Origin of the sequence: Clostridium sp. UBA6640 (genome assembly GCF_002455975.1) — a bacterium.
Lineage (GTDB): Bacteria > Bacillota > Clostridia > Clostridiales > Clostridiaceae > Clostridium_J.
Genome location: NZ_DKLM01000154.1, coordinates 2,685 through 60,355, shown reverse-complemented (window position 1 = coordinate 60,355; position 57,671 = coordinate 2,685). Strand labels below are relative to the sequence as shown.

General features: G+C 29.6%; 50 protein-coding genes, 2 pseudogenes and 3 riboswitches (1 of these 55 only partly in view). Of the genes and pseudogenes, 37 read left to right on the top strand and 15 right to left on the bottom strand.

What is annotated here, in order from left to right:
- On the bottom strand, nt 1-491 hold the 5' portion of the coding sequence (locus B2W91_RS17840) for a DUF5685 family protein (protein WP_291583366.1). It extends 388 nt beyond the left edge of the window; the window shows 491 of its 879 coding nt (coding positions 1-491); the start codon lies at nt 489-491; its stop codon lies beyond the left edge, outside the window.
- Nucleotides 491-1,045 (bottom strand): class IV adenylate cyclase, encoded by a 555-nt coding sequence (locus tag B2W91_RS17835; RefSeq protein ID WP_291583364.1) that lies wholly within the window; start codon nt 1,043-1,045, stop codon nt 491-493. Before B2W91_RS17835 ends, B2W91_RS17840 begins: the two co-directional genes overlap by 1 nt.
- 224 nt (nt 1,046-1,269) lie before the next feature.
- On the opposite strand from B2W91_RS17835, the gene B2W91_RS17830 reads away from it, so the two are divergent.
- Complete coding sequence (locus B2W91_RS17830; protein ID WP_291583362.1) at nt 1,270-2,307, top strand: nucleoid-associated protein; 1,038 nt, start codon at nt 1,270-1,272, stop codon at nt 2,305-2,307.
- Nucleotides 2,308-3,128: 821 nt separating this feature from the next.
- On the opposite strand, the gene B2W91_RS17825 is transcribed toward B2W91_RS17830, so the two are convergent.
- The 4 genes from B2W91_RS17825 to B2W91_RS17810 form a co-directional block, all read right to left on the bottom strand.
- Nucleotides 3,129-3,461: a hypothetical protein gene (locus B2W91_RS17825; protein ID WP_291583360.1), complete on the bottom strand. Its 333-nt coding sequence runs from the start codon at nt 3,459-3,461 to the stop codon at nt 3,129-3,131.
- 265 nt (nt 3,462-3,726) lie between these two features.
- The gene (gene fba / locus B2W91_RS17820) at nt 3,727-4,677 is read right to left on the bottom strand and encodes a class II fructose-1,6-bisphosphate aldolase (RefSeq protein WP_291583358.1); all 951 of its coding nucleotides are present in this window, start codon (nt 4,675-4,677) and stop codon (nt 3,727-3,729) included.
- A gap of 134 nt (nt 4,678-4,811) precedes the next feature.
- Nucleotides 4,812-5,192 (bottom strand): DUF4363 family protein, encoded by a 381-nt coding sequence (locus tag B2W91_RS17815; protein WP_291583356.1) that lies wholly within the window; start codon nt 5,190-5,192, stop codon nt 4,812-4,814.
- Between the two features lie 30 nt (nt 5,193-5,222).
- Nucleotides 5,223-5,906: a DUF421 domain-containing protein gene (locus B2W91_RS17810; protein WP_291583355.1), complete on the bottom strand. Its 684-nt coding sequence runs from the start codon at nt 5,904-5,906 to the stop codon at nt 5,223-5,225.
- Between the two features lie 118 nt (nt 5,907-6,024).
- On the opposite strand from B2W91_RS17810, the gene B2W91_RS17805 reads away from it, so the two are divergent.
- The 5 genes from B2W91_RS17805 to B2W91_RS17785 all read left to right on the top strand — a co-directional run bounded on the left by B2W91_RS17805 (nt 6,025) and on the right by B2W91_RS17785 (nt 11,298).
- Complete coding sequence (locus B2W91_RS17805; RefSeq protein WP_291583353.1) at nt 6,025-7,683, top strand: nucleoside kinase; 1,659 nt, start codon at nt 6,025-6,027, stop codon at nt 7,681-7,683.
- Between the two features lie 191 nt (nt 7,684-7,874).
- Complete coding sequence (sdaAB, locus tag B2W91_RS17800; protein WP_291583351.1) at nt 7,875-8,558, top strand: L-serine ammonia-lyase, iron-sulfur-dependent subunit beta; 684 nt, start codon at nt 7,875-7,877, stop codon at nt 8,556-8,558.
- 3 nt (nt 8,559-8,561) lie between these two features.
- Complete coding sequence (gene sdaAA / locus B2W91_RS17795) at nt 8,562-9,449, top strand: L-serine ammonia-lyase, iron-sulfur-dependent, subunit alpha (protein ID WP_291583350.1); 888 nt, start codon at nt 8,562-8,564, stop codon at nt 9,447-9,449.
- Between the two features lie 363 nt (nt 9,450-9,812).
- A complete protein-coding gene (cax, locus tag B2W91_RS17790) occupies nt 9,813-10,901 on the top strand; it encodes a calcium/proton exchanger (protein ID WP_291583348.1) in 1,089 nt (362 codons plus the stop codon).
- A gap of 67 nt (nt 10,902-10,968) precedes the next feature.
- Nucleotides 10,969-11,298, top strand: a complete 330-nt coding sequence (locus B2W91_RS17785) for a hypothetical protein (protein ID WP_291583345.1) — start codon at nt 10,969-10,971, stop codon at nt 11,296-11,298.
- A gap of 133 nt (nt 11,299-11,431) precedes the next feature.
- On the opposite strand, the gene pssA is transcribed toward B2W91_RS17785, so the two are convergent.
- On the bottom strand, nt 11,432-11,944 hold the full coding sequence (pssA, locus tag B2W91_RS17780; RefSeq protein WP_291583343.1) for a CDP-diacylglycerol--serine O-phosphatidyltransferase: 513 nt from the start codon (nt 11,942-11,944) through the stop codon (nt 11,432-11,434).
- A 224-nt stretch (nt 11,945-12,168) separates the two neighbouring features.
- Here pssA and B2W91_RS17775 point away from each other — a divergent pair, with 224 nt between their 5' ends.
- From B2W91_RS17775 to B2W91_RS17765, 3 genes are all read left to right on the top strand, one after another.
- Nucleotides 12,169-12,597 carry a CBS domain-containing protein gene (locus B2W91_RS17775; RefSeq protein ID WP_291583342.1) on the top strand — a complete coding sequence of 143 codons (429 nt, stop codon included), beginning with the start codon at nt 12,169-12,171 and terminating at the stop codon, nt 12,595-12,597.
- Nucleotides 12,598-12,964: 367 nt separating this feature from the next.
- Nucleotides 12,965-13,870 carry a YegS/Rv2252/BmrU family lipid kinase gene (locus tag B2W91_RS17770; protein WP_291583340.1) on the top strand — a complete coding sequence of 302 codons (906 nt, stop codon included), beginning with the start codon at nt 12,965-12,967 and terminating at the stop codon, nt 13,868-13,870.
- A gap of 55 nt (nt 13,871-13,925) precedes the next feature.
- The gene (locus tag B2W91_RS17765; protein WP_291583338.1) at nt 13,926-14,597 is read left to right on the top strand and encodes a hypothetical protein; all 672 of its coding nucleotides are present in this window, start codon (nt 13,926-13,928) and stop codon (nt 14,595-14,597) included.
- Between the two features lie 232 nt (nt 14,598-14,829).
- Here the strand turns inward: B2W91_RS17765 and B2W91_RS17760 are convergent, their stop codons facing one another.
- Both B2W91_RS17760 and B2W91_RS17755 read right to left on the bottom strand, forming a co-directional pair.
- Nucleotides 14,830-16,743, bottom strand: coding sequence for a YgiQ family radical SAM protein (locus B2W91_RS17760; RefSeq protein ID WP_291583336.1), 1,914 nt, complete (start codon nt 16,741-16,743; stop codon nt 14,830-14,832).
- A 525-nt stretch (nt 16,744-17,268) separates the two neighbouring features.
- Nucleotides 17,269-17,505 carry a hypothetical protein gene (locus B2W91_RS17755; RefSeq protein ID WP_291583333.1) on the bottom strand — a complete coding sequence of 79 codons (237 nt, stop codon included), beginning with the start codon at nt 17,503-17,505 and terminating at the stop codon, nt 17,269-17,271.
- A gap of 145 nt (nt 17,506-17,650) precedes the next feature.
- Here B2W91_RS17755 and B2W91_RS17750 point away from each other — a divergent pair, with 145 nt between their 5' ends.
- Nucleotides 17,651-18,178, top strand: a complete 528-nt coding sequence (locus tag B2W91_RS17750) for an NfeD family protein (RefSeq protein ID WP_291583331.1) — start codon at nt 17,651-17,653, stop codon at nt 18,176-18,178.
- A 27-nt stretch (nt 18,179-18,205) separates the two neighbouring features.
- On the top strand, nt 18,206-19,693 hold the full coding sequence (locus B2W91_RS17745; protein WP_291583329.1) for a flotillin family protein: 1,488 nt from the start codon (nt 18,206-18,208) through the stop codon (nt 19,691-19,693).
- 302 nt (nt 19,694-19,995) lie between these two features.
- Here the strand turns inward: B2W91_RS17745 and B2W91_RS17740 are convergent, their stop codons facing one another.
- The 4 genes from B2W91_RS17740 to B2W91_RS17725 form a co-directional block, all read right to left on the bottom strand.
- Nucleotides 19,996-20,430 carry a hypothetical protein gene (locus tag B2W91_RS17740; protein ID WP_291583327.1) on the bottom strand — a complete coding sequence of 145 codons (435 nt, stop codon included), beginning with the start codon at nt 20,428-20,430 and terminating at the stop codon, nt 19,996-19,998.
- A 101-nt stretch (nt 20,431-20,531) separates the two neighbouring features.
- Nucleotides 20,532-21,920 carry a sensor histidine kinase gene (locus B2W91_RS17735; protein ID WP_291583325.1) on the bottom strand — a complete coding sequence of 463 codons (1,389 nt, stop codon included), beginning with the start codon at nt 21,918-21,920 and terminating at the stop codon, nt 20,532-20,534.
- The gene (locus tag B2W91_RS17730) at nt 21,907-22,605 is read right to left on the bottom strand and encodes a response regulator transcription factor (protein ID WP_291583323.1); all 699 of its coding nucleotides are present in this window, start codon (nt 22,603-22,605) and stop codon (nt 21,907-21,909) included. Before B2W91_RS17730 ends, B2W91_RS17735 begins: the two co-directional genes overlap by 14 nt.
- Nucleotides 22,606-22,935: 330 nt before the next feature.
- Complete coding sequence (locus tag B2W91_RS17725) at nt 22,936-23,139, bottom strand: hypothetical protein (RefSeq protein WP_291583321.1); 204 nt, start codon at nt 23,137-23,139, stop codon at nt 22,936-22,938.
- Between the two features lie 869 nt (nt 23,140-24,008).
- A riboswitch (M-box (ykoK) riboswitch) is annotated at nt 24,009-24,165 on the top strand.
- A 227-nt stretch (nt 24,166-24,392) separates the two neighbouring features.
- On the opposite strand from B2W91_RS17725, the gene B2W91_RS17720 reads away from it, so the two are divergent.
- Nucleotides 24,393-25,655: a magnesium transporter MgtE N-terminal domain-containing protein gene (locus B2W91_RS17720; protein ID WP_291583319.1), complete on the top strand. Its 1,263-nt coding sequence runs from the start codon at nt 24,393-24,395 to the stop codon at nt 25,653-25,655.
- Between the two features lie 209 nt (nt 25,656-25,864).
- On the opposite strand, the gene asnA is transcribed toward B2W91_RS17720, so the two are convergent.
- The gene (gene asnA, locus B2W91_RS17715; RefSeq protein ID WP_291583317.1) at nt 25,865-26,869 is read right to left on the bottom strand and encodes an aspartate--ammonia ligase; all 1,005 of its coding nucleotides are present in this window, start codon (nt 26,867-26,869) and stop codon (nt 25,865-25,867) included.
- Nucleotides 26,870-27,203: 334 nt separating this feature from the next.
- The gene (locus tag B2W91_RS17710; protein WP_414633135.1) at nt 27,204-28,247 is read right to left on the bottom strand and encodes a M42 family metallopeptidase; all 1,044 of its coding nucleotides are present in this window, start codon (nt 28,245-28,247) and stop codon (nt 27,204-27,206) included.
- Between the two features lie 183 nt (nt 28,248-28,430).
- Here B2W91_RS17710 and B2W91_RS17705 point away from each other — a divergent pair, with 183 nt between their 5' ends.
- The 25 genes and pseudogenes from B2W91_RS17705 to B2W91_RS17585 all read left to right on the top strand — a co-directional run bounded on the left by B2W91_RS17705 (nt 28,431) and on the right by B2W91_RS17585 (nt 57,577).
- Complete coding sequence (locus B2W91_RS17705) at nt 28,431-29,771, top strand: VanW family protein (RefSeq protein WP_291583316.1); 1,341 nt, start codon at nt 28,431-28,433, stop codon at nt 29,769-29,771.
- A gap of 156 nt (nt 29,772-29,927) precedes the next feature.
- Nucleotides 29,928-30,125, top strand: coding sequence for a hypothetical protein (locus tag B2W91_RS17700; RefSeq protein ID WP_291583315.1), 198 nt, complete (start codon nt 29,928-29,930; stop codon nt 30,123-30,125).
- A 166-nt stretch (nt 30,126-30,291) separates the two neighbouring features.
- Nucleotides 30,292-30,459, top strand: coding sequence for a hypothetical protein (locus B2W91_RS17695; protein WP_291583313.1), 168 nt, complete (start codon nt 30,292-30,294; stop codon nt 30,457-30,459).
- 257 nt (nt 30,460-30,716) lie between these two features.
- A complete protein-coding gene (locus B2W91_RS17690) occupies nt 30,717-30,893 on the top strand; it encodes a hypothetical protein (protein WP_291583311.1) in 177 nt (58 codons plus the stop codon).
- A 301-nt stretch (nt 30,894-31,194) separates the two neighbouring features.
- Entirely contained in the window at nt 31,195-32,145 is a 951-nt protein-coding gene (locus B2W91_RS17685) for an AAA family ATPase (RefSeq protein WP_291583309.1), read from the top strand.
- The gene (locus tag B2W91_RS17680) at nt 32,138-33,301 is read left to right on the top strand and encodes a DUF58 domain-containing protein (protein ID WP_291583306.1); all 1,164 of its coding nucleotides are present in this window, start codon (nt 32,138-32,140) and stop codon (nt 33,299-33,301) included. The genes B2W91_RS17685 and B2W91_RS17680 overlap by 8 nt, the downstream gene beginning before the upstream one ends.
- A gap of 24 nt (nt 33,302-33,325) precedes the next feature.
- Nucleotides 33,326-35,656 (top strand): transglutaminase domain-containing protein, encoded by a 2,331-nt coding sequence (locus B2W91_RS17675; RefSeq protein WP_291583304.1) that lies wholly within the window; start codon nt 33,326-33,328, stop codon nt 35,654-35,656.
- 195 nt (nt 35,657-35,851) lie between these two features.
- On the top strand, nt 35,852-36,685 hold the full coding sequence (locus tag B2W91_RS17670) for a Cof-type HAD-IIB family hydrolase (RefSeq protein WP_291583302.1): 834 nt from the start codon (nt 35,852-35,854) through the stop codon (nt 36,683-36,685).
- A 216-nt stretch (nt 36,686-36,901) separates the two neighbouring features.
- Complete coding sequence (locus B2W91_RS17665; RefSeq protein ID WP_414633134.1) at nt 36,902-37,522, top strand: TetR/AcrR family transcriptional regulator; 621 nt, start codon at nt 36,902-36,904, stop codon at nt 37,520-37,522.
- A 25-nt stretch (nt 37,523-37,547) separates the two neighbouring features.
- Nucleotides 37,548-39,644 (top strand): efflux RND transporter permease subunit, encoded by a 2,097-nt coding sequence (locus B2W91_RS17660; protein ID WP_291583298.1) that lies wholly within the window; start codon nt 37,548-37,550, stop codon nt 39,642-39,644.
- Nucleotides 39,625-41,538 (top strand): hypothetical protein, encoded by a 1,914-nt coding sequence (locus B2W91_RS17655; protein WP_291583297.1) that lies wholly within the window; start codon nt 39,625-39,627, stop codon nt 41,536-41,538. Before B2W91_RS17660 ends, B2W91_RS17655 begins: the two co-directional genes overlap by 20 nt.
- Before the next feature lie 734 nt (nt 41,539-42,272).
- On the top strand, nt 42,273-42,740 hold the full coding sequence (locus B2W91_RS17650) for a tRNA (cytidine(34)-2'-O)-methyltransferase (RefSeq protein ID WP_291583296.1): 468 nt from the start codon (nt 42,273-42,275) through the stop codon (nt 42,738-42,740).
- Nucleotides 42,741-42,753: 13 nt separating this feature from the next.
- Nucleotides 42,754-43,608, top strand: coding sequence for a DegV family protein (locus tag B2W91_RS17645; RefSeq protein WP_291583295.1), 855 nt, complete (start codon nt 42,754-42,756; stop codon nt 43,606-43,608).
- A 358-nt stretch (nt 43,609-43,966) separates the two neighbouring features.
- Nucleotides 43,967-44,100: riboswitch (glycine riboswitch) on the top strand.
- Between the two features lie 3 nt (nt 44,101-44,103).
- A riboswitch (glycine riboswitch) is annotated at nt 44,104-44,157 on the top strand.
- A gap of 67 nt (nt 44,158-44,224) precedes the next feature.
- Nucleotides 44,225-44,599 carry a GrdX family protein gene (locus tag B2W91_RS17640; RefSeq protein WP_291583294.1) on the top strand — a complete coding sequence of 125 codons (375 nt, stop codon included), beginning with the start codon at nt 44,225-44,227 and terminating at the stop codon, nt 44,597-44,599.
- 12 nt (nt 44,600-44,611) lie between these two features.
- Nucleotides 44,612-45,540 (top strand): annotated as a pseudogene (gene trxB / locus B2W91_RS17635) (thioredoxin-disulfide reductase).
- Between the two features lie 185 nt (nt 45,541-45,725).
- Nucleotides 45,726-46,055 (top strand): thioredoxin family protein, encoded by a 330-nt coding sequence (locus B2W91_RS17630; protein ID WP_291583293.1) that lies wholly within the window; start codon nt 45,726-45,728, stop codon nt 46,053-46,055.
- 108 nt (nt 46,056-46,163) lie between these two features.
- A complete protein-coding gene (locus B2W91_RS17625; protein ID WP_291583292.1) occupies nt 46,164-47,450 on the top strand; it encodes a glycine/sarcosine/betaine reductase component B subunit in 1,287 nt (428 codons plus the stop codon).
- 72 nt (nt 47,451-47,522) lie between these two features.
- Nucleotides 47,523-47,990 (top strand): glycine/sarcosine/betaine reductase complex selenoprotein A, encoded by a 468-nt coding sequence (grdA, locus tag B2W91_RS17620; protein ID WP_291583290.1) that lies wholly within the window; start codon nt 47,523-47,525, stop codon nt 47,988-47,990.
- A 116-nt stretch (nt 47,991-48,106) separates the two neighbouring features.
- Nucleotides 48,107-49,411 carry a glycine reductase complex selenoprotein B gene (gene grdB, locus B2W91_RS17615; RefSeq protein ID WP_291583287.1) on the top strand — a complete coding sequence of 435 codons (1,305 nt, stop codon included), beginning with the start codon at nt 48,107-48,109 and terminating at the stop codon, nt 49,409-49,411.
- Between the two features lie 228 nt (nt 49,412-49,639).
- A complete protein-coding gene (gene grdC / locus B2W91_RS17610; RefSeq protein WP_291583285.1) occupies nt 49,640-51,178 on the top strand; it encodes a glycine/sarcosine/betaine reductase complex component C subunit beta in 1,539 nt (512 codons plus the stop codon).
- A gap of 66 nt (nt 51,179-51,244) precedes the next feature.
- The gene (gene grdD, locus B2W91_RS17605) at nt 51,245-52,411 is read left to right on the top strand and encodes a glycine/sarcosine/betaine reductase complex component C subunit alpha (protein ID WP_291583283.1); all 1,167 of its coding nucleotides are present in this window, start codon (nt 51,245-51,247) and stop codon (nt 52,409-52,411) included.
- Between the two features lie 295 nt (nt 52,412-52,706).
- Nucleotides 52,707-53,825, top strand: a complete 1,119-nt coding sequence (locus B2W91_RS17600; protein ID WP_291583282.1) for a BMP family lipoprotein — start codon at nt 52,707-52,709, stop codon at nt 53,823-53,825.
- Between the two features lie 224 nt (nt 53,826-54,049).
- Nucleotides 54,050-55,586, top strand: a pseudogene (locus B2W91_RS17595) (ABC transporter ATP-binding protein).
- Complete coding sequence (locus B2W91_RS17590; protein ID WP_291583281.1) at nt 55,576-56,652, top strand: ABC transporter permease; 1,077 nt, start codon at nt 55,576-55,578, stop codon at nt 56,650-56,652. The pseudogene B2W91_RS17595 and the gene B2W91_RS17590 overlap by 11 nt, the downstream one beginning before the upstream one ends.
- Nucleotides 56,645-57,577, top strand: coding sequence for an ABC transporter permease (locus B2W91_RS17585; protein ID WP_291583279.1), 933 nt, complete (start codon nt 56,645-56,647; stop codon nt 57,575-57,577). The genes B2W91_RS17590 and B2W91_RS17585 overlap by 8 nt, the downstream gene beginning before the upstream one ends.
- Nucleotides 57,578-57,671: the final 94 nt, after the last annotated feature.

Genomic DNA, 57,671 nt, shown 5'->3' with positions numbered 1-57,671 from the left:
AATATATCAGAAATTTCATCTATATTTATGGGATCTTTAGAGTTCTCCATTTTACTTAATAAATTTAGTTTAGCTTCCATATAATCTATTATTTCTTTTTTTTGTTCATCACTAATTTTTACATACTTCTTTAAAAATTTAGATAATAATTTACTGACTTTAGAATTATTATCATTGTAATTATCTAATAATTTAAAGTAAGTTAAAGCTACATTACAAAAAGCTGCATATTTTAAAGCATCATTATCAATTATTTTAGGTTTTTTATTTAGTGGATGTGCAATACAAATAGACTTTTCATATTGAATTTTATCTTCGTTAAGTCCATCTAAAAGTATAGCTAAAAAAGTCATATCATAATTTAAAGTAAATCTAGGTATATGACCACAAGTTTCTTTTATAGCTAAACATAATCCACAGTAATAAGCTTTAAATTTTTCATAGTCTTTTACTTTAAGCTCCATTTTGCAGGGAGTAACATATCCAAACATTATAGTCCTTTTAAAGCTCCTTTATTTTTATCTTCTAAAATTTCATGAATAGTTTTAGAAGTAGTGTCTTTCATAGTGTATCCTAATAGATTTACTACATCCATAATTTCATCCTCGTTACTAGATTCAATTTCTATGTAAGGAAAAGGACAAAAGTTTTTATCATTAATGTCTATTTCAATTAGGGTATTTTTATACTTATAACTTTCTCTATATTTTTTAATAGACTCTACTAATTCTAGGCCTAATGCTTTAAAAATATTAGAGCCTTCAACTGAGTCTAATATTTCAATCTCATGCTCTTCCATTACCTTATATTTTTCTTGGCTAATAAGCTTTTTAGTAGTCATATAATTTATTGTTTTATTATGTAAATGATCATCTACTATTCTAATTCTAGCATAGCCTTTGGCGTTTAATAGTCTTCTATCTGAAAAATCATATATATTATTAATTTGGCTTTCTTCCTTGACCTTTACTGCATTAATATCTTTTAATTTTTTTCGTATATCTTCTACGTCAATATCTAGTATTCTAGTTTCCATTTCTTTCAAGATTCTCACTCCTTTTAGGTAATTATATCATAATTTTTTTCCTTAAGCGCTGTTTTAATTTGTTTATAATTTATTTTTAACCAGACTAATATGTTTAATAATTACTTTGGAGAAAAATCATATATTGTTATATAATTATATTGATCAATTGACAATTAACATAAATTCTTAAAACTTTTTAGTTAATTTAAATAATTAGTCAGTGCTTAGAGGAGGTTTAACATTTGGATTACATTAAAGAAATAAATATAATTGAAGCAGTGATTCATATATTAGATAACAATGCTGATGGAGCTGTATTAAATGAATTTGCATTAGAGCTAAATGAAGAGATATATACTTTTCTTTTAAAACATATTCAAAGATGTTTAAAGGATGAAGAATTAAAGTATGCTGTTTTTAATGAGGAAAGAAACATAGTTAAAGATTTATCTCAAGAATTTTTAAATGGAGAAAATAATATCTTAGGGGTATCTAAAGAATTAGCAAGACAGATGTTTGTACTTATGAGATCCAAAGGAAATATTCCATCTTGTGATTTAATTACTGTTAGTTTTTCTACAGAATATGGAATGTTTTTAGGCATATTTAAAATGGACTATATAAAAAATTATATGCATACTGTTGAATATATAGATGATAAGGTAGGGATTGATATAATTCCTCAATTTACAGGATTACCTTCTTCAAGTTCTCGAATCCAAAAATGCGCTTTTATAAAAGCAATTAGAGATGATAACGAATATGATCTTATGGTAATTGATAAGCAAAGTAAAAATAAGAATAATGAAGATTATGGTTCAAATTATTTTATAGATAGTTATTTAGGATGTACTATAATTGATAATGAAAGGGACATGACTAAAACTTTTGTAAAAGCAGCGGAAAAATGGACTCAAAATGCTCTAGTTGAAAATGCTTCTGAACAGGAAAAAATTAGAACTCACATTAAGAAAAAGCTAAGAGAAGAGGAAAATATTGATGTTAATGAGTTAACTGAAGAAATTTTTAATGATAATGAAGAAAGAAAAGAAAGTTTTAAAACTTTCATTGCTGATCAAGGAGTGGCAGAAAAGGTTTCTATTGATAAAGAATGGGTTGATAAAAAACTTAAAAGAATAAGGTTAAAAATTGATAAAGATATAGATTTATATTTATCGGAAGAAGCTTATCATGACTTTGAAAGATTTGAAATTAAGCGTAATGGTGATGGAAGTATTAATATAATAATAAAACATATAATGAACTATGTAGAAAAGTAATAGATAAATATAATAATTACAAATTTGTCAACAATAATTATAAATAGGTCTAAATACAAGAGTCGCTAGAAAAAATTCTAGCGACTCTAAACCGTTGAACTTGACTTAAATATAAATTTGATAATATTTAAATATAAAATTAAAGTACATTTATGCTATTATTTTATCAACAAAATATAAAATAATAAACCCTAAAATTACATTAGGTATATAAAAAAATAAATTAACTAGAATTGTGCGTATTTTTTATAATAAATATTAATTCTAGATGTCTTATTAACATAGTTATCACTCCTCTAAATTTAGTTACCATTTAAGAATATCATATATACAGAATAAATATATAGGTTTATGTGGATGTTTTTACAAAAAAATAATATTTATGAATTATTTAGCAAAAATTTTAGATTAATTAAAATTTTAAAATTAATTAGGCTATAACTTATTAAATTTATTTATAAAAGCTATATGAATAAATGACAAACTATAAGACGTATTAAAAAGAACTGGCGAACACTGTTCGCCCTTACAATAAAAAACTAGCAAATGCAGCCTCTCTGTAGTATTAGTTAAATTTATTAGTATCGCTCCGAGTTATACTGCACCTCAGGGAAACCCTTATCCAATTCACAGTTCACAATGCACAATTCACAATTGTGGATATTTCTCAGTTATCCCTGAGAAATTTTAAATTGATTCTTTTTTGAAGCTACAGAGTAACTTTTTTCACAAAAAAGCTAGCAACATTAAGTTGCTAGTTAAAAAATTCATTCAAAGAAATTGTGCATTGTGAACTGTGAATTGTGCATTAATCTAGTAGTTTATTCTCGCAATAATAATAAATAGGCAGCACCAGATTTAAATATATCATTACCATGTATCTTTCCTATAGGGTCTCCTCCAAAAGCAGTATCGTAAATAAAACCATTTTTATCTACATATCCTACAGGGAAACTCCCCTTGCTATAATCATAAACTAATCCATCAGTATCTACCTTGCCAATAGGAGTATTTATAGTGTGATTATAAATAAATCCTTTTTCATCTATTCTTCCAACAACATTACCAAAAAGCGAATCATCATAAACTAGTCCATCCTTTTCTAATATACCAATTGGTCTAATACTGAAAATATTATCGTATATTTCACCCATATCAATACCTCTTAAATCATAATAAAAATACATTATAATATATGATAAAGGAATGCTTTTAATGATTTAACTTATGGAATTATATAGGGATGCAATGTGAAAACTTAATATATACCCTGGAAAATAAATTTTCTATAAAAACAGCTTAAATCCTTAGAAATTAAGAATTAATAATGAAGAATGAAGAATTTAGGANNTAAAATCATGCATAAGTTAAATTTTAATGTGTACATTAAAAAAAGTGGCTACTATGAGCCACGTTTTTCTATTTATCCATAGAATTTTGACATCCTAAAACACTTGTTATCTTATCTTCAACTAGTGCTTGAATATTTTTTCTAGCTTCTCCAAGATATTTTCTTGGGTCGAACTCACTTGGTTTATCAGCCATAACCTTTCTTACTGTACCAGTCATAGCAAGTCTTATATCTGTATCCATATTAATTTTACAAACAGCCATTGATGAAGCTTTTCTTAATATTTCAGCAGGAACTCCTTTAGCACCTTTGATATCTCCACCATTTTCATTACACATAGCAACAAAATTTTGGTCTACAGCTGAAGCACCATGAAGAACTATTGGGAAGTTATGTATCCCATCTTCTTCTAATTTTTTTGTTATTGTTTCTAATCTATCAAAGTCTAATTTTGCTTCACCTTTAAATTTATAGGCACCGTGACTTGTTCCTATAGCAATAGCTAAGGAATCAACACCAGTTCTTTTTACAAAATCAACTGCTTGGTCTGGATCAGTATAAGTAGCTTCATGAGCAGCAACTTTAACTTCATCTTCAACTCCAGCAAGTTTTCCAAGTTCTGCTTCAACAACTACGCCTCTTTCATGAGCATATTCAACTACTTCCTTTGTAAGTCTAACATTCTCTTCATATTCATAATGAGAACCATCAAACATAACAGAAGTAAATCCAACATCTATACATTTTTTTACTACTTCTAAAGAGTCGCCATGATCTAAATGTAGAGCTATGTCTATTCCAGAGTCTTCTACTGCAGCATCAATCATTGCTTTTAAATAAGAAGGTCTCATATATTTCATAGCGCCTGAAGAAACTTGAAGAATAACAGCAGAATTTTGCGCTTTACATCCATCTACTATTCCTTGTATAATCTCCATGTTGTTGATATTGAAAGCACCAATAGCATAATTTCCTTTAAAGGCTTTATCAAACATTTCTTTAGTGGTAACAAGTGCCATAACAATTCACCTTTCCTTTCAGTGTAATCCTTATAATAATATAACTACCTTTATTATAATGTATGGTATTATTATTTTCCATATAATTTAGGATTATTTATAAATTTACAGAATAAATATACAGAGACTATGCATTACATTATGTTACGAAGAGTTATCTTTTGACTTTCTTTAATTCCTTCAATTAGAGACTTTACAAGATGAATTGAGGATAGTGAATGAGTTTTATCTTCTTCCTTAGTGTACTGAGTTAATTTTAAAGTCTCATTATATATAATATCTAATTCTTCATGATTTAAGAACAGTGTTACTGTAGACATATCTTTTTCATAACTAGTAAGTAATGCTACAGAATTTATATATGCATCATCCCATTGTTCAAAAGAAATTGATGATTCAGTTTCATAAGCAATTTCTAAAAGTTTGTCGCAGGTATTATTTATATATTTAGTAGAATAATAAAGCCCTACTAGCATGGCTAAAAAAAGCGCAAAAGGTAATATAACTTTTTTCATTTTTCTACCTCTTTCTACCACTTCATAAGTTTATTTTTTATTATTTTCTTTAAGCTGATAAAAGAATTTCTCATCATCATAAACTATTCCTATAAATACATCTTCGTAAGATTCGATATTGTTTTTTCTAAGTTGTTTCTTAACCCATTTCATATTCTTACCTACTTTTTCTAAGTTTTGCTTATTTATGCTGCCATCATTTATAATTATCATAGGCATAGGTTTTTCTTGTACACTTAGATTTAAGGTCTTTGGAGTTATAGGAGTATTTTCTTCTTTAGGCATTATAGATATGCTTCCATTAGTTTCTAATACAGCATAATGAATATCAGATAGGTTAAAGTATCCATTTAATCTTAGTTCTTCTAATAAGTCATCTAAGTTAAATCTTTGATTTCTAAGTTCCGTTAAGTCAACTTCGCCATCTTTAATTAATATGCTAGGCTCTCCGTTTAACAAAGTACGTGCTTTTTCACTTTTAAGCTGGATTATTGAAGTAATTATTTGAAGAATAACTAGTGTAGCTATAGGGACCATAGAACTAATAAGTGGCATTCTATTGTCTTCCATTGGAAGAGCGGCTAACTCTGAAATCATTAATGCAGTTACTAAATCAAAAGGTTCCAATTGTCCTAGTTGACGTTTACCCATAAGTCGCATTATTATTAATAAAAAACTATATAATATAATTGTTCTTATTACTAATATGAACATAATTTCACCTCCTAATAGTTTTAGTCTTCCAATTTTTTAATAAAATATTATTAAAATAAAGGATACAATTCATAGGAGGACAAATATAATAATATTAATCAATTTTTGAGGTGTTGAGATGAAAAAAATTAAATTACAATTTGAGAAAGATTATGTTATCGAAGTTAATAGTGGAGTTAGCTGCTACGAGGTTGTAAAAAACTATAATTTAGAAAAAGATGTACCAGTAGTACTTGCAAGAGTTAACGGAAAATTATGCGAATTATCTTCAATTATAGAAGAAGATTCCACATTTAACATTGTAGATATTAAAGATAAATTTGGAATGATGACTTATATTAGAACTCTTCAATTTGTTCTTATTAAGTCAACCTTAGAACTATTTAAAGATGCTCAAATTACTATTGGACATTCTTTAAGTAAAGGGTTATTTGGAGAGATTTATAAAAAATCTAAACTTGATATAGATGATATATATTTAATAAAAGAAAAAATGAAAGAAATTATAGAAAAAGATATTAAAATAAATAAGAAATGTTTTCAAAAGGGTGAAGCAATTGAAATCTTTAAAAACTATGGAATGAATGATAAGGTAAGACTTTTAAGTTCCATAGATTTAGAAAAAGTAAATCTATATGAATTAGATGGGCAATACGATTACTTTTATGGTCCAATGGCATATTCTACAGGTGTGTTAAAAATTTTTGATTTAATTTATTACGATCCAGGATATATTTTAAGATTTCCAACATCAGAAGAACCTTTTAAAATTCCTAAATTTGAAGAGCATAAAAAGCTTGCAAAAGTATTTTATGAAGCTGAAAAATGGGGGGGAACTATTAATATTGAAGATGTTGGAGCATTAAATAAAATTATTGATAATGGAGATATTGTTAATTTAATTAGAGTATCAGAAGCTCAGCAAGAAAAGAAAATTGCATATATTGCAGATAAAATAAGTGAAAATAAAAGTATAAATCTTGTGTTAGTTGCAGGGCCATCGTCCTCAGGCAAAACAACTTTTTCTAAGAGGCTAGGTATTCAGTTATCTGTTAATGGCTTAATACCTATACCCATTTCACTAGATGATTACTTTGTAGATAGGGAAGATACACCAATGGATGAGTTTGGCGAATATGATTTTGAATCTATATATGCTGTAGACCTGGAACTATTTAACAATCATCTGCAAATACTATTATCTGGTGGGGAAGTAGAGGTTCCTAACTATAATTTTAAAACAGGTAAAAGGGAATGGAATGGCCATAAAATGAAGCTTCCTAATAAGGGGATTTTAATTGTAGAAGGGATTCATGGACTTAATGAAATACTAACTTCTTCCATAATAAAAGATAGAAAATTTAAAATTTATATTAGCCCATTGACACAACTTAATTTAGATGACCATAATAGAATAGCAACCACTGATGTAAGGATGATAAGAAGAATTGTAAGGGATTTCCTCTCAAGAGGTTATAGAGTGGAAGATACCCTAAAAATGTGGCCTTCAATTAGACGTGGTGAAGAAAAAAATATTTTTGTATTTCAAGAAGACGCTGATGTTATGTTCAATTCTGCTTTAATCTATGAACTTGCTATACTTAAGAAGTATGCTTTAACAGAGCTTCATAAAGTACATCCAGACAGCACAGTTTATGATGAGGCAAGAAGGCTTATAAGTTTTTTAAACTTCTTTAAGGAAGTTGATAAGGAATTAGTACCTAGTAATTCACTTATGAGAGAATTTATAGGAGGTAGTTGCTTTTATCAATATTAGTAATAGAAATGATGCTAGGTTTATCCTAGCATATACTTTGAATTTTATAGTTCAAAATATTTTTAAGTTGAAGTTTGTTTTAAATTGATTAATTATTTTGAGTATAAGCACTTTACAAAATATTACAACAAAATTTTAAAGTAGGTAAATTTTTAAAATTTATTACTACAGAATTATGTAGGAGGAAATATATGAAGAATTACAGTGCTTTTGATATTTTAGGACCTATTATGATTGGTCCATCAAGTTCGCACACTGCAGGAGCAGCTAGATTAGCAAAAATAGCAGCCAAGATAGCAGGAGAGAAAATTGTTAAAGTAAAGTTTTTATTACATGGTTCTTTTGCAAAAACTTATAAAGGGCATGGAACGGATAGAGCACTAGTGGCGGGGGTTTTGGGAATGGACCCTATGGATGAAAGATTGAGAGATGCTATGGATATAGCAAGAGAAAAAGGATTAGATTTTTCTTTTGAGGAGGCAGATTTAGGTGACAATGTTCATCCAAATACAGTAAAATTTATTTTAACTACAAGTGAGGAACTAGAAGTTAATGTTGTTGGATCATCAATAGGTGGAGGAAACATAGAAATTTTTGAAGTTGATGGTCAAAGATTAAAATTTACAGGAGAATATCCGACACTTATCATAACTCATTTAGATACACCAGGAGTAATTTATAAAGCTACTACTGTACTTTATAAAGAAGACGTTAATATAGCCTCTATGAATGTATATAGAAAAGGTAAAGGCTCAGAAGCCTCAATGGTAGTTGAGATAGATAGTATTGTAAATGATGATATTATATATAAGCTAGAAAAAGTAGAAAATATAAAAACTGTAGATCAGATAGTACCACCGAAGGAGGGAGAATAGGTTATGTTTGTTAATAATGCAGTTGAACTAATAGAGATTTGTAAAAGAGAAAATATAAGTATAGCTGAGTATACAATAAGAGAAGAAATAGAGACAACTGGATTAACTCGTCAGAAAGTAATTGAAAAAATGAGAAAGAATCTAGAAGTTATAAAAAAATCTTCTAGAGAAGCTATGGAAAAAGAAGTTATCTCTGTAAGTGGGCTAATTGGTGGAGATGCCATTAAAATAAGAAAGTATTTAGAGAAGAATAAAGATAATACACTATGTGGAGAAACAATGATAACTGCTATGGCAAGAGCTCTTTCTACTTCAGAAGTAAATGCAGCTATGGGAAAGGTAGTTGCTGCACCTACTGCTGGAAGCTGTGGTATAATTCCAGGGGTTATAACAACAGCAGGAGATAAGCTCAATAAAACAGAAGAAGAGTTAATAATGGCATTATATACTGCAGCAGGAGTTGGAATTCTTATAGCTAAGAATGCTACACTATCAGGAGCAGAAGGCGGATGTCAGGCAGAATGTGGAAGTGCCGCTGCAATGGGAGCAGCAGCAGTAGTGGAAATGATGGGAGGAACTCCCGATGTGGCTTTTGACGCTGCAGCAATAGTAATTAAAAACGTAGAGGGATTGGTGTGTGATCCAATTGCTGGACTAGTTGAAATTCCTTGTGCGAAAAGAAATATAGCTGGTGCAGTTAGTGCATTAACTACAGCAGAATTAGTTATGGCAGGAGTTAAAAGTAAAATTCCTTTTGACGATTGCATAGCTGCAATGTATAAAGTTGGCCGTGAATTGCCAAGTTCTTTAAGAGAAACCGCTATGGGAGGTCTTGCAACAACTCCTTGTGGATTAAGATTGAGAGAACAAGTATTAAAAGAAAATAATTAGTTTATTACATAAGCCTGTTGGAGACAACAGGCTATTTTAATGCACAATGCACAGTTCACAATTCACAATTAAGGTAAAAATTATTTTTTAGGAAAAATAATTTCTTTGAAGAAATTTTTTGACTAGCAATATAATTGCTAGTTTTTTTAATATCTCATATTTGAGTATTGCAATAATATGTGGCGAACACTGTTCGTCGCTACAAAATCAATTTAAAATTTCTCAGCAGTCGCTGAGAAATATCCACAATTGTCAATTGTCAATCGTCAATTCTCAATTGTAAAATTGAGAATCAATTTTACAAGTCACCTTTTGTCAGTATTTGAATAAAGTAGAAATAGGAAAAAGTCTAAGGAGGATAAAATGGAAGCAAAACATGGGAAAACAATAAACATGGAAATATTTTTAAAATTTGTATTACCTATAATATTTTCTTTAATATTATTATTTATAAACACCTCCTCTAGTATTTTAAATTCTATACTTTATTCAATAGCAATGATTCCACTAGCAATGATGTTAGGAAACCAAACTTCGAATATGACCGAATATATAGGTGAGAAAAAAGGGGGATTATTAGCAGCTACAGTTGGAAATATACCTGAACTTATGATGGGATTATGGTCAATTAAATATGGAATGATAGAGATGGCTAAAGCAGGCCTTATGGGTGCTGTTATAACTAATATGCTTTTAGGACTTGGACTTGCTGTTTTTCTTGGAGGAATACAGTTTAAAGAACAAAAATTTAGTAAAATGATAGCTAGAACAAATTTTCATTTACTACTTTTAGCCATATCATCAATTATAATAATATCATCATTAAATAAATATGGAGTAATAAATAATTCTAAAATGGTATCAGTTAGTGTAATTGTCTCTTGTTTATTAGTTGGAATATATATATTGGGACTTGTATTCTCTTTATACACTCATAGAAACTTATTTGTAATTACTAAGGAAAGAGACAGTAGTGATTATAAAAAATTTGGAAAAGAAGCTTTTACGATATTGATTAGCATGGCTATAATTTCAACCTTATTATATTTTGTAAGTGAAAAATTAATCTTTAATGTGAATAATATAGTTAAAAATTATAATATTTCTCAAGAATTTATAGGAATCATATTGATTCCGCTTTTAGGTAGTTTTGGAGAGAATGCTACAAGTATAGTTTGTGCTGTAGATAATAAGATAGATTGTAGTCTTGAAACAGCAATAGGATCGAGTATACAAATAGCACTATTTGTAACTCCATTATTAATAATTTCTTCTGCGATTATGGGATTAAATATGACTCTAGTATTTTCTACTTTTCAAATTATAATGCTTATTATTGCTGTGGCTATGTCTTATTTTGTATTCCAAGATGGTAAAACTTATTGGCTCGAGGGTGGGGTACTAACTGTAACCTATCTAATAATAACAATAGCTTATTACTATATAGGTTAAAGTTAAGTGCATAAAAGTCTTTTAGAATTAATATATTAAATTATAATCAATAAATTATGGTGATAAAGTGGGACATAGAAGAGTAATTGAAACTTACTATAAAGATGTGAATAACTTAGTATTTTTATTAGAGAAACTAGTAGGATCATATAGATTATTAGTAGGGGGAGCGGATGAACTTAATAGAATAGCACTTGCTAAGAAAACTGATGTTAAGCATGCATTAAAAAGAGCAGATGATCTAGGTAAAATAATAGATGAGGTCATAGAGGCATTAGAGTGTGCAACTCGTGATTGTACTTGTTACACTAAGATAAAAACTAATGTAGTTAAGAATACACTTAGCCCTCAATATATCCAAGCGGAAATTGAGGAAGATTTAAAATTTAATGGATAGTTAGAGACAATTAGTCATTTATTGTTAAGAAATTAAGGACAAATATAAGAGAAATTTAAAAATGAAAATTCACAAACATTAGTGAGTTATATACTATAAATGGAAAAGTGGTAACGTTTAGTTACCACTTTTCTTATCTTTTTTTAATTTGTAGTTTACTAACCATAAGGTAAGAAAAAACTAACATAAGTATAACAGTCACAGTAATTCTAGGCTGCATGTTTTCTGTAAAGATGGCATATATAGCCATAATACTGCCTGCGATAGTTATAGGAATTCCTGTGAATACATTATTAAATTCTGAGCTATTATAGCGGGCTAATCTAAAAGCTCCAGCTACAGGGAATATTATAAGTGTACTATATCCAATAAATCCTAGATTTGATAATCTATAAAGGGTAAATATTAACATTGAAGGTGCAACACCGAAAGATACTAAGTCTGCTAGTGAGTCAAGTTCTTTACCAAGAGGACTTGAAACACCTAGAAGTCTTGCAACAGTACCATCATATCGATCGAATACACCTGCAAGAAGTATTAATGCAGCTGCTACTTTAAAATTTTGTTGCATTGTAAACTGAATTGATAAAACTCCACAAATTAAATTACCAAATGTAAGTGAATTTGGTATAGATGATTTTTGCATGATATCACCTCTCATCATCAACGAATTTCTATTAATATTGCTATAAATTTAGTATAAATAAAGTATAAAGACAATGATTATTATACTATAGTTTGATAATTAATATAAGAGTATTAAAAGCTTTCTTAATTAAATTATAATAATTTTATAAGTTTTCCCTAATAAAACATGAAAGTGTAAATATTCAGATTAATAAGTGGGTAAGATATGATAGAGGTGATATTATGAAAATTAATGACGTTATGACTAAAGAAATTGTAAAGGTAAACAGCAATGAACCAATAAATAAGGCTGCAAAAATGATGAAGGAACATGATATTGGTGCAGTTCCAGTTTATGATAATGACAAGGTAATAGGAATAATTACTGATAGGGATATTGTAGTTAGAGCAATAGCGGATGAAAAGAATTCGCAAAACACTACTATTAGAGAAGTAATGACATCCAATCCTGTATGCTTGAATAGTGATGAAGCTGTAACAGAAGCTGCTCGAGTTATGAGTGAAAGACAAATTAGAAGAATAATAGTAAAAGATAATGAAGAAGTAAAAGGAATAGTATCATTAGGAGATTTAGCAGTTGAAAGAATTCCAAAAGAGGAGATTGGTGAAACTTTAAAAGAAATATCTATTCCATGTAGTCCTTCTCTTTAAAAGACTTAGAACAATCAATAATCTTCTACTAAATTGAAATAAAGTAGGGTAGGAAGTATCCGAGCTAACGCCCATAGACATAGTAGGTTACGAGGGGGATGATGTGGGAAAGTCTAAGAGTAATCTTAGAAGTACGTAACTTTAGCCATGTGAGCTTCACATTTATCTTCACATCTAATGCAAAATATATGACTAGTTAGTATATTTTACATGGATAAAATATACTAATATCTTTGGAGTGTTGCTTTTTCAGAGACCTAATATAATAAATTATAAAGTATAAATTCATTGGAAATACCTTGTCTAAAAATACTATAGAGGTTACAATTATTAAATAATGTGTTATTTTTTAGTTAGGAGGAAAGTCATGAAAAAGGTTAAGTTTATATACAATCCTTATTCAGGTGAAAATGCAATTATAGATGATTTAGACAAGGTTATAAAAATACACCAAGAATATGGCTTTTTTGTAGAACCTTATAGGATAGAGAGAAATAAAAGTATAGAAGATGGATTTATAGGTATAGATGATAATTTTAAATATATATTAATTGCAGGTGGCGATGGTACTATTGATTCTGTAGTAAATCATATGAAAAAAAGAAATATAGACCTGCCAATAGCAGTGCTACCAGTAGGGACAGCCAATGATTTTGCAAAAAATATTATGGGAATGCCACAGGATATAGAGAAGGCGTTAAGACAAATATTAGAAAGTAAAGTTAAATACTTAGATTTAGGAAAAATAAATGATAAATATTTTGTAAATGTAGCAAGTACAGGTATTTTTACTGATGTATCTCAGAAAACTGATACTAGTATGAAGAATACAATGGGTAAATTAGCATATTATATTAAGGGTTTAGAACAAATTCCCAATATAAGAAAACTTAAAGTAAAAATAACTTCACCTAAGGTTAACTATGATGGACTTATGTATGCACTATTAGTTTTTAATGGCAAAACTGCAGGGAATATAAAATTAGCACAAAAATCTGAAGCTGATGATGGGCTTTTAGATGTAATTGTTATAAAAAGTGATGTAATAAAAAATGCTTTAAATAATCTATTTATAATGGCTACAAAAAGAGATATTTATGATATGGATGGAGTTCTATGTTTTAAAACAGATGAGTTAATTATTGAATGTGATGAAGATATAGCAACAGATATTGATGGAGAAAAAGGACCAGATTTCCCACTTTATATAAAATGTGAAAGAAGAGCAATTAAAGTATTAGGATATCTTAGAGAATGTAATTATTTATCATAATTAGTTAAAATAATAAATATATATTACTAAGAATAAGTGAAATGGAGACGATAACTTGGTAGGATATATTTATTTAGCATGTATATTGGGCATGATAATGCTAATCTATGAGGGAATTACTACGTCTATAAGTTATGCACCTGAAAAAATAAAGCATATAACAGTAATGGCTTTAATTTTAGTAGTATTAAGATATATTTCACTTTTGCTCCTATATTTGAATCAAAGACCACTATATATGTACTTATTAAAACCAATAATGTTTTTAGAAATAGTTTATTTACCAATAATAGGATTTATATGTATTTATATTTTCTCTAGAAATGATAAAATTAAACTTAACTATTTTTATTTTATAAGTACAATATTTTTAGTGATTTATTTATTTATAGCAGTAAAGGCACCAATAAAAACAACTTTATCGGAGCTATATGGATATACTATAATACTTGAAAAAGATTATAATATGTACTTAATATTGTGTATAATAAATACAATATATTTTGTTATGGGAATTAGAGCTTGTAGATATAAATATTCAAATAAATTAGGCTCATTATTGATACTAATATCTTCCTTGCTAACGCTTACTTCAGTACTTTTAACAGTGGTAAATGCGAAATTTTTTGGAGCAAAGCTAGTTGGTGAGATATTATGGGTAATAACTATGGTTTATGGACTAGAAAAATTTAGACAAAATTATAAAAAAGGAGTTTTCTCAAAATAATTTTTAAAATTATCTAGAAAACGGCTTGTTTTCTATTTAAATTAAAGAAAGCATTAAAATTTCATTGCTGATAGCAATGAAATTTTAATGCTTTTATTTTTTACGTAATAAAATAGAGATAACTTAAATATTTATTCTTTTAAGTTTGAGATATATTTTTTCTATTTTTATGTAATTATAACTCAATTTAAAATAATATTAATTAGTAATTCTAAAATTATCAAAGAAATTACTACAATTTTTTTGACCCTTTTGATGATTTTAAACCTTTTTTACTTTTATAGGATTCTTTACTAATATCTTGATTTTTCACTTTATTTTTTCCTTGATAACCTTGCTTTTTTATAGGTCTAGGAGCAATTAAGCAATTTGGTCCAAATCCAATTAAGTCACTTCTATTTGCTTTAATTAGTGCACTTTTAACCAAGGCGTGATTTTCAAGATTTTGAAACTGTAGAAGTGCTCTTTGCATACTTTTTTCTTTATGTTCTTTAGGTACATAAACTTCTTTTTCAGTTATAGGGTTTATACCAGTATAATATATAGTAGTTGAAAGACTTCCAGGAGTTGGATAGAAATCTTGTACTTGTTCTGGCATATGTCCCATAGTTTTAATATATTCTGCAAGTTCAATAGCTGCATTTATATCACTACCAGGATGGCTAGACATTAAATATGGAACAACAAATTGATTTTTTCCTAGCTTTTTATTTATGTCTGCATATTTCTTTTTAAAACTATCATAAACCTGTTTTTTAGGTTTACCCATTTGTGATAATACTTTATCACTTATATGTTCTGGAGCAACTTTAAGTTGTCCGCTGATATGATGTTCACAAAGCTCATGAAAAAATTTTGTATTTTTATCTTCCATTAGATAATCATAGCGTATACCAGAACGAATAAATACTTTTTTAATTTTAGGAAGAGCTCTTACTTTTTTTAAAAGACTTAAATATTCGCTATGATCTACAATTAAGTTTTTGCAAGGAGCAGGGAACATGCATTGTCTATCTTTACATACTCCATGTTTCAATTGTTTTTTACAAGCTCTATGTCTAAAATTAGCAGTAGGTCCACCAATATCATGAATATACCCTTTAAAATTATTATCCTCAGTTAAAAGTTTGGCTTCATTTATTATAGATTGCTGACTTCTATTTTGTATTACTCTTCCTTGATGATATGTTAGGGCGCAAAAAGAACAACTTCCAAAGCAACCTCTATGACTTGTAATTGAGAATTTAACTTCTTGTAATGCAGGAATTCCTCCCATAGGTTCATAAATTGGATGATAGGTTCTTGTATATGGAAGATTATAAACTCTATCCATTTCTTCTTCTGTCAGTGGGTGCTGAGGAGGGGTTTGTACCACGTATCTATCACCATAAGGTTCAATTAAAGTTTTTCCCCATATAGAATCCTGCTCTTTCGAATAGAGCTTATAGCTTTTAGCATAAGCTTTTTTATTCGTAGAAACTTCTTCAAAAGAAGGAAGTAGAATGTAGTCTTTAATACCCGAAATATCTTTAGTTATATAAGATGTTCCTCTTACATGATGCAATCTTTCTACAGAACTTCCATAACTTAAAAATTTAGCTACTTCTAATATAGGTCTTTCACCCATACCATATATTAATAAATCTGCTTTAGAGTCCATAAGAATACTTTTTCTAACCTTATCATCCCAATAGTCATAGTGACCAAATCTCCTAAGACTAGCCTCGATACCACCAATAATTATTGGAACATTTTTATAGGCTTCTCTTGCTCTATTACTATAAACAATAACTGCTCTATTTGGTCTATATCCTGATTTCCCGCCAGGAGAGTATAGATCATCACTTCTTCTTTTCTTAAAAGCAGTGTAATGATTAACCATAGAATCAATATTACCAGAGTTTATTAAAAAGCCATATTTGGGTTCGCCTAATTTTTTAAAATCATCAACACTGTTCCAATTAGGTTGAGCTATTATTCCAACAGTATATCCTTCACTTTCTAAAACCCTTCCTATAATGGCTGTACCAAAGGAAGGATGGTCTATGTAAGCATCACCAGTAATAATAATAAAGTCTAACTGTTCTATATTTCGTTTTTTCATATCTTCTTTATTTATAGGTAAAAATTCTGTATTTAATTTCATATAAAGTCCTCCATAGAGATAGTATAATCTATTAATAATCAAATTATCTTTTGTTAATAATTTATTATAAAATATTTTAATTTTAAGTAGAATTTAAAACATAGCCTAATATTAACACAAGTATTAAAAAATATGAATAACAATATATTCTTATAAATTATTTAAAATGAGGATAACTATAGGAAAAGCAATCATATAATGGAAATATACTATAAATATGAAGGATTTTTGATTTAAAGGTAGAATTAATTTTTTATAATAGACTTAATTATAAAATATACATATAGATAACTAAGGGTAAATATGAGTTTTTTATTTAAAGACATGAGTTTAAGTTCTAGAATATGATTTTAAAATAATAAAATAAAAAACGTCCTATATAGTTTAGAACTAATTGTTTTCAAATTTGAGATAAAATAACTAGTCAAATATGAAAAGGATATTTATGCCATAATGACTAGTTATCTTTAGAAGATAAATTGTTTGTTCTTAAAGTTATAGTTATTACGGAAGATGAAATTTTAACTATTTTCTAGGATCATCGTACTCATAATTCAATCCTTCAACTAAATCTTGAATAGAAGTATTAACATTATTAACTTGACCTTTAGTTGGAAGACCATTATTGGAAAATTCATCCTTTAAGTCCACATCTTCATTAGGAACAGTTAAATCAGGATCTACATAATCATCAATTTTCATTTTGACATAAGGTGTACCCTTAGGATTACTTACATCAAACTTTTCTCTTTCTTTATTCATTATATATCACTCCTTTATTTTAAGATTTTAATTTCTTAATTTTAGTATGAGATGTATTGAGAAAATTATGTATGAATATTCATATAGGGACATGTTATAAAGTCAAATTGATATTATTATGTAATATTTTAGAAGGGTGATGTGAATGGCATTTGAAATATATAAAAAAGGATTTATATTTTGTGTTTTATATGCAGGTCTTATGTTTATATTAGGAGGAATTTTTCACGGGATAAATTTGGATGGGATGGATTTGCCCAATGATTTATTAGCAAATGTTATGCATATTAATGGGACCTGTATAATGGCTTTTTTAACAGTTTTTACTGGCTGCGGTATGTATTTAAGTGAAAAGAATTTTAAATGGTATTATACATTAGCAATATCTATAGCTTTAGGACTCGGGACATCTAAAATTATTAGCAAATTTATAATAAAGCCACTTAAAGAAATAGAAGAAAGCTTTGATATGAAGACAGAAAATTTAATTGGCGAAAAGGCAGTGGTTACTACAACAGTATATGAAAATGGTTTTGGGCGAATATCTTACGTATATAATGGAGTTAAAATGACTTCGCCAGCTAAAGAAATAAACTTAAAGCAATTAGATGTAAATACTCTAGTATGTATAAAAAAAATCGAAAATCAGGTATTTTATGTGGAAAAATTGTAAAATTATTAATATAAAGGAGCAATAATTATGAATTCACCTTTCTTTATTCCTCTTGTAATTTTAGGGGTATTATTATTACTAATCTTATTGTTATTTTCACTATGGAAGAGGGTGCCTCAAGATAAGGCATTGGTAGTAACTGGTCTTAAGAAGAGAGTAATTAGTGGAGCGGGAGGATTTGTTTTTCCTCTACTAGAAAGAACTGATGTTATATCTTTAGAGAATATGAAAATTGATGTACGAACTGACGGAGCTTTAACAGAGCAGGGTGTTGGAATAATAGCAGATGGAGTAGCTATTGTTAAAGTTAAATCTACAACAGAATCTATCTTATCTGCAATAGAACAATTTAATACCGGAAATGAGGCTAATACTATATTAAATATCAAGGATACTGCAAAGGATGTACTGGAAGGTAAGTTAAGAGAAATTATTTCAAAACTGACAGTTGAAGAAATATATAAAGATAGAGAAAAATTTGTTTCTCGAGTTCAAGAAGTTGCAGCGGTAGATTTGGCAGAGTTAGGATTAGAAATTAAAGCTTTTACTATTAAGGATTTATCTGACAATGATAACTATTTAGTTAACTTAGGTCGTCCAAGAGTTGCTCAAGTTAAAAGAGATGCTGATATAGCTCAGGCAGAGGCGCAAAAAGAAACTCATGTAAAAACTTCTCAAGCTTATAGAGAAGGAGAGGCAGCTAAAATACTTGCAGAAACTCAAATTGCCGAATCTAATAAAGAAAAAGAATTAAAAGTTCAAGCTTATAGAAAAGTGCAAGAAAGTGCAAAGGCTGTATCAGACCTTGCATATCAAATTGAAAGTAATAAGGTTCAAAAAGAAGTTACAGAAACACAAATGCAAGTTGAAATATTAAGAAAGCAAAAAGAAAGAGAACTTGCTGATGAAAATATGAAGATAGAACTTGTTAAGAAGGAAAGAGAAATAGAAATTGCCACTCAAGAATCCTTGAGAAAGGAAAGAGAGCTTGAAGCAACTATTAAAAAACAAGCAGATGCTAATAAATACAAACAAGAAAAAGAGGCAGAGGCAGTTAAATTTAAAGAAATTGCTGATGCTGAGGCTAGAGCAAGAGCTATAGAACTTGAAGGTAAAGCTAAAGCAGAAGCATTAAAACTTCAAGGGATGGCAGAAGTAGATATTATACGAGAGAAAGGACGTGCAGAGGCGGAGGCAATGATGAAAAAAGCAGAAGCTTTTAAAATGTATAATGATGCTGCAGTTACTCAAATGATAATAGATAAACTACCAGATATAGCAAAAGCAGTTGCAGATCCATTATCAAAAACTGAGAAGATTGTTATTATAGATAGTGGAGAGGGAAGCGGAAAAGGAGCTTCAAAGGTTACTAAGTATGTAACTGACATAATGAGTTCTCTTCCAGAAACAGTTAATGCATTAACTGGAGTAAATATAAATGATTTATTTAAAAATAAAACTGAGGAAATACAAAATAAAGATGAAAAAGTAGACCATAAAGAAATAGAAAAATGAAATAAAGTGGTGAGTTATTCACCACTTTATTTTATAGATAAACTATTTTTAAAATTAATGTATAGCTAAATATAGCTACACTTTTAAGTATTCAAATTCACAATTATGGCTGAAATTAATTTTTACTAGCAATGTATTGCTAGTTTTCCACCTCTGGAGAACAGTAGTGCCCTTTAGGGCTGTTTTGTCAAGGAACGTTCTGTTTTCTTTAGAAAACAGACAGAAAAAAAGACAGGGTTAAAATTCCCTATCTTAATGATATAAATGTATTTGCGTTTAATGCTTTGCTATTGGATTATTATTTATGGTGTGTTGGAAAACCATATGCAACCACCACGTCCACCGCCACGTACACTCCCACGTACACCGGTTGCACCGCGGCCGTAAGTCGCACAATAGTCATACATTTCAAGCATATCCGCTTTGTCGGTAGAGGCTATTAAACCGTCGTTAATAGCTTTGTCAATTCTTGTTTCAAACGCTTCTTTGTGGAGAAAGTTACCGTTTTCCTCCCACATGAAAGCGTAACCACCGCCGCAGATACCAAGTCCCAGTCCGGGATTGTCAGGGTTAGCACCTCTGCCCATTCCAAACTCAAATCCACTTTCTGCTTTAGCGGCAGCACCTCTACCCATGCCAGCTCCAGCCCCTCTGCCAAAACCTGCTGCAAAAGCTGTACTCGACATACTTAAAACGAACAGAGACGTTAATGTGATTGCAAAAATTCTTTTCTTCATAATAAAAACCTCTTTTATTTTTTTATTCAGCCAGTTGTTTCCTGCTGTGATTATATAATAACTTATATTTATGGCGAAATTATGTTTTTTATAAGGTATTTTCATGGCATTTGAAAAATAAATTCCGCCCCTGCTCCTTCGTTGCTTTGAACCGAAAGTTCGATATTATGCCTTTCGGCAATTTGTTTCGCAATGGCAAGCCCTAATCCTGTGCCGGTCTTGTTTTGCTCGGAGTTTGTTTTATAGAATCTGTCAAAAATAAAGGGTAAATCAGCTTTTGATATTCCTATGCCGTAATCTCGTATGGATAGAGTTCTATTTTTATGAATAATATCAACGGTACCCTTTTCCGGCGAAAACTTTACAGCATTATCAAGAATAACCATAAGCATTTGGCGGATACGCCCGTAATCTCCGTTAATTATGCAATCTGTATCATTTTTAACGATATTTAATTCTATTCCCTTTTTTACTGCAATATGGCGGACACTCCTTGTTATATCGTCAACAATATCACAAAGAGAAATGTCCTGTTTTTCTATAACAAAGTCCATGTTTTGTAATTTAGATAAATCTAATAAATCGCCTATAAGTCTTTGTAAAAAAGTAGCTTCACAAAGCATTTGATTATGATAATCCTCTATTTGCGTAGGGTCGGTAGCAACCTTGTCAACCAAAGCCTCAAGGGAGGCACGAATAACCGTGACGGGGGTTTTAAGTTCATGGGATATGTTTGCCACAAACTCGCGCCTTGTATGTTCAAGCCTGAGAGCGTCCCGCGCTTCTTTGCTGATGATAGGGTCTGTAAAGTTTTTAGAAAGCCATAACGACAGTAAAAAAGCGGAAGGAAGAGCGATTCCTAAACTTATAGCAAGCAATCTACCGCCCTGTGTAATCGCTTCATCAATACCGCTTATGGGTGAATGGAGCAATACAACGCCTATCACATCATTGTTTGGATTTATTATAGGCGCTCCTACCGTCAATGTTGATTCGGCAAATAATCCGCTAAATTCTTCACTTAATAATGTTTTTCCTGTAAAGACATCAATAATAAGCATTTCCGCATTTTCCGGTAAATCCGAATAGGTATAATCGTGTCTCCGCCCCATGCCGTGCCCCATACCACTTGTCACAAGGTTTAAGTTTCTGTCAACAACCCAAACATCAGTTCCTGCAATATCGCTGAGAAATTGAAAATACGCGCCATACCCCGAACCCATACCGCCGCCCATGCCGTTGCCGCCCATGCCGTTGCCGCCCATGCCGTTGCCACCCATGCTGCTGCCACCCATGCCGGAATAACCATCCATGTATTTGGAAAGCGTTGACGCCATAGATTCCGCTCGTTCCGAAAGTTGATTTTCATGTATCCTTATCGTATTGTTTCTAAGTAAAAGCATAAAACTAATACCAATAATAATCGAAAATAAAAACAATGCGCTTGCGAAATAAAGGCTTAATTTAACCGCTATCTTATTCTTGAACATCTGAACACCCCTCAAATTTATATCCCACGCCCCATATGGTTTTAATTTCCCATGTTTCATGTTCTTGCTCGTCAAGTTTAGCGCGAAGCCTTTTTATATGGCTGTCAACCGTTCTGTTATCGCCCAAATAATCATACCCCCACAGTCTGTTCAAAAGGCTAGCTCGTGAAAAGACTTTATTTTTATTTGTCACAAGCGTCCATAAAATTTCAATTTCTTTCTTTGTCAACGAAATTATGTTTTCATTAATGGAAACAACGTAATCGTCAAGATTTATTTTTAAGTTATCAAACTCAAAAATCTGCGCGGTCTTTTCATCCTCATGGTTTATTCTTCTCATAATTGCCCGTACTCTCGCCATGACTTCACCGGGTGAGAAAGGCTTTGTTATATAATCGTCCGCTCCAATGTCGAGCCCCATGATTTTTTCAAAATCTTCACTCCGCGCCGTTATCATAATGATTGGCACATTTGATTTTCTCCGTATATTTTTGCAAACTTCAAAACCGTCTTTTTGCGGCATCATAACGTCAAGTAGAATTACATCAGGATTTTCATTTTCAAATTTTTGTATAGCTTCAAGTCCATCGAATGCAGATATTGGAATGTATTCGTCTTTCTTTGCATAATCGGATAAAATGGACACAATTTGACTGTTATCGTCCGCTATTAAAATTTTCGGCATATTGCACCTCCGTTTTTATCTTAATTATATAATATAAATATGGCGTTTTTATGTTTTTTGCTGTAATAATTTTATATTAAGATTAGAATAAGCGGGTAAGCCGTAAGCCTGCCCGTCCTCATGCATAATATTCTCCGTGCCTTTTCTCAATAACTCAATGCTCCGCACTTCATCTTGTGGGCTGTAATACATCTCGCAGAGGTTTAATACCAGCTCTAAACAGGCTATAAATTCTAACTTGGGTTCCTTGTAATGTTTTTGTAGCTCCAATAATTTTATTCTTTTTGCCCTTAGTACAAGATGTTCCAAGAGTTATCATCTGGCAATAAGCTATACAAACACATAAATATAAAGTTCTTGCATACTGATATTGTCAGTCCGAGTACCCCCTAAATTAAATTCACCAGTTTTAAAATCTCTAAAAATTTCTTCTATATCAAATCTCTTTTTATATTCTCTAATGGCAAGTGGTTGTTCTAAATTATTAGCTATAAACCAAGTATCCTTAGCACCTTGAGCCTTACAAACAGCCATGTTGCAAACATAATTTTGAGCTGTTAATTTTATATTGAAAAAATGCTTTGTCCTTCCTTTTGAAGGAGTTATATCTTCTAATTTTTTGATTTTAGCCTTATTAGAAATTGTTATTTCTAAATCCTTTGTACATCGAATATAATATTTAAATTTTTGTCTATAAACTCAAATAGGTCAACACTTTTAAAGCCTCTATCTGCAAGGATTGTAACCTAGAAATCATATGGTGTATAAACTTAAGCCCCTGTTTAACATGTTTAAAATTTTTAATTGTAAATTGTGAATTTGATATTTTTGGGAATGATACTAATAAGTATTAATTATTTTTAGAGATAGATCAAATTTAGAAGTGGTATATCTAATTCACAATAATAAAATATTTATAAATTTTATATTTTACAAGTGAAAGATTTATTTTTATTAAATCAACAATATTACTAATTTTTCATCAAAATCTTATTAAATTAGCTACTGATATGGTTACATTTAAAGTTATTTATTGTATAATATAGGAGAAGGTATTTTATATGATTTAATTAAGTTAAATAATTTAAATAATTAACCTTAGGTGAGACTCCTATAGATATACCAGCTCTAAAATTAATATATATGTGAAAGTGATTGGTGTTTATTGGCATAGAAATTGAAACTATTGAATTCACAATTTTGGATATTTCTCAGTAGTAACTGAGAAATTTAGAATTGATTAACCGTAGCGGTAAGCAGTGCTCGTCATATAATAATTAGCAATTGTATTGCCAGTTAAAAAATCCATTAAAGAAATTATTTTGATCAAAAATAATTTCAACCTTAATTGTGAATTTTGCATTGTGAATTGAAACACTTAATGGTGTAGTTATATTTGGCTATATATTAATTTTTAAGGCAGCATATATATGCCATTTCCCAGAAACATCGAGAGATGTAAGTGGGTTAACAGGTACTACCGAATCAAGGTTTTACTTAATGTAGCTGGCATAATGTTCAAAGCTATATAGTGCTAAAACTCAAACATAATTTTATAGCTAGAGATCTCACTTTATTTAAGTGAGCTTTTTATTGCGTATAAATATATTTTCTATAAGAGAAATTCTAATTTAAATTTGTTTTAGGTGGTGAGATTGAATGGAAAGTGGCCCTCGAACTAGAGAGTCAACGTTAAAATTAAATAAGTTTCAGAGAAATATTTATGATTTAATAACTTTCTGTTCAAAAAGATAATAGATATTTCTCTGGCAAAAGGAGGAATATCTATGAAAAAGCTAAATGAATTCTTTTTAAGTAATATTTTAAATGCCTATATGTATGATGAATTAGATGATAATATAGGTAAATTGATAGATATATATGTAACTACAGAGTCAGGATATCCAAGGGCTATAGGCTACAAAATTAAAAAAGGTAAAGAAGTGTTAAACTTTGAATTTAGAAATATAGATATTTATAAAGAAAAATCAGCTTATATGGTAAAGGTTATAGGCGCGAAAGATATTATCCCTAGAAGGTATTCCTATCTATTATCTAAAAATCTTTTAGATAAACAAATTGTTGATATTAATGGTAAAAAAGTTATTAAAGTTAATGATTTAAAGATGATAAAGACAGCAGGAGAAATAAGAGTTTTAGAAGTGGAATCTGGATTACTATCTTTATCTAGAAGATTTGGAATGGAAAGTTTAGTCAAAGGATTTTGTAGATTTATAAATAGGCAAGTTAAAGATGATTCTATAACTTGGGAAAGTGTTCAATCTATAGAAATGATTGATGATAGATTAAGACTTAGTGAGCCATATAAGAAACTTACAGAACTTCATCCTGTAGAACTTGCAGAAATTGCTAGGGCATTATCTTCAGAGGATAGAAGAAAAATATTTGAAGGATTAAAAAATGATTTTGCAGCAGATACACTAGAAGAATTAGAAACGGAAATCCAAATAGATATTTTAAAAAATCTTAGTAGTGAAAAGGCAAAAGAAATATTAGATGTTATGCCTAATGACGAAATAGCTGATATTTTAGAAGAGATGGATGATGAAACTAAAGAAGATTTATTAATAAATATTGATGATGAAGATGAGCTAGAGATAAGAGATCTTATGGAATATGAAGATGAAATGGTAGGTAGCATAATGAACACTGACTTTATTTCTATAAATATTGATATAACTGCTAGTGAAACCATTGATATTTTAAGAGCACTAAAGCCAGATGACGAGGTTGCACATTACATTTATATAGTAGATCAGAATGAAAGACTTCAAGGTTTTATATCTTTAAGAGATTTAATTTTAGCAGATTCTAATTCAAAATTAAAATCTATAATGAATACAAAAGTTCTACTAGTAAAAGATAGCGATGATATAGAAAAAGCTGTTCAACTTTCAATAAAATATGAACTTTATTCGTTACCGGTAATAGATGACGAAGAGAAATTATGTGGTGTGGCAGTGATGAGCAACATTATTGAAGAATTACTAACACCTAGTTGGAAGAGAAAACTTAAAAAATCAAGTTAATATATAGTTCTATAATATGAAGATATGTGTTATGAAAAATTGTGACTTTTAGTCACGATTTTTTACTTCACAGAAGAGTATAAAAAATTAGAATTATAATAATAACTGTAGAAAATAGGCATAAAAATAATTCAAAACTATCATTGAGTAAATATTACTAAAGGATAGTTTTGAAAAGACAATTTACTGTTCTCTAAAATATATAATTTTTATAGTAAATGTATATTGTGTTTTTTACATTCATCTATCATATCTAAAGGCCAAATTGAGGATTGTACTTCACCAATATGTATCCTGTTTAAAAAATACATACACATTCTAGATTGACCTATACCCCCACCGATGGTATAAGGAAGTTCATCCTTAAGTATTGAACTATGAAATTGAAAATCTCTTTTGAAATCTGAGTTTGTAACTCTAAGTTGACGGTCTAAAGCAGCACTATCTACTCTTATACCCATAGAAGAAAGCTCTAAACCTTCTTCAAGTAATGGATTCCAAAAGATAATGTCTCCATTCAACTCCCAGTCATCATAGTCTGCTGCACGATTATCATGTTTTTTTCCTGAAGCCAACTCGTTTCCTATTCCAATGATAAAAATTGCACCATATTCTTTAGCAGCAAGATTTTCTCTTTCCTTAGATGATAAATTAGGGTATTTATCTTCTAATTCTTGAGAAGTAATAAAGGTTATTTCAGATGGAAGCTTTTTACCTAAATGAGGATATTTTTCAAAAAGGTAGTCTTCTGTGTCTTTAAATACGGAATAAATACTTGTTACAGTATTTTTAAGATAGTCTAAATTTCTTGAAGATTTATCTATAATCTTTTCCCAATCCCATTGATCTACATATATAGAATGGATATTATCTAGATGCTCATCTCTTCTAATGGCGTTCATATTAGTATAAAGACCCTCTTCAACTTGAAAATCATATTCATGAAGAGCAAGTCGTTTCCACTTTGCAAGAGACTGGACAATTTCTAATTCTTCACCAGTATGAAGTATGTCAAAAGACACAGGTCTTTCAACTCCATTTAAGGTATCATTAAGTCCTGATGATTTTCTCACAAATAGTGGTGCTGAAACTCTAGAAAGATTGAGAGTTTTAGCTAAATTTTTTTCATAAAATACTTTTATTTCCTTGATTGCCGTTTGAGTTTCCTTAATAGTCATTGATGGAATGTAAGGAGTTTTGCTTAAGCTAATCATAGAAACACCCCCTTAATTGTATTATCATAATTTAAAATACTACAGATGTAAAGCTTATTAACAAAAAATATATAATATTCATCATTTGTTTTAAATTTATCAAAGTAAATATATATTACTTTCAAATTCAATCTATGCATTTATTAGAATTATGTTATTTAATCATCTGAAACTTCTCTTTTATAAGAGAAGTTTCAGATGATTTCTTTTCATGCAATACAATCGTTTTTATTAGAAAATTTATCAAAGGAATTAGTTTGATTAAAACTAATTTTCACTATAATTGTCGATTGTCCATTAAATAGAAAAAATCGTGGTATTACCACGACTTTTTCTATTTAACTTCTTCTTGAACATATTTAATTATTAAATCTACTGTAGCTAAAATAGAATCAACATGAGTTCTTTCATATCCATGAGAAGCAAATATCCCAGCTCCAATTAATGCAGTTTTAATATCATATCCTGCTCTTAAAGCTGCAGAAGCGTCAGAACCATAGTTAGGGTATACATCAATTCTATAATCTATATTATGAGCTTTGCAAAGCTCTGTTAATCTTACTCTTAATTCTACGTCATAAGGCCCAGAAGAATCTTTAGCAGCTATACAGCAGGCATATTCTGTAGAATTTTGCTCAAGTCCAGGACACCCCATATCAACAGCGATAAATTCTTTTGTATTTTCAGGTATTGAAGAACAAGCTCCATGTCCTATTTCTTCGTAGTTACTTATAAATATGTTTATTGTATGAGGAAGCTCTATTTTATTTTCTACAATATATTTTAATGTGTATAATAATATTCCTACACTAGCTTTATCATCTAAGTGTCTTGATTTTATAAATCCACTTTCAGTAAATCTGGTTCTTGTGTCAAAGCATATAAAATCTCCAATTTCAATTCCTAAATTTTTAACATCTTCTTTAGAAAATACCTTTTCGTCTAAAATTACTTCCATATTCTCAGCGGATCTTTTTAAGTCTTTAGCTTCTGAGCCACTAATGTGAACAGATGGTTTTATAGTTTGAATTGTACCTTCATAAGTTTTACCATAAACAGTTTCAATAGTGCAATTTTCACCCTCAATTGATGTCATCATATATCCACCTAGCGGAGTTAAAGATAGTTTCCCATTGCTTTTTATGCCGCTAACCATAGCTCCTAAAGTATCTACGTGAGCAGATAGTGTTTTTTGATATTCATTGTTCACACCTTTTATTGTAGCAATAAGTGCACCTTTATTTGTGGTTTTATATTCTATATTTAGTTTGTCTAGTTCACTTTTTATATAGTTCATTATTTTTTCAGAATATCCTGATGGACTCGGTATTAATAATATATTTTTTAGATAATTTTTAATTTCTTCTATATTGTACATAATAACACCCCTTAATTGTAATATATGTATTTAATGCCATTTATTAATAGTATCATTGTTTTTAATATTATCATAAGGAAGTAAAAAAATCTATGTTTTGTTATAGATAGAAAACTATTTTTCTATTTTCTTTATGCTTAACCTATAAGTACATTCATATAATTAAATGTGGAGGTGTATCATGTGAAAAGTAAAATACTATCAATAACATTAATTATAATCTTTTTTTTATTTTGTGGAATTTTATCTTTTGGTTTTTTTACGATAAGAAAATATGATAAATTGATATACCCTAATGTACATGTTGAAAATATCCCCGTATATGATTTAGAAATAGAAGAAAGTAAGACAGTTTTACATAGAGATTTAGAAGAGAAAATATATAATAAAACATTAGAAATATTAGTAGAAGACAAAATATATAAAACAGATTATATGGAGTTAGGGGTTAAGTTCAATGTTGATAAGGCACTAAATGAAGCTTTTGCCTATGGTAGAAATTTTAATATATTTAAGAAGACGTTCGTTATTACTAAGCCAAACTATATAAATATCAAAGCTGAATTGACTTTTAATGAACAGGCTATAGATGGCATTATAGCTAAGATTGAAAGTCAAACAGATGTAAAAGCTATTGATAGTAAAATTAAACTAATTAATAATGAAAAATTTCAAATATCAGATGAAATAAAAGGTAAAAAATTAGATAGAGATTTATTAAAAAAAGAGATAATTAAAAATATAGACATCAATATAGATATAGAGAATATAGTTATTCATGCTACTATAAATGAAGTTAAGCCAAAGGGTACTAGAGAAGAACTTTCAAAAATTAATGCAAGCATAACAAGATGTAATACTAATTTTAATAGTTCTTCCAGTGAGAGATCGAACAATATAAGGCTAGCTACTAATGCAATTGATGGTACAGTGATAATGCCTGGTGGGATTTTCAGTTTTAATAATATTGTAGGTGAAAGAACCTATAGTAAGGGATATGAGAAAGCTTCTGTGATTGTCGGTGATGAGTTTATAGATGACTTAGGTGGAGGGATTTGTCAAGTTTCTACTACACTTTATAATGCAGTGCTAAACTCTGATTTAGAAATAGTAGAAAGAAGACCACATAGTCTTTATATTACTTATGTACCTTTAGGACAAGATGCTACTGTGAATTATGGTACCATAGATCTAAAATTTAAAAATAATCTGCCTTATCCTATATATATTCATGGGTACACTGAAAACAATATATTGTCTTTTGATATATATTCTAATAATGAGATGAAAAAGAAAAGCTATAAAATTGAAAGTGAAATTTTAGAGATTTTAGAACCTATGGATAAAATAAAATATGATAACAATATTCAAGAAGGAAAAAGATATGTAGAAAAGGTAGGGAAAAATGGATATATAGTTAATGTTTATAAATATATTTATGAGAATGAAAAATTAATAGAGAAAAAGCTTGTCTCAAAGGATAAATATAGAGCAATAAACAATATAGTTAGAGTGGGGATGTAATAAATCCCTAAAGAATAAAATATTATGTAAATTTATACAATTTTCTAGAAAAAATGAACATTTATATGAAAATTTAGGAACGTTTTCTTTTTTTAAAAATATATTGATATTAGAATATGAAAAGATAACTTATATTTATAAAAGTTGGTGTTATAAATGTGGCGTTGTAATGAGTTACTTTTATTAATTTTATTATTAATATTACTACTAGATGATGAAGATTGCTGTAGACCAAGGTATAAAATTAGAATAGATAATGATAAGTGTAAATCTCGTAATAAATGTAATGATGATGAAAATGATTGTGGAAATGTAATTATATATTCGCAGAAGGTTAATATCTTTAAAATATAAATACCTTTAAATACTTAATCTTCAATGGAGTAGGTAAGTAGTGTGAATATTGATATGACTACATGTTATCATAAAAATAAAAAAATAAATACTATCAGTATATTACTAAGATTTACACACTGTATTGAAGCTGAATTTAAAAAAATATGTATAAGAGGTGCATAATATGAGTGATATAAACAAAGAAATACCAAGTGAAGAAGAATTATTAGAGGAAGAATTACTTGGAGAAAATCATGAATCTTCACATAAGCATGAATGTAGTCCAAATTGTGGAGTAACAAAGATTTATACTAAAACTGTTAATATTTGGATAAAGTGCTGCAAGAATTAGAAAATAGAAAAGAATTAGCTAAAAAAGCTCTAAATTTTTTAAAATTTTAGAGCTTTTTTAGTTGAAAAATATTAAGATATATTAAAAAAGGTTAGTGAGCATATTGTTCAACCCTAATTTTAAAGGATTTAAGTTATTTTTATAGAAAACTTATTTTCCAGAGTATATATTAAGCTTTCACATTGTATCCCTATACTTCATAATACATAATATATAGATAAACAATTATTATGGTTGTTTTATAAGGAGTGAAAGACTTGGCAAAATATAATGATAATAGTATTTTGTTAAAAAGTATTAATATATATATAATAGAAAAAATCGAAGTTTCAAAAGATTTAATGGAGCTTTATAATATAAATATTAATGAGAGCAATAGAAAAGATTGCTATTATACTTTTAAAGGCAATTCATTGGGAGAAGTTTTAAAATAAAACTGAATAATTTTTAAGAAAAGTGAAAATTCGCTTTTCTTTTTTATTAGTTCAAAGAAATTAATTAAGAAAATATTCGTATTTCTATAAAAAAGAACAATTATATTAAAAATATTTAAATTAAATTTAAGATATCAATAAACAGTGTATATTATCCATAAATAACTTAAATAACCATATGGCAAGCTTAATTTTTGTAGTATAATTATGTAATAGTTCAAGTGGCTTGGACACAAAAATTAATAAGAATATGATATGATTTGCATAAATCAGAATTTTTTGCTTATTGGGGGATATGATTATGAATAGAGAAGTTGAGCTAATTGAAGGTATAGTAAATAATATTGAAAAAGTGATTATAGGAAAGAAGGATGAAATTTATAATATAATGAAAGGTATTTTAGCTGATGGTCATATACTAATTGAGGATGTACCAGGAGTAGGGAAAACAACATTAGTAAAAGCATTAACTAAAACTTTAAATTTAACTTATAGCAGGGTTCAATTTACACCAGATTTATTACCATCAGATATTATAGGTGTGTCTATATATAATCCTAAAAACTATGAATTTGAGTTTAAGAAAGGACCTGTATTTGCTAACATTATATTAGGAGATGAAATAAACAGAACTTCGCCTAAAACTCAATCAGCATTATTAGAGGTTATGGAGGAAAAGCAGGTTTCAGAAGGAATAACAACTTATATTTTAGAAAAACCATTCATTGTTATGGCAACTCAAAATCCTATAGAGTATGAAGGTACTTTCCCATTACCGGAAGCACAACTTGATAGATTTATGATTAAAGTTAAAATGGGATATCCAAATGAGCTAGATGAAGCGTCTATATTGAGTATCTATAGAAAAGAAAACCCGCTGGAAACTTTAGAATCTATTATAACTCGAGAAGAAATTTTGATGCTTCAGGGTAGAGTTAGGGATGTTTATATAAACAAGGAATTAAATGAGTATATAGTAAGCATTGTAAATGCTACTAGACATAACAAAAGCCTGGTTTTAGGGGCGAGTATAAGAGCATCATTAAGTCTGCAAAGAATTGCACAAGCTACTGCATTAATTAAAGGTAGAAATTACGTAATTCCTGAAGATATAAAGGAAAATGCTAAATTGGTTTTATGTCATAGAATTTTATTAAGTCCTAGCACAAGAGCAAGTAGGGTTGATGCTGAACAAATTGTCTCTGAGATATTAAGAACAATACCAGTACCAAAGGTGAAAAAATATGATTAAAGTTAATATTAAATTTATATTACTTACCATTGTTTCTTTTGTTTTTGCCAAAGTTTCAGGGGGAAATCTTCCTTATAGTGTTTTTTACTCCTTATTTATAATGCTTCTAATATCTATATTATATATGTACTTATCATTACAATATGTTGAGTGTAGAATAAAACATAATGAATTAGAGTATAGTGTTGGGGATGAAGATGAATTCTCACTGGTTATTAGCAATGGAAGTTTTATTCCCATACCATATGTGGAAATAATAAATAGTACATTTTCTGATTTAATTAAAATATACAAGGGAGATGTATTTTTTCTTCAATTAAATAGTGATAAATGGATTAAAAGAACCATTATTTTTAATAAAAGAGGAATATATGATTTTGGAGTAACAACAATTAGGATAACAGATTTATTTAATGTAATAACTTTTAATAAAAATATAAATCATAAGCTAGGAGTAAAGGTATATCCTAAAATTTATAATATAAAGTTTTTTCAGCTTGGCAGCAGTGAAAAGCTAGAAAACTTATTGAGTAGTGATAGCAAAGTAGAAGATTTAACATTAATTAAAGATATAAGACAATATAGAATAGGAGATAGTCTTAAAAGAGTTCATTGGAAGATTAGTGCTAAACAAGGAGAATTATATGTAAAAAATTATGATTATATTTCAGGTACTCAATGTAATTTGTTTTTAAATATGAAGAAAATAGATTTTACCAATAAAGAGGAGGAATTGAAAGAAGAACTTATGATTGATTTCACTGCCTCACTATTAAAGAAATTTGTAAATTTAGGGGTAAAATCAAAAATACATATAAATAATTTTGATAATAAAAGATTTGAAGTGGAAAACTCTATGGATTTTAGTGGAGTTATGGAGTATTTTTTATGTCACAATAGTGATGGAGAAGGAGAATTTGTAGACTTTATAAATAGCAGTTTAAGCTCCTTAGGAGGAAGAAGTTTTTTAGGTATAATTACCTGTAATTTAACTTCTGCATTGAAAGATGAACTTTTACATTTAAAAAGTGTAGGTTATAATGTTAATTTATTTTATTACAATAATTCTTTAGGAATAATGGAAGATATTAGATTTCTTATAGGTACAGGAATTAACTGCTATGATTTTAAAGAAATTATAAAAAATAGCTTATAGCTAATTAAGAGATCAGGTGAGTTTATGAGTAGGATAAAGGAAGAATTAATAGCAATACTATTAGTGTTTATTAATCTAGTAGTGACTATAAAAATATTAATAGAAAGTTTTAAGATAGTTGGATTTAATTATAAATTTATATTAATGCTATTTTTAATAGGTGTAATTTTATATGGATTCTATTCCAAGGTATTAAATAAAGTTAAGTATAAAATAGTATTTACCTTTATTGTGTTGGCATTTGGAGTAATTTACGGATATAAAAATAAGGGGTTAGTAATTAACTTTTTTCAAAATGTTATTATTGAAAATGCGTTACAGATAAATAAACAGCTTTTGAAAAATAGTACAACTTATTTTTCTCAATATGAAAAGATATTTTTGATAATTCTACCTATTTTAGTCGCATTATTAGTTTATATAACTTATAAAAAAAATAAAAGTATAATATTATTAAATTTTATATTTGTAGTAAGTTTTTGGTATTTACATTACAGCCAAATAATAATAAATAATCTTTATTACTATTTATTTGTAACTATAATAACCTTTATTGTAGCTAATTATTTTAAATTAGCAAAAAGATATAAAAATATGGAATTAAAAGTTAATTTACATATAAAAAAGATAATTCCATATGCATTAATCATAACTTTTGTAATCATAAAGATTATATCAACATTACCACAAGATTATAGTGGCATGAACTTAAGTAATTATGGAGAATTTTTTAATAATACCTTTGCAAAAACAAGTGATGGTAGAGAAAGTGCATTAAATGGTGAATTCACTATAAATTCTTCTGGGTATAGTAATAGTGAAAAGAAGTTAGGTGGTCCTATTACTTTAAATAAACAGGAGGTATTTAGAGTAAAGTCTCCAAAACCATATTATTTAAAGGGGAGTGTAAAGGAATATTATACTGGAAGTTCTTGGACTACAACAGATAAGAATATTGGTAAAAAGGATAAAAATTTTAAATTTGAAAATTCATATTTAAAAAGAAGAGACATGGGAGTTGGGGCTTCTTTAGGAAGTGCTAGAATTACTCCTACAAAAAAATTTAATACCACAAGTTTTTTTACTCCTAATATGGGAATTGATATAAAAGGTGATTACAATGGGATTTATTATAATAAAATTCCGACATTTTTATCAAGAGCAGATGTAAATAAACCTTATGATGCTGTTTATTACATGTATAATGGACCTTATGGTGATGTGGTAGAAACTGTAGAAAGTATGATAAATAATAAAGGGGATATTACATATGCCCATGAATTTAATTATTATAACTTTTCTATAAGAGATTTTGATGAAGGACTTTATTTCTTTAATGAAATTTCTAAGTTAAGTTATGAAATGAAAACAGCCATGGAAGAAGATTATAAAAAATATATGCAAATTCCAAGTAGTGTGCCTTTAGAAGTCTATGATTTAACTAATCAAATAGTTGGAGAGAATGATACGGTTATTGAAAAAGCAAGAAGCATAAGAAATTATTTAAGTGAGAACTACCCTTATACTTTAAAAGTTTCTAATGTACCTATGGATTCAGACTTTGTTAATTATTTTTTATTTGAAGAGAAGAAAGGATATTGTACTTATTTTGCTAGTGCAACCGCTATTATGTGTAGGATTGCTGGAATNNCTGGAATACCAGCACGATATGTAGAAGGGTTTAAAACTCCTAATAATATTGATGAAAATGGTGAGTATATTGTAACTAATGGAGAAGCACATGCTTGGTGTGAAATTTTAATAGATCCTAGTAGAGATATATGGGCAGTAGTAGATCCTTCACCTACACCTACTGAGTTTGAAGAGGAAAATGTAGCCGAGGATAAGGAAAAAGAAGAAAAATCTTTAGAAAATGACAATAAGAAAAATAAAAATACAGCACCTAATAGGGATAGATTTAATGAAGAAGAGGAAGAAAACTGGGACTTAGAATTAAACTCTAAAGATAATAACACATTTAAATATTTATCTTTAATAGTTACAATAGTGTTATATATATTAATTAGAATAGCTAGTTTTTATAGAAAAAGAAATAAAATAATATCTAGTAAAAGTGTAATTCCGCTTTATCAATATTATTTAAGAAGATTAGAAGCTATAGGAATTATTAAGAATGAAGAAATAGGGGATTTAGAATTTGTAAATGGTATAAAGAATCCTAACTTAAAGGATAAGTTAAATACTTTAGTGAATCTTTCTTATGAAGAATTTTACGGTAACAAAATTGAAAATATCTCAATAGAGAGAGTAGAATACTTTAATTTTATAGAAGAGTATATTAAGAACAAGGATAATAGGATAAACTATATAATGAAGAAGTATTTTGGATTATGATAAGTAATGATATTGAGGTTTATTAAATGTGAACAGGACCAAGTTTACCGCTACAAATTTGCTAGTAGGGTAAACTTGGCCTTCTTAAATAGAACTATATAGGGATACAAGATTAGGATAAAGTTTCTAATTTAAAGATAAAATATAAATAACATCTTATTACCCTAAGGTTATTTGTAGAAAAGGAGAATAGAAATGAAATATAAGTTAATATGTACAGATATGGATGGAACTCTTTTAAATAGCGTAAAGGAAATAAGCAAAGAAAATCTCGATGCCATAAAAAAAGCTCATGATAAAGGGGTGAAAATTGCCATATGTACAGGAAGAATATTTACTTCTGCCAAGTATTATGGAGAACTTATAGGTGTTAAAGCCCCTATAATAGCTTCTAATGGTGCATATATAAGAGAAAAAGATAGAGAAGAAGTTATATATAAATGTATATTGGAAAAAAAAGATTGCTTTGAATTATTAGAAATATTTAAAAAGCATAATTTAGTTCCTCACTTTTATACTGATGATAGTATATATGCAGGAGAAACAAGTTATTCATTAAGATTTTATTCTAGATTGAATAAAACATTACCAAATAATCTTCAAATAAAAATTAAAGAAGTTGAGGATTGGAATGAAGTTTTTAGTGTAAATGAACTTGATATTTTGAAGGCTGTTGCTTTTGATGACGATATAGAAAAAATAAAAAGAGCAAAGGAAGAGATTAAATCTTTAGGTAAATATGAGGTAGTGAGTTCACTAGTTAATAATTTTGAAGTTATGAATAAAAATGTTTCTAAGGGTAGGGCGGTAGAAATGTTAGCTAGTTATTATAACTTATCTAAAGATGAGATAATAACAATTGGTGATAATGAAAATGATTTGTCAATGATAGAGTATGCAGGACTAGGAGTAGCTATGAAAAATGGTGAAGAAATAGTAAAGAATAAAGCTAAATACATAACTTCAACTAATGATGAAGATGGGGTTAAAGAAGTTATAGAGAAATTTATATTAAATGAAAATATTTAAATAATTCTAGTAAAAATGTCATTGTTATTTTGCAATGGCATTTTTATTTTTACAAGTTAAAAGCACTTAATTTTGTTATACTAATTATAGTACAAATTGGTGTTTTAAATAAAAAAATGACCAGGGGTCAAAAAACTATTGATTTTCTTCTAAAATAGTAATAGAATATATCTAGAGCAAAAAATGACTTGGAGTCATTTTTACTTAAGGAGTGAAGTGAGGTTGGAAACAAAGGGCAAAGAGCCAATGAAAAAGTCAGAAGCTAATAAACTTGAGAAAAAGAAAAATCTAATGGATGTAGCTTATGAACTTTTTACGACAAAGGGTATAAATGATACTTATATCAGTGAAATAACTAAGAAAGCTGGAGTAGCGAAGGGAACTTTTTATCTTTATTTTAATGATAAATATCATTTAAAACATTTAATTATATTAAATAAAAGTAGTTTAGTGCTAAAAGAAGCAATAGAAGCTTCAAATAAAAAATGTTTTGATGATTTATCTGATGAAGTAATATTTTTCATAGATTATACAATTAATTATTTAAAGGGAGATAAGAAACTTCTAAAGCTAATATATAAAAATCTAACTTGGGGACTTTATAAAAAAGCTTTACTTAATGAAAATGAGTACAAAGAGATGAATGATATATATTTTCACTTTGTAAAAAAGCTAAAGCAAAAACAAAATATAACAATGGATGCAGAAAAATTATTATTCTTAATTATTGAATTAACTGGTGGGGTTTGCTATAGTTCAATAATTTTAGAAGAACCTGCACCTATTGAATCAATGAAGCCAATACTATTTGAATCAATAAAAAAATTACTTAATTAAAATATTTAAGGGGTGGGGAATTAAAATGAAGAAAATCAGTAGAGCAATTGCTAAAAACAGGGTATTAATTTTAATACTGTCAGTGCTACTTATATTTCCAGCTTTATATGGTTTTATAGGCACAAGAGTCAATTATGATTTGCTTACTTATTTACCAGAAGAATTGGATACAATGAAAGCACAGAAAATATTGAATGAAAAATTTGATAGTGGATCAATGTCCATGTTAATTATTGAAAATATGGAAACCAAAGATGTAGTTGATTTAAAAGAAAAGGTTAGTAAAGTTGAAGGGGTTCAAAAGGTAGTATGGATTAATGATATTTTAGATACATCAGTACCGAAGGAAATTTTACCTGAAAGCTTTAGTAAAATATTTTATAGTGATGATTCAACTATGTTAATTATAAAATTTGAGGATGGTTCTTCATCAGAATCTACTCAAAATGGTATTGGTGAAATAAGAAAAATTATTAATAATAAATGTTTTTTAAGTGGTATGGCAGGGATAGTAAAAGACACAAAAGAATTAGCAGACAATGAAACACCATTTTTCGTACTAATTGCAACGATATTATCTGCAATAGTTTTAGCTTTGACAATGAATTCTTATATTATTCCAATCATATTTTTGACAAGTATAGGTTTAGCAGTATTATACAACTTTGGAACAAATATATTCTTTGGAGAAATATCTTATGTAACTAAAGCTTTAGCGGCAGTTTTACAACTAGGGGTTACTATGGACTACTCAATATTCTTATTACACAGGTATGATGAGGAAAGAGGATATACAGAAGATAGAGTGGAAGCAATGTCGGAGGCTATAGCTAATACTATGGCGGCAGTAGCAGGAAGTTCATTAACTACAATTGCTGGATTTCTAGCATTATGTGTTATGGAATTAGGATTAGGTAAGGATATAGGATTTGTTATGGCTAAGGGAGTATTCATTGGATTAATATGTACAGTTACAGTACTTCCAGCATTAATACTAACTTTTGATAACGCTATTCACAAATTTAATCATAAAACAATATTACCTGAATTTGAAAAAACTGCATCATTAGTTACAGAAAAATATAAATTATTTTTAGCAATATTTATAATTGCATTTATACCTGCTATATATGGAAAGGTGAATGCTGAGGTTTATTATAATCTTGATGAGTCACTACCAAAGGATTTACCTTCAATTGTGGCTACCAATAAACTTAAAAATGATTATAATATGATTACAACAAATATGATAATTGTTAAAGATACAGTTTCTAATAATGATATTAACAAGATGGTAAAAGAAATTGAAAATATAGACGGTATAGAAGCTGTTTTAGCTCCTGAAAAATTTATTGGACCAACTTTACCAGAGAACTTTTTACCAGACACAATAAAGGATAATTTTCAAAAGGAAGGTTATAAGCAAATAATTGTTAATTCTTCTTATAAAGCAGCTACAGAAGAAGCAAATAAACAAATAGAAGAGATGAATAAAATAGTTAAATCTTATGATAGTGAAGGTGTAGTAGGAGGAGAAGCTCCACTTACAAAAGATTTAATTGAAATATCAGATACTGATTTTAAGAGGGTTAGCATAGCTTCAATTTTAGCCATATTTGTTATAATAGCGGGAGTATTTATGTCATTCTCACTTCCAATATTATTAGTTCTATCTATAGAACTTGCTATATTAATTAACTTAGGTATTTCTTATTATTTAGGGACAACCATGCCTTTTGTTGCATCCATAGTAATAGGAACTATACAATTGGGAGCCACAGTTGACTATGCAATACTTCTAACTTCAAGATTTAGAGAAGAGATGAGAAATGGACTGGACAAATGTTCTGCTATGACTATTGCAGTTCAGAGCTCAGCTAAATCAATTGTAACAAGTGCTTTAAGTTTCTTTGCTGCAACTGCAGGTGTTGGAATCATTTCAAAACTTGAAATGATTAGCTCCTTATGTACATTAATGGCTAGAGGAGCAATTATAAGTATGTTAATAATATTATTTATACTTCCATCAATACTTTTAGTTTGTGAAAAAGTGATTGAAAAGACTAGTAAAAATTTTAAAGGTGAAAGTGGGGCAAAAGAAGATGAAGAAATGTATGTCTAAAAGAGTATTAGCTTTAGTAATGGTAGGAACATTATTAAGCGGAAATATGGTTTATGGAGCAGAATTAGTTAAAAAAGATGAAACAGTATATATTACTTTAGATTCTCAAGGAAATGTAGAAGAAAGAATAGTAAGTGACTGGTTAAGTTCTGATAATAAAAATTCTGAGATAAAAGATAAAAGTGAGTTAGCAAATATTAAAAATTTAAAAGGTAGTGAAGAACCAGAAATATCAAAGAAAAATGTTACTTGGAAGATGGAAGGAAAAGATATATTTTATCAAGGTACAACTGATAAAAAACTTCCACTAGAAATTAAAATTTCTTATGAACTAGATGGTAAGTCAATTAAGCCAGAAGAGTTGATAGGAAAGTCTGGTGAATTAAAAATAAAAGTTGACTATAAAAACAATGAAAAACATAAAGTAACTGTAAAAGGAAAAAATAAAGTAGTATACACACCATTTACAGTAGCTACATTAGCAACATTACCTGTAGAAAACTTTACTAATGTAAAAGTGAATGGCGGAAAAGTGATAAATGATGGTAACAATCAAATAATAACTTTTATTAATATGCCAGGATTAAAAGAAAGTTTAGCTTTAAAGGATGGAGTGATAAATATACCAGAAAACTTAGAAATTACAGCTAAGGTTGAAGATTTTTCTATGTCACCTATGATGATTACTGCTACCCCAGAGCTTTTAATAGAAGATATAGAAGGTATAAAATCAGTAGATGAATTAATTGAAAGCATAGACAAACTTCAAGATGCTAGTAGTAAACTTGCTCAAGGGGCAGAAACCTTCTCAAAGAAACAAGGTGAATTTAGCGATGGTTTTAAAACTTATTATGAAGGGGTAAGCAAATTTGCATCTGGTGCAGGAGAGGCCATTGATGGAATAGGTAAAGCAGCCGACAATCTAGGTAAGCTATCTGAAGGAACTTCCAAACTTTCATTAGGACTAGAAGAGTTTGGTTCTAAAGTCAATGAATTTACTAATGGCATTGAGAAAATAACTTCAAGTACTGATGCGCTTATAGATGGTCAAAACCAAGTAAAAGGTGGAATAGAACAAAGCCTACAAGGTGCAACTACATTAAAAGAGAAGAAGAATTTAGAACTTCAAGGATTAGATCAGTTAAATGGTAGTACTGTAGAGCTGGAAAAAGTGGCAAAAGCTTTATCTCAAGTTCCAGGAAATGAGGCAATGGTTGGCCAATTAAATATGATAATCCAAGGACAAAAACAAGGTATAGCTTCTCTTAAAAATGGTGGAAATGAATTTTTAGGAGGACTTGAAAAACTAGAAGGAGGATTATCACAAACTAAGGAAGGATCAGAAAAAGTACTTTCTGGAATGTCTCAATTAAAAGAAGGCGGTGCAGCACTTAAAAATGGAGGAAGTCAGATTTCAGAAGGAGCTAAAGCTTTATCTGCTGGTGCTAATGAAGTGTCAAATGGTGCAACAGCATTAAAAGAAGGAACTTCTAAATTAAGTGATGCTAAAACTTCTTTAAATGATGGACAAAAGCAATTGATTGATGGTGGAAAAACACTTCAAGATGGATCAGAGAAATTAGCTTTAGGTGCTGATGAATTATTTAAAAATATGAGTAAATTCCATAATGAAGGAATTGAAAAAATGAAAAATGAAGTTAATAATAAGATGGGCGATTTAAGCGAAATAATTGAAGTGAAAGATGAAATAGTTAAGCTTTCAAAAGATTATGGAACATTTACTGGACTAGGAGAAAATATGGAGGGTAAGGTTAAATTTGTAATGAAAACTCCTGAGCTTAAAAAAGCAGAATCCAAGGAAAAAGTAGAAGAAAAAGTAGAAGAGAAAAAAGGCTTTAAAAACTGGATAAAAGAAATCTTCAATAAAGAGTAAAAACTTGCCTCATAAGAAATACTTATACAGTATTCTTATCATATATAATATTAATATTATAAATTTAAAAGAAGAAATCCTAATGCAAGTTGGGATTTCTTCTTTTTATAGCTTATAATTTTAAATGTATGTAATATACATATATTAGTCTTAAGATTAATGTATATGTGAAAGTAATTGGTGCCTTTAGCATTATAGCTAAAACTATTGAATTCACAATTCACATTTCACAATTCACAATTATGGATATTTCTCAGCAAAAGCTGAGAAATTTAGAATTGATTTTGTAGCGGCGAACAGTGTTCGCCACAATCACTAGCAATTTTATATTGCTAGTCAAAAATATGTTTTAGGAAATTATTTTCATAAAAAATAATTTCATCCTTAATTGTGCATTGTGCATTGTGAATTGTGAATTGAAATACCACATCTAGCTATAAATTAAATTTTAAGTTAATTTATCCATATATATGAAATGGGTAGATAGAATTTAGGTACTACAAATAAAAGGGATTTTAAAGTATAATATTTTGTATATCTATATGAAGATAAATTTAATTTAATAGAATTAGTAATTGGGAACAATGCTCTTTCCAATCATTAGGGATTATTTTATTATTAATAAATAATAGAAAAGTTATAATTTCAAGTGATTGTATTAAAGTATACTAACTTTACGAAGTTAGCTAATTAGAGTATGATAATGATTAATGACATAATATGGAGGTATAGCTATGAATTTAAATATAGTATTATTTCAACCGGAAATTCCTCAGAATACAGGAAATATAGGAAGGACTTGTGTGCTTACAGACTGTAAGCTTCATCTTATAAAGCCACTAGGATTTAGTCTTGAAGAAAAGGAAATTAAAAGAGCTGGACTAGACTATTGGCCACTATTAGATATAGAAATTCATGAATCCTATGAAGATTTAAGAGAGAAATATAAAGAAGGAACTTTTTATTTTTGTACTACAAAAGCAGAAAAGTTCCATAGTGATGTAAGCTTTAAAGAGGGTGATTTTTTAGTATTTGGTCGTGAATCTAAGGGATTACCAGATTATATAAGAAATGATAATATAGATACTTTAATAAGAGTTCCCATGATAAACACTACTACTAGATCATTGAATTTATCTAATACTGTAGCAATTATAGCTTATGAGGGGTTAAGACAACTTGGATTCCCTAAAATGAAATAGAAGGAGTTAATTTATGGAATATAAGAAGATTAAAATTATAACGGATAGTACCTGTGACTTACCAGATCATATAATTAATAAATATAATATAGAGATGATACCCTTAGTATTTACAATAGATGGTAAAACTTATCTTGATAGAGTGGATATTAAACTACCAGAATTTCTAGAGAAAATGAATAATTCTAGCGAGCTACCTAAGACTGGGCAGATAAATCCTCATAGATTTTACGAAATATATGATAGATATTTAAAAGAAGGATATAAAATAATATCAATACATATATCATCTAAAATGAGTGGAACTTATCAGTCAGCTCTAGTGGCAAAAGAGATGTTAAATAGCGAAGATATAGAAGTAATTGATTCTCAATGTGTATGCGGCGCCCTTGGAGCTTTAGTAGTAAAGGCGTGCTTGTTAAAAGAGCAGGGATTAGATTTTACATCGATTAATGAAGGAATATTAAAATCAATACCAAAGATAAGAAGTATAACATGTTTTGAATCCTTAGATAATTTGGTTAAAGGTGGAAGATTATCTAAAACAGCCGGTGTTATTGGAGGCTTTTTAGGAATTAAGCTTTTACTATCTATTGAAGATGGAGAAATGACAGTTAAAGATAAGGTAAGAGGAAGTAAAAAGGCAATTAGAAATATGCTAGAGTATATAGAATCTTATGGAATTGAGAAGACTACTCCTATGATATTAATGCAAGCAGCACCAGAAGAAGAGAATATGGGAATATACAATAGCATAAAGTCAAGTATGGAAAATGAAAACATAGAATATATTGAATGTGAAGTGGGATGCGTAGTTGGTACTCATTCAGGAAGAGACGCTTGTGCAGCGTTTTTTATAGAGGAATAAAGATTAGCTATTATAGTTTAATATTTTAATAAATTAAATTTTAAATAAAGATATAAATAATTTATAAAACTAGAATTTATAAATAAATGATAAAAGTATTAATGAAATTAATTCTTAAACTTGGTTTATATAATACATTAATTAAAAATTTAAAAAGATAATATTTTAAAATATAGTATTATTAATTGATAAACAATTAACAGATTTACTGAAAAATATGAATCATTTGAACTTTCTAAATTGATTATAGAGAATTTAAATAAAGGAAAATTGTAAAAAATATAGAAATTTATTGACGAATGTTGTATACTTGGGTTGTAAGTTAAAATAAATTAAAAACAATTTAATAGAAATATGGATGAAATTCTCGGGAGATGATCTATTAAAGATAATTATTAATAATTATTTTTATAACAATGGGTAGCCGAAGAAGCAAAAATTTATTTTGCCAATAAATTTGAAACTCTCAGGCAAAAGGACCGAAAATGGACATAACTCTGGAAAGCGTAAGCACCGAAGGAGTAAAACTCTCAGGTTTAAAGGACAGAGGCATAGGCAAAGTTAATTATTACTTTTGCGTATGTCTTTTTTGTATGTGAAAAAGGAGGGAAGCGAGATGATTGAGCCGTTATTTATAGTAACCAATAATCCATTGTCAAAGAGAACCTTTGAAACAAAGTATAAAATAGTTTACATAGATGGTTCAGCGATGGAAATACTAAAAAATGTTAGAGATAATATACATTTAGGTCATAAGCTTCTAACTCATCCACTAATGAGTAGTGTTAAACCTAATGAAACGCCATATAGAACCGTATGTTTATCATTAAATAGGCAGTCCTTAGATATTCAGTCATTAGAAATAATTGAAAGTGCTATAATGACTACAGAAAAGTTTTTAAGAGATTTCAATACTCCAAATTGGAGTGATAAAATATTACAAGATTTTCAATTGATAGATTGTGATTTAATAGATCATGCAATCAATTAAGGAGGGTTACCAATGGAACATATTATTTATGATACCATCATTATAGGTGGAGGTCCTGCAGGATTATCAGCTGGATTGTACGCTGCTAGATCAAGAATGAAAACATTATTAATAGAAAGAGCAAAGTTTGGGGGTCAGGCAACAACTACTGATGAACTAGAGAACTACCCAGGATCTATTGAAGAGTGTACAGGAACAAGTCTTAGTCAAAGAATGAGAAAACAAGCAGAAGAATTTGGAACTGAATTTGCAAAAGATGAAGTTGTAGAAGTTCAGCTTGAAGGAGATATTAAAGTAGTTAAAACAAGAAAAGCTACCTATGAAGGTAAAACAGTAATAATAGCTACTGGTGCATATCCAAGATTAGGTGGATTTAAAAATGAAATTGAATTAAGAGGAAGAGGAGTTTCCTACTGTGCAACTTGTGATGCTGATTTCTTTACAGATTTGGATATTGCAGTTATAGGTGGGGGAGATTCAGCTATAACAGAAGCAATATACTTAGCTAAATTTGGNNGACGGTAACAATAATTCATAGAAGAGACCAATTAAGAGCTGCTAAGTCATTACAAGAAAAAGCTTTCAAAAATCCAAAAATTAAATTTATTTGGGATAGCGTTGTTGAAGAAGCTAAAGGTGAAGAAATCCTTGAAAGTTTAGTAGTGAAAAATGTAAAAACTGGAGAACTTAGCGAGTTAGCAGTAAATGGTTGCTTTGTATTTGTAGGATACTTACCAATATCTGAGTTATTTAAAGGAAAAATAAATATGAATGATAGGGGAGATATCATCACTGATGAAGAGATGAGAACTAATATCCCAGGAGTATTTGCAGCTGGAGACATTAGAGAAAAATCTCTAAGACAAGTTATTACAGCAGCATCGGATGGAGCTATAGCAGCTACAAACTGTGAACATTATATAGAAGAAAAATTTAACTAATAGTTAAATACTTATAAAATTATTTTTTAAACAGAATTGTTTGAAAAGTTAATTAAGTTCAAAAATTTTTATAATATATTTATATTGTGAAAATTTAAGAAATTTGGCTAAAAAAATATGAAATAGGAAAATATATTCATGAAGGTAATAAGTTTACTTTTATTGAAGGAAGAGAGGGAATTTTAATGTTAGAATTAAACAAAGATAATTTCGAGGCAGAAGTACTTAAAAGTGATAGACCAGTATTTGTAGATTTTTGGGGAGATAAATGTGAAATCTGTATAGAGCTAATGCCAGGAGTTCATGGATTAGAACCAAAATATAGTGATAAAATTAAATTTGCTAGTTTAAACATAGGTGGAGCTAGAAGAGTTGCTATAGGACAAAAAGTTTTAGGGCTACCAACAATGAAGATATATAATGGTGGAGAATGTGTTGATACAATTACTCCAGATAAAATATCTACATTAGATGATATAGAAAATTTCATAAAAGCTTACTATGAAAAATTATAATTTATTCTTTAATTAAAATGTTGTTAAGGTAAGCAGTAAACTGCTGCTTACCTTCAAATAAAAAAACAAAAGTAGGTTAAACTCATATATTCATAGGAGGTGAATGTTTTGCGTCTAGAGATTGGAAACATCATTATAAAGGATCTTCAATTCGGAGCAGAAACAAAAGTTGATAATGGAGTTCTTTATGTAAATAAAGAGGAATTACTTAAAGAAGTATCTGGAGATGAAAGAATAAGTGGTATCGATTTCGATATTGCAAAACCAGGTGAAGAAGTTAGAATAATTCCTGTTAAAGACGTAATTGAACCAAGAGTTAAAGTGGAGGGAAATGGAGGAATTTTCCCAGGCTTTATAAGTAAAGTTGATACAGTAGGTTCAGGAAGAACTCATGTATTAAAAGGAGCTGCGGTTGTTACTACTGGTAAAATTGTAGGATTCCAAGAAGGTATCGTTGATATGTGTGGAGAGGGAGCTAAATATACACCTTTCTCTAAAACAAATAACTTAGTTGTTATATGTGAACCAAAAGAGGGTATAGGTCAGCACGAGCATGAAGAAGCTATAAGAACAATAGGTTTCAAAACAGCTGTATACTTAGGAAAAGCTGGTAAGAATGTTGAACCAGATGAAGTTAAAACATTCGAAACATTGCCACTATTAGAACAAGTTAAACAATACCCAGATTTACCAAAAGTTGTATATGTTTACATGCTTCAAACTCAAGGATTATTACATGACACTTATGTTTATGGTGTAGATGCTAAAAAAATAATTCCAACATTTATATATCCAACAGAAGTGTTTGATGGAGCTATAGTAAGTGGAAACTGTGTGTCTGCTTGTGACAAAAACCCATCATATGTTCATATGAATCATCCGATAATAGAAGATTTATATGAAAGACACGGAAAAGATTTTAACTTTATCGGATGCGTAATTACAAATGAGAACGTATACTTAGCTGATAAAGAAAGATCTTCAAATATGGTTGCTAAATTAGTAGAATTCTTAGGAGCAGATGCTGCTATAATTTCAGAAGAAGGCTTTGGTAACCCAGATGCTGACTTAGTTATGAACTGTAATAAAATCACAGCTAAAGGTATTAAAACAGTACTTTTAACAGATGAATATGCAGGACAAGATGGTAGTTCACAATCACTAGCTGACTCAACTCCAAAAGGAGATGCAGTAGTTACTGGAGGAAATGCTAATGAGGTTGTTATACTACCAAAAATGAAAAAAATAATAGGCCATATTGAGGCTGCTGATATAATAGCTGGAGGACACGTTGGAAGTTTAAGAGAAGACGGTTCAATAGAAGCAGAAATACAAGTTATAACAGGAGCTACAAGTGAGGTAGGATTTAATTACCTAACAGCAAAAGGATATTAATATAACCAAATTATTTAGAATATTATAAGTTTCACGAATGTTAAGTTTTTAATATGAAAGGAAGATAAAATTATGTTACAAGGAAAAAAGGCTATCTGTATAGGAGATAGAGACGGAATACCAGGACCAGCTATAGAAGCTTGTTTAAAATCAGCAGGAGCAGAAGTAGTATTTGCATCAACAGAGTGCTTTGTCTGAACGGCTGCAGGTGCAATGGATCTGGAGATCCAACAAAGAGTTAAAGATCTAACTGAGAAATATGGTGCAGAAAATATGGTAATAGTAATTGGAGGAGCTGAAGCAGAAGCATCTGGATTATCAGCTGAAACAGTTACAGCAGGAGACCCAACTTATGCAGGACCATTAGCAGGAGTAGAACTAGGATTAGCAGTTTATCACGTAGTAGAGCCAGAGGTTAAAGGCGAATGTGATGAAGCTATTTATGATGAACAATGTGGAATGATGGAAATGGTTCTAGAAGTTGATGAAATAATAAATGAAGTTAAATCTGTAAGAGATCAATATAGCAAATACGTTTAATTTTATAATAGATTTATGATTAAAAGTTAAGAAAAAAGTAGTAAAACTGAAATTGATAATTGACCTTAAAAGCCTCTGCTTTTAAGAGTCAATTCCCAATGAAAGGGGGAAAAAGCATGATTAAGATAGTTCATTATATAAACCAGTTTTACGCTGGAATAGGCGGAGAAGAAAAAGCAGACATTAAGCCAGAGGTACGTGACGGCTTTATAGGACCAGGAATGGGGTTAAATGGATTGCTTAAAAAAGAAGGTGCAGAGATAGTTGCAACTGTAATCTGTGGAGACTCTTATTTCGCTGAGAATACTAAAGAAGCAAAAAAAGAAATATTAGAAATGGTTAAGAAATATGAACCAGATCTATTTATAGCTGGTCCTGCATTCAATGCTGGAAGATATGGAGTTGCTTGTGGAGATATAGCAACAACAGTTAAAGAAGAATTAAATATACCAGTTTTATCAGCTATGTATATTGAAAATCCAGGTGCTGATATGTACAAAAAGTTTGTGCATATTGTGTCAACTAGAAATAGTGCAGTTGGAATGAGAGATGCTCTTCCTAAAATGGCTAAATTAGCTTTGAAATTAGCTAAAGGTGAGGAAATTGGAGCACCAGCTGAAGAAAACTATATTGAAAGAGGCATCAGAAAGAACTACTTTGCTACAGAAAGAGGTTCTAAAAGAGCAGTTGATATGTTAGTTAAGAAGTTAAAAGGTGAGGAATTTGTAACTGAATTCAAAATGCCTGATTTTGACAGAGTTGATCCATTGCCACCTATAGTTGACATTACTAAAGCTAAAATAGCTATAGTTACATCTGGAGGTATAGTACCAAAAGGAAACCCAGATCATATTGAGTCTTCAAGTGCTTCTAAAATTGGTAAATATGATATAGAGGGGATAATGGATTTAACAAGTGAAACCTATGAAACAGCTCATGGTGGTCACGACCCTGTATATGCTAATGATGACCCAGATAGAGTAATCCCTGTAGATGTATTAAGAGATTTAGAAAAAGAAGGTAAAATAGGATCTCTACACAGATACTTCTATTCAACAGTGGGAAATGGAACGGCTGTTGCTTCTTCTAAAAAATATGGTGAGTTCGCTGCTAAAGAATTAATTGCAGATGGTGTTGATGCAGTTATACTAACTTCTACGTGAGGAACTTGTACACGTTGCGGAGCAACGTTAGTTAAAGAAATAGAAAGAGCTGGATTACCAGTAGTACACATGTGTACAATAACTCCAGTATCTTTAACTGTTGGAGCTAATAGAATAATACCAACAGTAGCTATTCCTCACCCACTTGGAAATCCTGCATTAAGCAAAGCGGATGAGTATACATTAAGAAGAAAATTAGTTGAAAAAGCTTTAGTAGCATTACAAACACCAGTTGATGGACAAAAGATATTTGAGTAATTTTCTAGCTTGATAAGTAAATAATAATTAGGGAACTTAATGTTCCCTAATTATTTCTAAGTGATATGGGGAATGTATAATGCATAATAATTTTATAAATTATGTGCTATAGATTATCCATAGTATAAATGATAAAACTTAGATAATCTAATTGTTCAAGGTAAAATTAGCAAATTCCAAAATTAATGTGAAAATATTTCACTATTTATAAGGGGAGGTTGGAAGAATATGAATTTTCCAGTATTAAAGAAAGCAGCGTATATTTTAGTTAATACTCCAGATATGGTAATACATAATGGAACAACTCAAACGTTAGAAAGAGAAACACATCCTGATTCAGAATATCTAAAAGAACTAAATAGCCATTTAAGACCATATGAAGAAGTTATGGCTTATGCACCAAACCAAACTTATATAGGAAATATAACTCCAGAGGAATTAGGAGAGATGCCAAGACCTTGGTATGGAAAGAATACTCCTAATGCCAATAGATTTGGTAACTTTGGGGAAGTTATGCCTCAAGATGAATTTTATGGATTAATGAAAATATCAGATGTTTTTGATTTGGTATTATTAGAGGAAGAATTTTCAAATAATGTAAAAGAAAAATTATCAAGACATCCACTAATTGCTTCAAAAGTTGAAAAAGTTGTAGGAGATAGTTTAGAAAAAATAGAAAGCTTAGTTAATAATTCAGGAGCAGAAGGATTATATGAAGGTGGAAAACTAGTAGGATGTGTAAGAAGAGCACATGAGTTTGATCCTAACCTATCCGCTCACTATATGCTTGAAAACTTAGCTGTTAAAGCTTCAGGAGTTTTAGCAGGAATGCATTTAGTAGACAATTTAGATATACCAATTAACGAAATTGAATATATAATTGAATGTTCAGAAGAAGCTATTGGCGATATGAATCAAAGAGGTGGCGGAAATATTGCTAAAGCTATTGGAGAAGTTGTAGGACTAACTGGCGCAACTGGTGCAGATATGAGAGGATTCTGTGCAGGACCAGCTCACTCATTAATAACAGCTGCATCACTTGTTAAGAGTGGAATATATAAAAATGTTTTAGTAATAGCAGGTGGAGCTACAGCTAAACTTGGAATGAATGGTAGAGATCATGTTAAAAAAGATATGCCAGTATTAGAAGATTGTTTAGGTGGATTTGCAGTACTTGTTTCTCAAAATGATGGAATTAGTCCAATATTAAGAACTGATGTTATAGGAAGACATACAATAGGACATGGAGCTTCACCGCAAGCAGTTCTAGAGGCATTAGTACTTGACCCACTAATAGAAAATGGAATCAAGATAACAGATGTAGATAAATATGCTCCAGAAATGCAAACACCAGATATAACTGAGCCAGCAGGAGCTGGAGATGTTCCAACACAAAACTACAAAATGATAGCTGCATTAGCTGTTAAAAAGGGACAATTAGAAAAGAAAGAACTACCAAACTTTGTTAAACAACATGGATATCCAGGATATGCTCCAACTCAAGGACACATCCCATCAGGTGCACCAATAATAGGACATGGAATAGATCACATTAAAAATGGTGTATTAAATAACTTCATGATAGTTGGTAAAGGAAGTCTATTCTTAGGAAGAATGACTAACTTATTCGACGGAGTTTCAATATTAGTTGAAAAAAATCCAGGAAAAGTTGAAGAAAGTGCTGGAATAAGCAAAGAGGAAGTAAAATCAATGGTTGCAGATGCAATGAAAGACTTTGCAGAATTTTTAGCAAAAAACATGGAGTAATTAAGTAAAAATAAATAGTAGTTCCTCTAAATTTGAGGAACTACATTTAAGAAAAGGGGTGTAACTATGAGCCAAAATGCAACTAAAGCAATGATAGCTGAGGTGTTTAATGATATAGCAAATGGAATAAAAAGCGGTCAATTTAGGAAAAGAGTAAGAATAGGATTAACTATATTAGGCTCTGAGCATGGCGTAGAAGAAATGGTCAAAGCTGCTGAACTTGCTAAATCTAAATATGGTGACTTTGATATAGTACTAATAGGTCCAAAGGTTGATGGGGATTTTGAAATAATAGAAGCAGAAACTGCAGAAGAAGGCCATAGCAAAATGACTGAAATGCTTGAAAATGGTAAATTAGATGGATGCGTTACTCAGCATTTTGATTTTCCAATAGGGGTGTCTACTGTAGGTAAAGTTTTAACTCCTGGTAAAGGAAAAGAAATGATAATAGCAACTACTACAGGAACAACTTCAACAAATAGAGTTGAAGGAATGGTTAAAAACGCTATATCTGGTATAGCAGTTGCTAAATCAAATGGAATAAAAAATCCGAAGGTTGGTATATTAAACCTAGATGGAGCTAGACAAGTTGAGAGAATATTAAATGAAGTAAAAGAAGCAGGATACAATTTTGAATTTACTGGATCATTAAGAGCAGACGGTGGAGCTGTTATGAGAGGAAATGACCTGTTGGCTGGAACTCCAGATGTTATGGTATGTGACTCATTAACAGGAAATTTACTTGTAAAAATATTCTCTTCATTTACAACCGGTGGAAATTACGAGACTGCTGGTGCTGGTTATGGGCCTGGAATAGGGGAAAACTATGATAAACTGGTTAACATAGTTTCAAGGGCTTCTGGTGCACCACTTATATCTGAAGCCTTAAGATATTGTGCAACTTGTGCAGAAAATAAGGTTTTAGATATAGCTAGAGAAGAATTTGAAAAAGCTAATAAGGCTGGACTTCAACAATTTATAGATAAAACAGCTAAAAAAGCAGTTAAGGCTGAAAGTTCTGATGAAGATATAAAAATGCCAGAAAAGAAGGTTGTAACTTTTTCAATAGCAGGAATAGATATACTTGAACTTGAAAATGCATGTAAAACATTATGGAAGGAAAATATTTATTCTGAAAGTGGAATGGGTTGTACTGGACCAATAGTTCTAGTTGCTGAGGAAGATTCAGAAAAGGCAACTGAAATATTGAAAAAGGCTGAATATTTAGGATAATATTGACTGAGCAGTTATTGCTCAGTCTCTATTTACCTTTTGTTTTAAAATGCAGCTAAGAACAAAAATAAACCATTAATTAGAAATGATGTATAAATAATTATAAAATATATAAAATTGATTAAAAAATAAAAAAAAATTTCATTAACTGAATTAAAAAATTTATAAAACAGTTGAATATATAAGTACTTTTTAATTATAATAGTAACATAGTGTTAAATATAGTAAGTGGTATTATTATATAATAATATCTTAACTTACATAATACACAGTGTAATCTTAGGAGGTTAGTTTTATGAAAATGAAAAGATTGGTGGCAGTTCTGACATCAGCTATATTAACTGCTGGAGTATTAGCTGGCTGCGGATCAGCAACTAAAGAAAATGAAGGCGGAGCAAGTGCAGGAGAAGGAAATAAAAGCGAAATCATGGTAGGTCTTGCAACAGATGAGGGTGGATTAAATGATAAATCATTTAACCAATCAGCAGATGAAGGCGTTAAAAAAGCTGTAGAAGAATTTGGTGTAAAATATAAGCCAATAGAATCTAAGAAAAAAGAAGATTATGAACCAAATCTACAAGCATTAGTAGATGAAGGAGCAGATATAACATTTGCTATAGGATTTCAATTAGAAGAAGCAACTAAAAGTGCAGCAGAAAACAATCCAGATAGCAAATTTGCTATAATAGATGCTGTAGTAGATGCACCAAATGTTACATCTATAACTTTTAAAGAAGAAGAAGGTTCTTTCTTAATGGGAGTTATAGCTGGTAAAATGACAAAGTCAAATCAAATTGGATTTATAGGCGGAAAAGACTTTGATACAATTCAAAAGTTTGAATCAGGTCNNCTTGAATCAGGATTTGTAGCTGGTGTTAAAGCTGTTAACCCAGAAGCAGGAAAATTATTAGAAAGTCCTGATGGAGAAAAAGCTGGTAAAAACGTTAAATATGCAGACTCATTTGACGATACAAATAAAGGATATGAATTAGCTAAATCATTATATAACTCAGGTTGTGATGTTATATATCATGCTGCTGGTGGAGTTGGAATAGGAATGTTCAAAGCAGCTAAAGAGTTAAGAGATGCAGGAAAAGAAGTTTGGGCTATTGGTGTTGATAAAGATCAAGCAGCTGAGCCAGATTTAAAAGAATATGCTGATGTAATACTTTCTTCTATGATTAAGAGAGTTGATGTTGGAACTTATGATGCTATTAAAGATGTAGTAAATAATGAATTTAAAGCTGGACATAAAGTATTAGGAGTAAAAGATGGCGGAATTGGTATTGCTGAAACAACAGAAAAAAATACTCCTAAAGACGTTATAGATCTTGCTAAAGAATATGAACAAAAAATGATTAAGGAAGAAATAAAGGCCCCAGCAACAAGAGCAGAGGCTAAAGAATTTAAATAATTGTTACTTTACTGGTAAATAAAAAAATAGTATAATAAAAGCTAGATGTCCGTTTACATCTAGCTTTTATTACTCATGGGCTAGATTTTAAGAATTAAAATTTTTCCTTTCTTTATCCAGAAAATACATGCTAGAGGTATAGAAAAAATGTAGTATAATATTAGTAATTATCTTAAGCTTATTGAGAATGGTAGTGAAGGTTGTTAGTATAAGGAGGAAGCGGGATGAACAAGGTAATAGAAATGAAAGGTATAACCAAAGTTTTCCCTGGAACTATTGCCAATNNATTTTGAACTTTTAAAAGGCGAAACTCATGTTTTACTTGGAGAAAATGGTGCAGGTAAAACCACACTAATGAATATTCTATATGGATTATATCAACAGGATAAGGGTGATGTTTATATAAACGGTAAAATAAGTAAAATAGCTAATCCTAATGATGCTATTAAATTAGGAATAGGTATGGTGCATCAGCATTTTATGCTTGTTCACAACTTTACTGTAGCTGAAAATATAGTATTAGGCACAGAACCTAAAAAAGGTACTAAGCTTGATATGAAAACCGCTATTAAAAATGTTGAAGAGCTTTCAAAAAAATATGGCTTTGCAATTGATCCAAAGGCTGTAATTGAGGATATTTCTGTAGGTCAGCAACAAAAAGTTGAAATATTAAAAGCGTTATATAGGGGAGCTGATATATTAATACTTGATGAACCTACAGCTGTTTTAACTCCCCAAGAAATTGAAGAACTGGGAAACATTATTAAGAATTTGAAAAAGGAAGGAAAATCTGTAATATTAATTACTCATAAGCTTAAAGAAGTTATGAGTATGAGTGATAGAGTTACCATAATTAGAAGAGGTAAAGTAACTGGTACCGTTGCTACTAATGAAACTAATATTGATCAATTAGCAGAGCTAATGGTAGGAAGAAAGGTAAATTTAGTAGTTGACAAAAAAGAAAGTAAACTAAAAGGTGAAGTTTTAAGGATAGAAAATCTATCTGCAAATGATCATAGAGGAATTGAAGCTATTAAAGATCTTAATTTAGTTGTTAATGGCGGAGAAATTCTTGGTATTGCAGGAGTTGATGGAAATGGTCAAAGTGAATTTTTAGAAGTATTAACTGGTCTTAGAAAGGCTAAAAACGGAAAAATTATATTAAAAGATAAGGACATATATGGTAGAACACCACGAGAAATTATTGACTCAGGAGTAGGCCATATTCCAGAAGATAGACATAAAAGAGGGTTAATCCTTAAGTATTCACTATTTGAAAATTCCATACTTGGAATTCATAGAAATAAACCTTTTAGCAAGGGTATTGCAATGAATTATAGTGAAATTAAAAACCATTGTGATAAGCTTATAGAAGAGTTTGATGTTAGAACTCCAAATAATGAAGTAGCTGCTTCAGCATTATCAGGCGGTAATCAACAGAAGTTAATTGCAGCAAGAGAAATTTCAAAGAATCCAGATTTGTTAATTGCAGCTCAACCAACAAGAGGGCTGGATGTTGGTGCTATTGAGTATATACATAAAAGATTAGTAGAAGAAAGAGATAAAGGTAAAGCGGTACTTTTAGTATCCTTAGAACTTGATGAAATTATGGCATTATCAGATAGAATTGCTGTTATGTATGATGGAAAGATAGTTGCAATACTTGATAGAAGTGAAGCTACAGAGCAAAAACTTGGGGTATTAATGGCTGGCGGAACCTTAGAACAAGCAGAGAAAGGAGCTAACGCAGATGAAAAGTAAATTCAAGCAAAATTTAAAAGCTATAGCTTTCCCATTTATTGCTATAATACTTTCATTATTTATATCAGTATTTTTCATAATGTGGGCTAAAGGGTATCCAATAACTAAATACTTTACAGCATTAGGTGAACTAATATCTATTGTTTGGAAAGGTAGCTTTGGTACAAAGAGAAATATGATGACTACACTCGCAGAAGTAACTCCATTGATATTTACTGGGGTTGCCCATGCATTAGCATTTAGATGCGGCTTATTTAACATAGGAGTTGCAGGACAATTTGCTCTTGGAATGCTTGCAGCTGCAATTGTTGGAACAATTCCAGGATTAAGTCCAGTAATTCATATTCCACTAATGATAGTTTCAGGTATAATAGCAGGTAGTATATGGGCTGGAATACCAGGCTATTTAAAGGCTAAATTTGGAACTAGTGAAGTTATTAATACTATAATGATGAACTATATATCAGTATTTCTTTGCAATTATATTATATTAAAAACACGTTTTGGAGTGCCTGGTAAGGCAAGTACTCCTATAATTGAAGAAAGTGCTAAATTTACTAGATTTATGAAAGGTGCGCCAGCAAATACAAGCATATTTTTAGCTATATTAATAGCAATATTTATCTTTTGGTTATTATGGAAAACCACAGTTGGATATGAAATTAGAGCTGTTGGTATAAATCCACATGGTGCGGAATATGGTGGAGTAAATATACCTAAAAATATGATTTTAGCTATGGTTATTTCTGGAGCCCTTGCGGGAATTGGTGGTGCAACTCATATATCAGGAGTTATGTATACTCTTCAAGATTTTATGGCTGTACCAAGTTATGGATTTGATGGAATTGCTGTTGCGTTACTTGCGAAGAATAATCCAATAGCATGTATAGGTTCTGCAATACTATTTGGTGCACTAAATAATAGTGCTAGAGCATTACAATTAAATGGAATTCCTAAACAAATAGTATATTTAATACAAGCAATAATTATTATATTTGTTGCAACGGATTATATTGTTAAATACTTTGAAGAAAAGAAAAAGAAAGGGGCGATTGTAAATGAGTAATTTAAATGCGATTGCACTATTAACAGCTACACTTAGAATAGCAACGCCTCTAATTTTTGCAGCTCTTGGTGGAATGTTCTCAGAAAGATCTGGAGTAGTAAATATAGGATTAGATGGTATGATGACCATAGGTGCATTTTTTGCGGTTTATGGAACTTATGCATCAGGAAGTCCTTTTATTGGTATAGTTTGTGCTATGATAGCTGGAGGCGTTCTAGCGCTAATTCATGCAGTTTTAAGTATAAATTTAAAAGCTGATCAAGTTATTTCAGGTACAGCAATTAACCTTTTCTCTACTGCTCTTGCCAGCTTCTTGATTTCAAGATTATTTGAAGGAAGAGGCGGACAAACAGATATAGTTAAGAGTTTACCTTTTAATATACCAAGCTTTATACTAAATATGCCTATAATAGGAGAAATAATTGGTGGCATTAACTGGTTTGTAATACTTGCTATAGTATTAGTTTTTGTTTCACATTATGTTATATATAAAACTCCGTTAGGATTAAGAATTAGAGCTGTAGGAGAACATCCAAAGGCAGCAGACACATTAGGAATAAATGTATATAAGATGAGATATTTATGTGTAGTACTATCAGGTGTACTAGCAGGTCTTGGTGGAGCTGCATTGTCTCTTGGTATTACACCATTATTTAGAGATAATATGGTTGCAGGTAGAGGATTTATAGCTTTAGCAGCGATGATATTTGGTAACTGGAAACCATTCGGACTATTAGGAGCATGTTTATTGTTTGCCTTTGGCGAATCATTCCAAATAGTAGCACAAGGTTTCTCATGGTCATTGCCAACAGAATTCTATTCATCAATACCATATGTATTAACAATGCTTGCATTAGCAGGATTTGTTGGAAAGACTCAAGGTCCAGCTGCTTCAGGACAGCCATATGAAAAAGGTTCAAGATAATATTTAAAACCACAGATTTTTCTGTGGTTTTTTTCAGTAGAAAAAGAAAACTATATGAATTTAGACTTTTAGCATCTTCATAAAATAACTAGCT

What these genes read in the sequence shown, in the direction of transcription:
- B2W91_RS17825 (WP_291583360.1), bottom strand. Translation starts at nt 3,461, where the DNA reads ATGGGTGAAATATACGATAATATTTTCAGTATTAGACCAATTGGTATA.
- fba (WP_291583358.1), bottom strand. Translation starts at nt 4,677, where the DNA reads ATGGCACTTGTTACCACTAAAGAAATGTTTGATAAAGCCTTTAAAGGA.
- B2W91_RS17815 (WP_291583356.1), bottom strand. Translation starts at nt 5,192, where the DNA reads ATGAAAAAAGTTATATTACCTTTTGCGCTTTTTTTAGCCATGCTAGTA.
- B2W91_RS17810 (WP_291583355.1), bottom strand. Translation starts at nt 5,906, where the DNA reads ATGTTCATATTAGTAATAAGAACAATTATATTATATAGTTTTTTATTA.
- B2W91_RS17805 (WP_291583353.1), top strand. Translation starts at nt 6,025, where the DNA reads ATGAAAAAAATTAAATTACAATTTGAGAAAGATTATGTTATCGAAGTT.
- sdaAB (WP_291583351.1), top strand. Translation starts at nt 7,875, where the DNA reads ATGAAGAATTACAGTGCTTTTGATATTTTAGGACCTATTATGATTGGT.
- sdaAA (WP_291583350.1), top strand. Translation starts at nt 8,562, where the DNA reads ATGTTTGTTAATAATGCAGTTGAACTAATAGAGATTTGTAAAAGAGAA.
- cax (WP_291583348.1), top strand. Translation starts at nt 9,813, where the DNA reads ATGGAAGCAAAACATGGGAAAACAATAAACATGGAAATATTTTTAAAA.
- pssA (WP_291583343.1), bottom strand. Translation starts at nt 11,944, where the DNA reads ATGCAAAAATCATCTATACCAAATTCACTTACATTTGGTAATTTAATT.
- B2W91_RS17775 (WP_291583342.1), top strand. Translation starts at nt 12,169, where the DNA reads ATGAAAATTAATGACGTTATGACTAAAGAAATTGTAAAGGTAAACAGC.
- B2W91_RS17770 (WP_291583340.1), top strand. Translation starts at nt 12,965, where the DNA reads ATGAAAAAGGTTAAGTTTATATACAATCCTTATTCAGGTGAAAATGCA.
- B2W91_RS17760 (WP_291583336.1), bottom strand. Translation starts at nt 16,743, where the DNA reads ATGAAATTAAATACAGAATTTTTACCTATAAATAAAGAAGATATGAAA.
- B2W91_RS17755 (WP_291583333.1), bottom strand. Translation starts at nt 17,505, where the DNA reads ATGAATAAAGAAAGAGAAAAGTTTGATGTAAGTAATCCTAAGGGTACA.
- B2W91_RS17750 (WP_291583331.1), top strand. Translation starts at nt 17,651, where the DNA reads ATGGCATTTGAAATATATAAAAAAGGATTTATATTTTGTGTTTTATAT.
- B2W91_RS17745 (WP_291583329.1), top strand. Translation starts at nt 18,206, where the DNA reads ATGAATTCACCTTTCTTTATTCCTCTTGTAATTTTAGGGGTATTATTA.
- B2W91_RS17740 (WP_291583327.1), bottom strand. Translation starts at nt 20,430, where the DNA reads ATGAAGAAAAGAATTTTTGCAATCACATTAACGTCTCTGTTCGTTTTA.
- B2W91_RS17735 (WP_291583325.1), bottom strand. Translation starts at nt 21,920, where the DNA reads ATGTTCAAGAATAAGATAGCGGTTAAATTAAGCCTTTATTTCGCAAGC.
- B2W91_RS17730 (WP_291583323.1), bottom strand. Translation starts at nt 22,605, where the DNA reads ATGCCGAAAATTTTAATAGCGGACGATAACAGTCAAATTGTGTCCATT.
- B2W91_RS17725 (WP_291583321.1), bottom strand. Translation starts at nt 23,139, where the DNA reads ATGGCTGTTTGTAAGGCTCAAGGTGCTAAGGATACTTGGTTTATAGCT.
- B2W91_RS17720 (WP_291583319.1), top strand. Translation starts at nt 24,393, where the DNA reads ATGAAAAAGCTAAATGAATTCTTTTTAAGTAATATTTTAAATGCCTAT.
- asnA (WP_291583317.1), bottom strand. Translation starts at nt 26,869, where the DNA reads ATGATTAGCTTAAGCAAAACTCCTTACATTCCATCAATGACTATTAAG.
- B2W91_RS17710 (WP_414633135.1), bottom strand. Translation starts at nt 28,247, where the DNA reads ATGTACAATATAGAAGAAATTAAAAATTATCTAAAAAATATATTATTA.
- B2W91_RS17700 (WP_291583315.1), top strand. Translation starts at nt 29,928, where the DNA reads ATGTGGCGTTGTAATGAGTTACTTTTATTAATTTTATTATTAATATTA.
- B2W91_RS17695 (WP_291583313.1), top strand. Translation starts at nt 30,292, where the DNA reads ATGAGTGATATAAACAAAGAAATACCAAGTGAAGAAGAATTATTAGAG.
- B2W91_RS17685 (WP_291583309.1), top strand. Translation starts at nt 31,195, where the DNA reads ATGAATAGAGAAGTTGAGCTAATTGAAGGTATAGTAAATAATATTGAA.
- B2W91_RS17680 (WP_291583306.1), top strand. Translation starts at nt 32,138, where the DNA reads ATGATTAAAGTTAATATTAAATTTATATTACTTACCATTGTTTCTTTT.
- B2W91_RS17670 (WP_291583302.1), top strand. Translation starts at nt 35,852, where the DNA reads ATGAAATATAAGTTAATATGTACAGATATGGATGGAACTCTTTTAAAT.
- B2W91_RS17660 (WP_291583298.1), top strand. Translation starts at nt 37,548, where the DNA reads ATGAAGAAAATCAGTAGAGCAATTGCTAAAAACAGGGTATTAATTTTA.
- B2W91_RS17655 (WP_291583297.1), top strand. Translation starts at nt 39,625, where the DNA reads ATGAAGAAATGTATGTCTAAAAGAGTATTAGCTTTAGTAATGGTAGGA.
- B2W91_RS17650 (WP_291583296.1), top strand. Translation starts at nt 42,273, where the DNA reads ATGAATTTAAATATAGTATTATTTCAACCGGAAATTCCTCAGAATACA.
- B2W91_RS17645 (WP_291583295.1), top strand. Translation starts at nt 42,754, where the DNA reads ATGGAATATAAGAAGATTAAAATTATAACGGATAGTACCTGTGACTTA.
- B2W91_RS17640 (WP_291583294.1), top strand. Translation starts at nt 44,225, where the DNA reads ATGATTGAGCCGTTATTTATAGTAACCAATAATCCATTGTCAAAGAGA.
- B2W91_RS17630 (WP_291583293.1), top strand. Translation starts at nt 45,726, where the DNA reads ATGTTAGAATTAAACAAAGATAATTTCGAGGCAGAAGTACTTAAAAGT.
- grdC (WP_291583285.1), top strand. Translation starts at nt 49,640, where the DNA reads ATGAATTTTCCAGTATTAAAGAAAGCAGCGTATATTTTAGTTAATACT.
- grdD (WP_291583283.1), top strand. Translation starts at nt 51,245, where the DNA reads ATGAGCCAAAATGCAACTAAAGCAATGATAGCTGAGGTGTTTAATGAT.
- B2W91_RS17590 (WP_291583281.1), top strand. Translation starts at nt 55,576, where the DNA reads ATGAAAAGTAAATTCAAGCAAAATTTAAAAGCTATAGCTTTCCCATTT.
- B2W91_RS17585 (WP_291583279.1), top strand. Translation starts at nt 56,645, where the DNA reads ATGAGTAATTTAAATGCGATTGCACTATTAACAGCTACACTTAGAATA.